Below are 55,640 nucleotides of genomic sequence, written 5' to 3'. Positions count from 1 at the left end.
ATCAAGCCCAAGCGCGGCGCGAGCGGCGACCTGCTCTTCGTGACGCTGCGCCACGACATCGCGGCGGATGGCGTCGCCGCGATCCGCGAGGAGCAGGACATCGTCTTTCGCGAACCCGCGACAACAGCGCCCGCGCCCACGCCGGCCGCAGCAATCGAACCCGAGCCCGCCGACACGGTGCGCAGCCTATCGCCCGATCCGGTACTCCTGTTCCGCTATTCGGCGCTCACCTTCAACGCCCACCGCATCCACTACGACCGCGACTATGCGCAGCGTGTCGAGGGCTATGCGGGGCTCGTAGTCCACGGCCCGCTGATCGCAACCTTGCTGATGGATCACTTCCTGCGCACCGCGCCCGGTGCGAACCCCCGCCGTTTCAGCTTCCGCGCCGAGGCACCGCTGATCGACGGCGCGCCCTTCGACCTCTGCCTCGCCCGCGATGGCGATGCGACGCGATTGTGGGCACGCGACGCGGCGGGACGCACGACGATGCGTGCCGACGTCGCATAGCGGGACCCGGCCCAAGCAAATCCACCCACCGAGATCATCTGGGTATTTCTCCGCCCCCGACATTGCCAATTCGCAAAGCGGGTCATGCCGCGGCGGACCATGATCGCCTTGTTCGCACCGATGCGGACGGAGTCGGGGAGGATCCGCATCAGCCATGCCGATCGGCATCGCGCGCCGTCCCCTTTTTGTAAGGAGAGTAGCCATGATCAAGAAAGTCATGCTGGCGGTGTCGACGCTGGCGCTTGCCGTCTCGGCCGCACCTGCGATCGCGCAGGGTCAAGACCAGGACAACGACAACACCACGACCGGTGCCTCTGGCAACAACAGCGACACCGTCGTCGTCAACGACCTGATCGACCTGTTCGTCCAGGACAATGCCGCCGACACCTTCTCGGATGACGATCAGGACAATGACGGCAATGGTTCGTTCAACGGCAACAGCTTCGTTGTTGCGACCCAGTCATTGAGCGCGACCAACACCAACCAGAATCTCGACGAAGTCGTCGACATGGATGGTGAAGACGACAGCGACACGAATGTCGGCTATCAGAGCGGCAACAACTCGGTGACCGGCAGCGCCTTCGCGGCCTATGCCGGCATTCTGAACGCCGCCTGGAACACGGGCATCAACGCCAACACCCAAGCAGCGACCAACATCGCGGCGAGCGGCACTGTCAGCTTCGGCGACAGCGGCGGCAACGGTGGTGCCGGCGGCGGCGCTGGCGGCGACTAAGAGTCCCCCCCCGGATGGCCGGCCCGGCACCACTGGCGGGCCGGCCATTTCCCAAATTTTCGCTTTCAAGGAGCGCCCGCGTCATGAAACCCCCGATCGTCCCGGCCCTGCTGGTCCTGGCAGGCCTGTCCGTGCCCGTATCGGCGCAGCTGCCCCCGCCCGAAGCTGCGGCCCCGCGCGTGGTCGAGGCCGTCCCGGCCGAAGCCTATGCAGCCCCGGCGATCGCGGTGCGGTCCGAACGCAAATCGCCGATGCTGAAAGACAAAGAGCTCGACACGCTGCGCGGCGGCCAGTCGCTCGTCATCACCAATCAGACGATGGACTCGATCGTCAGCGGCAACGTCCTCAAGGGCGACTATACCGCGGGTGCCGTCACGCTGAGCGATTTCGCGCTTTCCAATTTCAACGGTGTCGGCAATCTGCTGATCAACACCGGTGCGCAGGTCAGTGCCCAGAGCGGCATGAACCTGACCATCAACCTCGGCGATTGAATTCGCCATGCGGCCCATGCGCGCCTTGATCGCGGGCATGCTCTGCGCCCTTGCTGCGGCGCCCGCCGCCGCCGAGGTCCGGCTGACCGGACCCGAAACGGGCGGCAATTACCAGCTTCAGGTGATGACCTGGTGGGATATTCCTTTCCGCTCGGTCGTTCGCCAGCGCTATGATTTCAGCTGCGGTTCCGCCGCGATCGCGACCTTGCTCACCTATCATTATGGCGCGCCGACATCGGAGGCGATGCCTTTCCGCGCGATGTGGAAAACGGGCGACCGCGAGGCGATCCGCAAGGTCGGCTTCTCGATGCTCGACATGAAAAACTATCTCGCCTCGCGTGGCTTTCGCGCCGAGGGCTTCCGGATCACCGCCGAGCAATTGAAGCAGGTGAAGCGCCCGACGATCGTCCTGATGGACCTCAAGGGCTTCAAGCATTTCGTGGTCGTCAAAGGTGTCCGCGGCGACCGCGTGCTCACCGGCGATTCGGTCCTCGGCCTCAACGAATATTCGCTCAGCGATTTCGAGAAGCATTGGAACGGCATCGCGCTGGCGATCGTCGAGGGCGGCAAGAAGCGCCCGTCCTTCAACCTTGCCGGCGACTGGGGCCCCTGGTCGCAGGCGCCGCTCGAAGATGAGGGCGCGCTTCGCGTTTCGATCAGCGATCTGACGACCAACCTTCCCCCGCAATATCAGCTGACGCCGCAGATCCTGCTCGACGTGCGCGTCGGCACCGTGAAATGAGGCCGACCATGTCCCCCCGCATCCTCCTGCTCGCCTTCGCGCCCGTGCTCCTCGCGGCGAGCGAGCCCGCGGCCGACGATCCGCTTGTGGACGCCGAGACGGTATCGGACGAGGTGCTTGCGACGCAGCGCGGCGGTTTTGCCTTTCAGGGCATGGTGATCGCCTTCGGCGCGGATATTCGCAGCTTCGTGAACGACGAACTTGCGCTCCGCACGATCGTCAGCTGGACCCCCCAGGGATCCTCGATCGAACGCTTTGTGTCGCCGGCGCTGACCGCGGTCGACGCGGCGCAGATCCAGGGCGGCATCTTGACCAGCGGCGGCATCACCATGCGCGTCGGCGATGAACCGGTATTCCTCGCGAACAATGGCCAGACCGCGCTGATCCAGCGCACCGACGCGATCCAGAATGTTCTGATCAACACCGCCAGCAACGTCTCGCTGAACCAGCAGGTCGACGCCGTACTCGACATCAGCGGCTATGAAGGGTTCCGCGACGCGCTGGCGTCGACGCGGATGAGCGATGCGATCGGCGCTGTGATGGGCGCGCAGACGGTCGGCGCGCTCGGCAACTGAACGACCCCCCGCCCCTGTTTCGACAGGGACGGTTCACCTCGCCCCGCCTCTTTTGGCGGGGCTTCTTTATGTGGTTCTTATCGGGTTGGGCTCGGCCGCCCGGATCATAGTTTCCCGCCGAACGGCATGCGCAGCGTGATCGACACGTCGGGCGCATCCTCGGTCACGCCGATTTCGAAGCCCATGTTCAGAACGTCGCGTTCGGTCAGGCGGTACGACATGCCGAAATTGAGCGAACCGACGTGGATATAGTTGGATTTCTGGTTCGTATCGCCGATTTCGGTCTTGGTCGGGAAGATATAATTGTGCCGGTAACCGAGCGAGAAGGAGAAGCGCGGGTTGAGCGCGAAACCGAAGCCGATATTGGCCGAAACCGCATCGCCCGGATCGACGCGCCCGATCAGCACCTCGCCGACCAGTTTGTTCACGTCGCGCGGGATATGATAGAGATAAGCCGCGCCCCCGTAGATCACCGCGGGATCCGACGGCATCAGGAAATTGAGCCCCGGCTGCACCGCCCAGAAACCCGACCCGGTGGCGAGCCCCGTCGCGACACCAAATTCGTCGTAGCCGACCTCGAACGGCCCCTTGCCCGTGTCCGACTTTACACGCAGCGTCCCGACGAAGATCGGCTTTTGCCCGACCGGGCGATTGAATTGATAGCGCAGCGAGAATTCGGCGTCACCGACCCCGTCCTCACGCAGCGCGATCGACCGGACGATGCCTTCGTCGCGCTGCTGGACGACCTCGATCCGGTCGTTGCGATAGAGATAGGGAATGCGCACCTCGGCCTCGAGCCGGTCGCTGATGCCGTAGCGCAGCGAGGCCGTGCCGACGAGCGTGTCGCGGTCGGCGTCGGTCGCCTCGATCAGCCCGATCTGGATCCCCGGGATCAGCTCGATCCCGCGAAAGACGAGACGATTGGTCGACGAACGCGTATATTCGAACGAGGGTTCGAAAATGAGGTTGCCGGCGCGCGTCAGCACGCCCTGTCCTTCGGGAACTGCGGCGACGCGTTCGGCGGTCGACTCGCTCGGCGGCGGCGCCTCGCCGACCGGCGCATCGGGCAGCGCGACCGCGTCGCTGCCGGGGCCCGGAAGCGCGGGGCCGGCAATGCCCTGCCCCATGCCGGTCCCGCGGAACATGTCGAGCGGCGCTTCGGCGAGCGCGAAGGAAGAGAGCCGGTCGATCTGCGCCTGCTGGGTGATAAGCTGTCCCTGCATCTTCACGATATGCTGCCGCTGCTCGGCGAGCATCACATTCTGCTGGTCGATCAGCGCGCGCTGCTCGGCGATGATCCGGCGCTGCGCGTCGATCTCGCTCTCGACGCTCGCGGCGGGCGGGTTTTCGGGGGCGCCGTCCGGGGCCGCAGCCGCCGCGTTCCACGTCGGCGCGGTATCGAGAAAGGGAAGCGCATCGCACAGGCATTCGAGCGGCGGCGCTTCATACGCCTTCGCTTGCGAGGGCGCAAAAACGGCCGACAGGCCAACAGCTGCCACACCCATATGGCGCAGCACGGGCGGCGCTGACAGATTGGTCATGCGCCTGCCCCCTGCCCGGTGAAGGTTCGCCGCGGCTGCATCGCGCGCATATTGTCGATCGCGACGCCCATTTCTTCGCCGGCTATGGCGCGCAGCCCGTCGAGGTCGACCAGCCGGCACAATTGTGGCCCCTCCAGCTCGATCAGGCCCTGGCGAACAAAGCCCGAGATCGTCCGGCTGACCGTATGGATCGTCAGGCCCAGATGGTCGGCAATATCGCCGCGCGTCATCGGCAAGGGAATGCTGCCGAGCGCCGACAGCCGCTTCGCCGCGATCAACAGGAACGCCGCGACGCGTTCATTGGCGTTGCGGCGGCCGAGCAGGAATATACATTGGTTCGCGCTGTCCAGCGCGCGTTCGAGCGCCCGGTTCTGCCCGAGCGAATCGGGATCGCCATTGAGCGCCGGGCGGCGGGTCAGGATCGTGTTGGTGACCGCTTCGGCCGCCGCGTCGCGCGCGCCATATCCGACGCCGAACACATCGCCCTGATAGAAAAACCCCGTCAGCTGACGGTGCCCATCGACATGGAAATGACAGGTCCTGACGGTGCCCGAGATGACTTCGAACCAGCAATCGCCGGGATCCCCCTGCGAGAAAATAATCTCGCCTTTCCGGAATTTTAGGATGGTGTCCTGCGGAATCGCCCCGCGTTGAAATTCTGCCGACAGACCTTGCACGCCACGTCTCCAATCTGGAATTGGTATTTGCGGCGACCCCGTTTGCGAGTCTCATCTGCCTTTGCGGGTGCTGAATCCATCCGCATAAAAACCAAGGAATTCGTGTGTATGAACAGCCTAGGAAAATCACTTACGTAAATTTCCTTAGCATTTCAGGATATATTAAGGCTGAATTTCAGTATCATAGCTATATTGGCATGCGCCGTGCCGTTATATGCTTAATTAGCTTCGGTTAATTGATAAACAGCGCACAAACATATATCATCGAAGGCAGAGCAGGTGGGTTGCGGCAATTGCCGCGCAAAAGATGCTCGTCGGTCGCACTGTGTCTACGCCTTGGGTGTCAGGGGATTGCGCCGTGCATCAAAACGCTTTGAACGTCGAACCGCATTTGACCTTTCGCGAGCATCAAATACTCGAACTGGTCGCCGTCGGCTGCTCGGCCAAGCAGATCGCGATCGAGATCAACATCGCTCCACGAACCGTCGAACGGCACATCGAAAATGTGCGGCTGAAACTCAATGCGCGCAACCGCGCGCATCTGATAACCCAGGCCATGCACCTGGGCCTGCTGGTCATCGAAACACCGTCGCCCGACGAACCGACGCTCTTCGAACTCAAATGATGGTGCATCCGGCGTGAACGCTTCTGGGCACCGATAGCGAAAGCAGATGCTGACCGCCGGTTAGACCGGTGAATGCTGATGAAGGCCGGGAACGAGCGCCTCGCCCGGTCCCGGCCCTCATTCCTATCAGCTGTCAAATAAACGGATAGGTCACGCCATAATAGCCATAGACGCCGCGGCCGTAGTCGTCGGTATATTCGGGCACATTGTCGGTGCCATAGCGCGGCGCATCGACGAGCTGTTCCTTGGCGACGTCGACCACATAGCCGCCCTGGTCGATATCATAGGTCAGCATGTCCCATGGCAGCGGATAATGGTCGCTGCCGAGCCCGAACAGGCCGCCGAACTCCAGCACCGCATATTCGCTTTTGCCCGATCTTTTATCGATCATGACATTTGCCACCGTTCCCAGCTTCTCGCCTTCCGGGTTATAGACTTTCGTCCCTTCGACCTTGTCCGAAGCGATGAGACGATGCCTTTCGTTTGTTTCGAGGGTGTCGGCCATGACAATCTCTCCTTGATCCATTGAGGCTGCGCACACGGCCGATCGGGATCGGCCGCGCCCTCCCACTTCCCGATCAACGGAGCGCGATACCGCATGTTCCACCGTTCATCGCAATTCGCGCCGGCTCGCTCGTTTCGATGCCGCCGTGCCCGAACGACGATTCGAGCGCGCCCATATCGTGGGGAGTGTCTGCATGCGCCGCGAATGACCGCACCGGTCGGGCAAGCCGCGCCCGCGCGCTGACGCGACAGAAATTGTCAGGGCGAAGCGACGGGGTGTTCGCCCGCCGCTTGAAAAGGCGGCATCCGGCCCGCCGCTCGATGGCGCGCGATATGGTGCTTGAACGCGGCCGCGACATGCAGGACGAGGAGTGCGAGCGTGACGAACACCAAGAGTTCGTGAACGCCGCCAAGCCGTTCGCCGGCTTCTTCGGAAATTCCGGGGATCAGCGGGAGCGGTATGCCGCCAAGCATCGGCGTCACCGATTTGCCCTCCGCGCTCGCACCGCCCGACACGGCCATCAGGCCGGTAAGCGGCAGGGCGATCAGAAGGACGTAAAATGCCCGATGCGTCCAGACGCTCGCCAGACGTTCCCAGCGCGGCAGTTCGACCGGAAAGGGCGGCGGCGGATGCGCAAGGCGCCAGGCAAGGCGGACAAACGCAAGCAAGAGGATTGTTGCCCCGAGCGTCTTGTGCATGGTGAAGAGGTCGCCGCGCGCCGGGCCGCGGTCCATGCCGGAAAAGGTGAAGCCGACGACCACCTGCGCCACAATGATCAGCGCCATCAGCCAATGCAGGAGAACCGCGCCATTATTATAGCGCAACAGCCGTTCCTGCGGCGTGGCTTCGGGGACGCTCGCCATTTCGGTTCAACGCATCGTAAATACAAACGATCCATCGAGCGGGGAGTCCATCTTCCGGACAGACTGGCGCCCGCGGCGCTATTCGATCAAAATTCCGAGATCGTTTCATCCTCGATCGCCGCACGGATCATCCGGTCCCAGACATCGGCGTCGCCGACCGCGAGCATCCGCCCGCTCGGCTCGCGCAGTGTACGGAGCGCGGCGAGCGCGGCATCGGTATAGTCGGGCCATAATGCATCGACCGCCGGACCCGCCGACGTTAGTTCGCCTTCAGCATTTTTGCTCAGTGCATGACCGGCGAGCGCGCGCGCGACACGCTCGACGGGAGCGGTCGCTGCATGGTCGAGGTTGCCGTGCGACATGGTGGATCTCCTTTTCGTGACATGAGCTCAACGTCCGCATTGCCGCCGGGTTGCAGGTCGGCGCCGTTCGTAATCGAAACTGCTTTGTTCCGCCGCCTGCAACCGCCGACGGACACAATTCTCGATAAAAATTGCCGGCCCCACCTGCCGTCACGGAAACCTCGCGGCGCGCCGTTCGTTGCTCATTGCGTGAACGATGGGACGCGAAAGGAGTCGACGTGATTACCTATGCGCTTCGTTACGAGGACGACGGGATCGGCATCGAAAAACGGGTCGAATTCGAGGCCGATACGCCGGCGCAGGCGTTGTTGATCGCGCAAGGCGAGGCAGAGGGACGCTGGGCGGAACTCAGCGCGGACGGTCGGCCGATCTGCCTGCTCGGGCGCGAAAACCTGGGCGCCGGCAACTATTGGGTCATCCGGCATCAGCAGCATAGCGAGATTGTCACCCGCGCCAGCGCGCCACAGACCCCGGAGCGCGCGGTGTAGCAGACCGGAGCGCCGCCATATGGACTTTGCGATAGATCACCTCATCTTCGGCCCCGACGACGTCGATCTCGGACGCTCGCCGCTCGCCGGCGCGTTCGATGCCGAAACCTATGCGCTCGGCGCCTTCAACCCCGGCCTTACCCGGCTCGAAAACGGCAATCTGCTGATGATGGTGCGCGTCGCCGAAGCATTGCGCGATCCGATCGCCGATGGCCATGTGCGCGCCATCCGCTGGACCGAGGGCGGCTATCGGCTCGACGCCTGGCCGCTCGATCTTTGCGATACCGCCGACCCGCGCAAATTCATGGTGCGCGGCGGCGCGTGGCGGGTGATGGCGCTGACCTCGCTCTCCTGGCTCCTCCCCGTCGAACTTTCGCCCGACGGGCTCGAGCGCGTCGCGATCCACTATGACAAGGCGGTGACGCCGCAAGGCAGCTACCAATGCTATGGCGTCGAGGATGCCCGCATTTCGCGGGTGGATGACCGCTGGCTGATGACAACCTGCTCGGTAAGCCCCGAACGGCATTCGACAACGCTCTATAGCTCAACGAACGGGATCGACTGGCGCTTCGAGGACATCGTCCTCGATCACCAGAACAAGGACATGCTCATTTTCGAAGGCCGCATCGACGGGCGCTACTGGGCACAGACGCGCCCGCTGGGCGACCTCTATTTCGCCTATCCGCCGGGCTCGGAGTGGCGCGCGGGGCCGTCGATCAACCTGGCGACCTCGCCCGACGCCCTTTACTGGAAACCGCATCTCGCGCCGGGCATCCGTCCGCATGCCGATACGCTCGCAACCGCGCGGATCGGCGGCGGCACCCCGCCGATCCTCACCGATGATGGCTGGCTGACGCTCTGGCACGGGGTCGAACCCAAGGAAATTGTCGGTATCTACCGCACCTATTGGTCGCTGCTCGACCGACGCGATCCGTCCAAAATCCTGCGAACCGGCGACCAGCCGTTGATCGAAGCCAATGCCGAGCTCACGCGCCCGCTGGAAGACCGGCTCTACGTCCGCGACGTCGTGTTCACGACGGGGATCGCCGACGGAGGCGACCATTATGTCGTCGCCTCGGGTGAAGCCGACCTCGCCTGCCGCATTACCCATATTCCGAAGGCGATTTTCGCCGCCTGAGGTGCGACGGTCGGGCTGGCATCGAAAAAGTCCGGACACCATCACCGACCTGCAACTATCGCCGCGTCGCGCCGTTGCCTTCTTCGAGAGGAAAAACATATGGCAAAGGTGGCGGAATCGCATCCGGGCGCACCCCGGCTCCCGGGCTTCGCCGGGATACTCGGCGGCATCGCGCTCGTGTGGTTCGCAGCACGCGCGATACGCCAGCGGGCCCGGCCGGCGAAGGCCGACCGCCATTCGGCCGCTTTTCGCGACCGCGAGACCGATGCCGAAAATTTCGATCAGACACGATCGGCCGGCCCCGACGCGATGCGCGACGGGATCCGCCGGCCATGGGAGGCGATCGATCAGGCAATCGATGAGTCCTTTCCGGCGAGCGACCCGCCGGCAACTTACGGATCCGGGAATGCCCGCCCCTCAGGCGAGGTGGCGAAGTAGGTCGTCGATCGAGGCGGTCGCGAAGCCGATCGCGCTGTCCGATATGCCGAACGGAATGAAAAGCTCGTCGCCGACGCGCATCGCGCCGCAGGTATAGACGACATTGGGCACATAGCCTTCGCGATCGCTCTCGGCGGCGGCGAGGATCGGGCAGGACGTGCGCCCGAGGATGCGCGATGGGTCGTCGCGATCGAGGAGCGCCGCCCCCAGGCTGTATTTGCGCATCGCCCCGACGCCATGGGTGAGGAGGAGCCAACCCGCATCGCACTCGATCGGGCTGCCGCAATTTCCCATCTGGATGAATTCCCAGGGAAATTCCGGGCGCATCAGGATCGACCCTTCCTCGTCCCAGCGCGTTAGCGTATCGGACGCGAGCAGGGTGATATTCTTGCCGTCCTGCCGCCCGATCATCAGATAGCGTCCGTCGATCTTGCGCGGGAACAGCGCCATGCCCTTGTGCCGCGCGGCCCGTCCGGTGAGCGGGGCGAGGCTGAAGCTTGTGAAGTCGCGGGTGCGCAGCAGTTCGGAGCGGATCGCCTGCCCCGAATAGGCGGTGTAGGTTCCGATATATTCGGTGCTGCCATCGTCGTGAACGAAGCGCACGAGGCGGAGATCCTCGAGCCCGTTACGCTGCGCCTCGGTCACGGGAAAGAGGACGCTGTTCGAGATCGCGCTGTCGGGCTGGCGGTGCACGGTCACGGCATCGTCGGGACCGATATGATGGCGGTCGTCGGCAACCGCCGCCATCGCCGGCCCCGATTGCGGCCAGAGATGGAAATCGCCGCCGGGGCCGATGATGCCCTCTCGAAAGGCGACCGAGCTGATATGCCCCTCGCCCACCGCGCGCATCGACATCAGAAAGCGCTGCTGGTGCGCGGCGAGCCCCGTCTGGTCGGGATGCGGCACGACGCTCGGGTTCATCAGCGCCGCCGCGGCATAACTATATTCGTGACAGAAATAGGCACCAATCAGGCGCCGCTTGACCGGCGAGACGCTGCTGACGGCAAGCGCCAGATCCTCGGCGATCTCGGCGAAGCGTTCGTCGAAAATGCGGCCGATCTGCCAGTGTCGCTCGGAAAAATCCTTCCAGATCAGCCCAAGCTCGAGCTCCGCCTGGTCCTCGTCGAGCGCGACGACGTCGGCGACGAGTTGCGCGGCGCGCGGCGGTTCGGAAACATTCGACGCCCATGCAAGGTGGAAGGGTCGCAAGACGACCCGCGCGGGATCGGCGCTGAGCTTTTCATTGAGTATGTGCAGCGGCGACTGGTCGGGTCTGCAGATCAGCATCGATAAGGCCCGCCTTTTCTTTGATCCCTGCCTGCCAGAATAGGTCGTCCATCGCGTGATAGGCAAGGTGAAATGCCAGCACCGACTCGGCGCCGACAGTCGTATTGACGCCCCGCGGGGTCAGTCCGTCGCAGCAGCGCCCGGTCGCGGCGTTCGCGAGCGCGAGCGACCGGTCGTTGTCACCGTGGAACCAGCGCCAGGCCATATCGGCGCGCGCACTCCAGCGCGGCAGCCCGGTCGAGACGAAAGCCTCGCCGCAAGCGACAATCGTCGCCCATGCCTCGAGCGGCTGCTGGTCGAAGGGCAAGGTTTCGCCGGCGAGACCGAAACCCTCGGACCCCGCCGGGCGGAACCATCCGCCCGCGCCCGTCTGGCGGTCGCAAAGCCAGTCGAGCGCCGCAAGCCCCGCCGCCGTTCGGCGGCCAAACGCAACCTATGAGGAAGTCTCGAATTACGAGACGTTAACGATATTGGGACATGATCTCGACATGAAACGATCGGACACCCCCACACCGATCGAGTCGCCGTGGCGCTTGCGGATTTTCCCAAGCCCGGCGACTCTTCCGCTATCGGTCTATCGCGACTTCGTCGACATGCTGTTCAGCATGCGGCTTCCCATATTCGGCCTCGGCGCGGTGTTCGTCGGCGTGTGCATCCTTGTCGGCCGCGAGCTAGGCAGCAACTTTCTTCTCGCCCTCGGAGCGCTGGGGATGCTGACGACGTTTCTGCGGCTCGCCACGCTTCGCGCTTATTCCCGGGCTCGTCCGGTCCGCGATTTCGACGAGCTGAGGCGCTGGGAGCGCCGCTATGCGATCGGCAATTATGCGTCGGCCGTGCTGCTTGCGCTCCTCAATCTGGTAGCCATCGCCGCTCATTATCCCTTGCTCCACCTCATCACCGTCAGCCTCGTCTTCGGCTTTGGCGCGGGCATCGTTTCGCGGACCTCGATCCGGCCGAAAATCTGCGTAACCAGCCTGCTGATCGCGACCGTGCCGACCGTCGCCGCGCTGGCCTGGCACCCGATGCAGCCGCATGCGATGCCCCTCCATGCCGAGCTGTTTCTGATCGAGGCCTTCATCGTCGCCATGATAACCGGGCTCAGCCTCCAGACCGTTGCCCACCTCTATCGCTCGGCGGTCGAGCACCACACGGCGCGGCACGACATGGCGAAGCTCGCCCGGACCGATGCCCTCACCGGCCTGTCGAACCGCCTGCTGCTGCGCGAACTTTTCCAGGATCGCGCCGCGACGGCGATGCGCGCGAAGAATCTCGTCGCGCTGCATTTTCTCGATCTCGACGGCTTCAAGGCGATCAACGATCGCTACGGCCACCCGGCGGGCGATGCGCTGCTCGAACAGGTCGCGCGGCGGCTCGAAGGGATGGTGCGCAGCGACGATGTCGTCGCCCGGCTCGGCGGCGACGAATTCGTTGTGCTGCAGGTCGACCTGAGCGACGAAAGCGAAGCCGAACTCCTGGCCCGCCGGATCATCCGCGAGATCAGCAAACCCTATCTCGTGGACGATATATCGATGTCGGTATCGGTCAGCGTCGGGATCGCCACCGCCCCGAAACTCGGCGTCGAACTGGAACGGCTCCTCTCGTGCGCCGATGCCGCGCTCTATCGCGCGAAGGCCGGAGGGAAAGCGCGAGCCCTGTTCTGCGTCGAGGAAGACGCCGCGATAGCCAATATTGCGGCGTGACGCGGAGAGTGAACGAGCTTGCCGCGATCATTGGTATCGATGTTTCGGCGCGGCCCATTGACAGGGCGTCGTCGAAGTCTGCGCTTACCGGCTCGCCAAGACGAAATCGCCGGCATGCCGTTTCAGCTCGCCGAGCGCGATGCCGGGGCGATAGAGCGCGCCGCCCAGCCCGAACCCGGACGCGCCCGACGCTCTCCACAGCGCCAGTTTATCGGGGGTGATGCCCCCCGTGACGATCACGGGGACACCGGAAGGCAAGACCGTTTTCAACGCTTTCAAGATAGGCGGAGACGAGGCTTCGGCGGGGAAATATTTCAGCGCCGTCGCCCCGGCCGCATGCGCCGCGAACGCCTCCGACGGGGTCAGGAAGCCCGGGACCGACGCGAGGCCCGCTTCCACTGTCGCGGCGATGACGGCGGGGTCGGTGTTGGGTGACACGACGAGCCGCCCGCCCGCCGCGGCGACATCGGCCACCTGGCTGCACGACAACACCGTCCCCGCGCCGACGACCGCACGATCGCCGACCGCGTCGGCCAGAATCGCGATGCTGCGCAGCGGGTCGGGCGAATTCAGCGGGACTTCGATGAGGGTAAACCCCGCATCGACGAGCACCTCGCCCGCCGCCGCCGCCTCTTCCGGCCGGATGCCCCGAAGAATGGCGATAAGCGGGCATTGCGCCAGCGCCGCAGCGAAATCCATCATAGCTCCTTCCAGATTCGGGTGATGCCGGCGACAAAGGCAGCATGGCTGTCGACAAGGATCGCCGAGCCGCCGAGTTCCTCGATCGCGCAGCGGTAAAGCCCGCCAAGATGGGCGTCGGCAAGCACATGTACCGGCTCCGACGGATCGGTGAGGCGCGCGCGGACGTCGCTGCCAATAAGCAACCCGCTGGTGAAGGACGCGCTTTGTTCGAGCGGCAGCGAACCAAGCAGGCGGGCCGCGCGGACAGAGAAGAGCAGCGACAGCAGATCCTGCCCCTGCGCCTGGCGGACGCCCGCCAGAAACCCTTCGTTCGGTCCAACATCGCCGTCGAGCAGATCGGCGAGCAGGCTGTGCTGCTTGAGTAGCGCGAATAATTCACCGGTCATAGTCGTGGTGAAATCGACAAGCCGGCCGTCCGCGACCCGCGCCCATTTGCAATGAGTGCCGGGCTGACAGAGCATCGCCCCATCGGGCACCAGCCCCGCCTCGAGCGCGCCGAGAAACTGCACTTCCTCGCCGCGCATCACGTCGGCGCGGCTGTCGTCGAGGCGGCACACGCCGGGGACGATCGCGGTGCGCCGCGCCTCGATCCACTGCGTGCCGCGCGCGATGGCGGCAAAATCGGCGGGCGCCGGCACATAGGGAATTTCGTGCCAGCCGCGCTTCGACCCGACCATGCCGGCGCACAGCATCGGGGCATCGCCAAAGCGCGCACGAATGCCCGCCGCCTCGGCATCGAAACTGCCCGGCGCAATCGCCAGCACGCCGCGGTCGTCACGTTCGGTTTCGATCACCGCACCGCCCGCGTCGATGCTGTACACGCGGCGGTTGGTGGTGCCCCAGTCTACGGCGAGAAAATGTCCGTCCATGCGCCGTCCGACCTACCACCAGGTCGCATAGAGCGCGATCAGTATCGCGATCACCGCGCCGCTTGCCACGTTGAAACCGGTCGTGGTGCGAAAGCTGACGCCTTCGGCGGTGATGCGGTCCTTGTCGGCGGTCGCGGGCATCAGCAGCGACAGGCCGATCGCCAGCGCGAGCGCGATCAGGAACACAATCCCCATGCGGTCCATGAACGGGATCGAAGGCGCGAGCACCTTGAACAGATAGGAGAAACCGACCGACGCTACCGCCGCAGCAATCGCGCCCGCCTCGCTCGCGCGCTTCCAGAACAGGCCGAGCAGGAAGATCACCGTGATACCCGGCGTGAAGAAGCCCGAAAATTCCTGGATGAACTGGAAAGCCTGGTCGGAACCGCCGAGCAAGGGGCGCGCCGTGACCAGCGCGAGCAAAGTCGCGACCACCGCGACGATGCGCCCGACGAGCACCAGCTTCTTCTCGCCCGCCTCGCTCCGTTCGCCGGCATGCGCGGGCGAGAATTTGGCATAGAGGTCGAGCGTGAAGATCGTCGCGATCGAATTGATCTTCGACGCGGTCGACGCCACCACCGCGGCCATCAACGCGGCAAAGACAAGGCCCAATATCCCCGCGGGCAGCAGCCGCATCATCGTCGGATAGGCTTCGTCGGGTTTCGCGAGGTTGGGCGCAAGCATCACCGCGGCGATGCCCGGCAGCACGACAATCACCGGCATCAGCAGCTTGAGGAAGGCGGCGAACACGATGCCCTTTTGCGCTTCGGCCAGGCTCTTCGCCGCGAGCGCACGCTGGATGATATATTGGTTGAACCCCCAATAGGACAGGTTCGCGATCCACATGCCGCCGATCAGCACCGAGATGCCGGGCAGATCCTTGTAGAAGGGGTTGTCGGCAGTCAGGATCATGTCGAAATGCCCGGGCAGTTCGCTGGTCAGGCGGCTGAAGCCGCCGATTAGCCCCGCGTCACCGCCGATTTCGCTGAGCGTGATGCCGGAAATCAGAAGGCCGCCGAGAACAAGCAACGTGACTTGGACGATGTCGGTGAGCGCGACCGCCTTCAACCCGCCGTAAAGCTGGTAGAGCAGCGCAAAGCCGCCGAGCGCGAACAGCGCGACATCCTGATCGACCCCCGCGACCTTGTTGACCGCGATCGAACCGAGCCACACGATCGAGGTGAGGTTTACGAAGATATAGAGCGCGAGCCAGAAGATCGCCATCAGCGTGCGGATGTTGGTGCCGTAGCGCTGTTCGAGGAACTGCGGCATCGTGAAGATCTCGTTGCGGATGAAGATCGGCAGGAAAAATTTGCCGACGATCAGCAGCGTGAGCGCCGCCATCCATTCGTAGGAGGCGATCGCCAGACCGATCGCATAGCCCGATCCCGACATGCCGACGATCTGCTCGGCCGAAATATTGGCGGCAATCAGCGACGCGCCGATCGCCCACCAGGGCAGATTCTTCGACGCGAGGAAATAGTCGGCGCTGTCCTTGGCCTTGCCGCCCTTTTCGCGGCTGACCCACTGCGCGAGCCCGAAAATCCCGATCGCATAAGCGACGATCACCGCCACATCGAGAGTCGTCAGCGTCATATTCGGCATCCCCTTTCCCGCGGTGTCCCGCAAACGCCGCGCCGAAAAACGCGCGATCGTCTATTTATACGATTTATAGGCTTTATATTTATATGATCTATGCCACTTGTCTAGAGCCTAGCTGCGAGCGATACGAAGCGCGAGGGAGCCGCGCGCGGCAGGATGCTGTAAAATGCCCGATTTGGCATAGCGGACAAGAGAGGGAAGAGCGTGCAACCAGGTGATCCGGCGGAACTGCGAACCCGATTGGGGCGCAACCTGACCTATGGCCTCCTTGATTCGCTGGGCCGCGCGATCGTCATCGGCGCTTATGAAGACCAGCCCTTTCCGACCGAGGCCGAGCTGGCGAAGCAGCATGGCGTCAGCCGGCAGGTGACGCGCGAGGCGGTGAAGATGCTGACCGCCAAGGGGCTGCTCAGCGCGCGTCCGCGCCAGGGGACGATCGTCCAGCCGTCCACCACTTGGAACCTGTTCGACACCGACGTGTTGCGCTGGCTGCTTGAGCGCAAATTCTCGGTCGATCTGCTGCGCCAATTCAATCAACTGCGCGTCGCGATCGAGCCCGAGGCGGCCGCGCTCGCCGCCGTCAATGCGAGCGACGCCGATCTCGAACCGATCTTCGCCGGCCTGAAGCGCATGGAAGCCGCCGAGCGCGGGTTCGACGACCCGCTCGATGCCGACATCGCCTTTCACGTCGCCATCCTGCGCGCGTCGGGCAACCCGTTCTTCGTCCAGTTTCGCGACGTGGTGACGACCGCGCTGCGCAGCTCGATCCGCTTCACGAACCGCATCAAGGGCCGGTCGGCGAGCGTTCCCGATCATGCCGCGGTCAGCGAGGCGATCGCGCGCCGCAATCCCGACCGCGCGCGCAAGGCGATGAAGAAGATCATCGGCGACGTCCTCGACCTCATCGAAACGAGCGAAGCCTAGTCGGTCATGGCGATCGGCAGGATCGCCCCGTCGGGCGCGTAGCGAACGCGCTCGACCGCTATGCGGCGTTCGCCTTGTAGCGGCGCGCTTTTGTCGCGTGTCGGCCAGCGGTGATAGACGATCAGCCAGTCGCCGCTGACGGAGTCGCGAACAAAGCTGTGATGTCCCGGGCCCTGATGGGCCGCATCGGACCGCAGCAGTACACCGCGATATTGCCAGGGGCCGGCGGACGACGGGCCGGTCGCATAATGAACCGAATAACCGGCGCTGTTCCATGCGCCGTGACTGTAGGAAAGATAATAGACCCCGCCGCGTTCGTGCACGAAGGCGCCCTCGGTAAAATGGGGCGGCTGTTCGGTGGCGACCTCGTCGGCGATCGACAGCAGATCATCCGCCAGCCGATAGATGCGAAGGCGCGATCCGGCGCTGCCACCGGCGTAGAGGTAAAAACGGCCGCTCGCGGGATCGCGAAATGCCATCGGGTCGATTGCCTCGAAACCCTCACCGCCAGTGAGCAGCGGGCGGCCGGAGTCGGTGAACGGACCCTGCGGCCGATCGGCGACCGCGACGCCGATCCGGCTGAGCGTGGGATTTTGCGGACCGACCGAATAAAAAAGATAGTAGCGACCGTTCGCCGCGATCAGCGCCGGTGCCCACAGATAGTGGCGAGGAGCACCGTCATCGTCGATCCAGCCGATCGCGTCACGACGCAGGATGACGCCGCGAAACCGCCAGTGCCGCAAATCGCGCGTCGTCCAGGCCGATAGCCGGTCTCCGCCGCCAGTCGGATAGACCCATAGTTCGTCGCCGATCGCCATCGCATGCGGGTCGGCCCCGACAATCGATTCCGTCCCGGAAACCGCGGCGGGCGTGATCGGGCCGGGCAGCATCATCGCTGCCGCGGCCGCCCACGCCCACCGAGGGCGGGAGGATATCATCAGAAGCGCGCGCGCAGGCTCGCCCCATAGAAGCTGTCGTCGACGCGAATGTCGTGCGGGAAGGCGGGCGTGTGGAAATAGCTGTAATATTTGCTCTTGAGGACGTTCACGCCGTCGACGCTGAGCGCCAGATTCTCGTTGATGTCATAGCTGACCGAGAAATCGAGCCGGCCGTTCGCCTTGACGCGATTGAACTTCGCGCCGTCACCCGGCACCAGCAGGCCGCCGCCGAACAGACCCTCGTTGAACTTGCCGCGCCATGTGTAGACGACGCGCGCGGTGAAGCCGTATTTCTCGTACAGCCCGCCGATATTATAGCTGTATTTCGACACGCCGAGCAGCGGTTCGCCGACGAGCGGATCGGTCGGGGTCTTGATCTTGCTGTCGGCGAAGGTGAAGTTTCCAAACATGCCGAGACCGTCGAGCCCTTCGGGCAGGAAATCGAAGAACATCTGGCCGCTGACCTCGACGCCCTTCAGCTGCGCGCCGCCCAGGTTGCGCGGACGCGAGATATTATAGGTGATGCCGTCGATAACCTCGGGCTCGACGCCGATCGCCACGCGATCCTTGATCTCGCGATAATAGACCGCGGCCGACACATAGCTCGACGGGCCGAAATAATATTCCGCCGTCGCATCCCATGCTTCCGATTTCTGCGACCGCAAATCCGGATTGCCGCCATTGCCATTGGGGCGGATATTCGCGTTGTTCGGCACTTGATAGAAAAGGCCGGGATTAAGGTCGCCGAACGCCGGGCGCGACAGCGTCTTGGCGTAGCTGGCACGCAGCTGGAGCTCGGGCGTCAGCTTCAGCCGGACGCTGGCGTTCGGCAGGAAGTCGGTTTCGGTGCTCGACCGCCGGACGGGCGTCAGCACGCCACTCACCCGGCCCGTCCCTTGCAGGTCACGGTCGTTCGTTACCCAGCGCACGCCGACAAGGCCGTCGACCAGCATGTCGCCGCCAAGATCGGCGGCATATTTGACCTGCACATAGCCCGACATCGTCTTTTCGTTCGCACGGTAGCTACGCGACGGGTCAGGCGTCGGGTCGCCCGTCGGCGCGCCATAGAGCTGGCGCAGAAGGTCGGTGTTTTCGCGCAGGAAATCGGGATCGGGGGTGTACCAGTTCGCCCCGTTGTTGATGAACGGGATCGACGCCGGCGACAGGATCAGGAAATCCGACGGCAGCCCGACCGAATTGACCTGCGTGACGCGGTTGCCTCCGGGCGCGGCGGGGCCGCCGGCGAAGCCTTCGAACGACGCCTTGCGGTCCGCATAGCGGAAGCCGAGCTGGATCTGGTCGATGAAGCTTTCGACGTCGTAGCTGAAGTCGGTCCGCCACGCCTTCAGCGAGCTTTTCGATGTGTTGATGTCCTGGAACAGGCTGTTCGCAAAGCGGAAATCATTGGGATCGCTCAGCGGATCGCCCGTCATCACGGTCGTCCCATGACCGTTGTCGTTGATGATGACATTCACCGCGGGGATCGTCTTGCCGATATCGACGATGATGTTGCGCGCCTTGAACGTGGTGTCGAAATAGGAAAGATCACTTTCGAAATGAATGCGGTCATTATCGTACCGCATGCCGCCTGCGATCAGCCATTGGTCGGTCTTGTCGCGCTTGGCCTGCGTGCTGGTGAGGCCGGGAACGTTGTTGAAGGTCGCGCTTTCGCCGAGGCACAGATTCTGGGTGGTCCCGCCGTTTCTGGTCGGGAAGCCGCCGCCGTCGACCTGCGCCGTGAAACATTCGTCGCCCGCCACGGCATTGGTGATGCTTTGCGCCGCGAAAATGTCGGAAAAGATGAAATTGGTGGCAAAGCGCGAGCGATAGCCGCTGTAGAGACCGTCGACATACAGCTCGAGTTCGGGGGTCGGTTTCCACTGGAGCGCGAGATTGGCCTGCGGACGGCTGTAGCTGCCGGTGTCGGTCAACCCGCCGACGCACGTCGGCAGCACGATCCCCGCGGCGCCCGGAGGCCCGTTGGAGCCCGAGCGCGGATCGCAGTTGAACGAGATCGGCCGGTTGAAATTCTGATCCGAGTAGGAAATGTTGAGGAGCGCGCCGAATTCGCCGTCGCCGACGTTCCAGCGGCCGCTGATCAACCCGCCGACCGTATAGCTGAACTTGTCGACTTCCTTGCCATAGGTGCCGCGCCCGTTGAGCGCGACGCTGACGCCCTCCTTGAAATTGAACGGCTTTTGCAGCTTGAGGTTGATGACCCCGGCAACCCCGCCCTCGAGCAGGTTGGCCGAGTTGGATTTATAGACTTCGGCCCCCGCCAGCGCCTCGGCGGGCAGGTCCTGAAAGGCGAAGCCGCGGCCGACACCGGTGAAGATTTCACGCCCGTCAAGCGTCGTCAAAATATCGCCGATGCCGCGCACCAACGGGCTGACGACCTCGTTGTTGAAGCCGTTGACGGTCTGGATGCCCGGCACGCGCTGCAGCGCCGCGGCGACCGTCGAATCGGGGAATTTGCCGATGTCGTCGGCGACGATGACCTCGACCACCTGGTCCGAATTGCGCTTGATGTTGCGTGCGGCCTGCAGGCTGGCGCGCTGGCCGGTCACGACGATTTCGCGATCGGTCGCCGGGGTGCCTTCGCTGGCCACGCTGCCGGTTTCCACCTGCTCGTCCGCCGTCTGCGCCGCGGCGGACGCCGATGCGAGCAGGGCCGCCATCGACGCACTCGTAAACATGAACAATCTGGTCTTCATCGGTCGTCTCCCCATAGAGCTGCCAGGTGGTGTTCACCCGATCTTGTTGATTTTAAATATCTTATTTGTAATACAAATTATTCAGGCACAAAAATTTGAAGGATTGGAAAGGGCGTTATTTCGTCGGCACGACGCCCTTTGGCGCGGCGGTCAGGCGCTTGATCAGGTCGACTTCGGCCTGGCGATACGGCGTGCCGTCGCTGCGTAGAACCTCATGGAACCAGATCGGCGGCTCATCGCCGGTGTAGGGCTTTTTCCAGCTGTCCCAGGGGAGCCGCGTCTGCGACTTGCCGTCGACGAAGCCCCAGTTGATCATCGCGACGCCATATTTCTTTCCCAGCGGCAGCGAGCCGTCGAAGGTCGATCCATTGCCGCGCGCCATATATTCGGTGCACAGCAGCGGCCGGCCATAGACCTGGAGCTGCTTGACGCGGCGTTCAAACGTCTCGGGCCAATTATAATCGTGGAAGGAAATGACGTCCGACTGCGCGACCTGGATCTTCTCGACCGCATCGAGCTTTTTCACGTCCGACCATTCGTCGCCGATCCACAGCCCGCTGGTCAGCGGCTGTTTCGGCTTTGCACTGCGCGTCCAGTCGAAGACCTGACCGAGCAGTCCGGCGACCATCGCCTTCTTGTTCGGCGTCGGTTTGTAATTACCGCCGCCCTCGTTGTTCGGCTCGTTCCAGACGTCCCAGGCGAGGACGCGATCGTCATTCGCGAAACGGCCGACGATATCCTTCACATAGGCTTCGAGCTTGCCGTGCTGCGACTTGTCGGCAAGCCGCGCGGCGCCCGGCGCTTGCATCCAGCCGCTGTTATGAACGCCGGGGATCGGCGGATGCTGCGGGCCCGCAACGGGGTTCGGGTCCCAGCAGCTGTCGAACAGCACGAACATCGGCTTGATCTTGTGCTTCGCCGCGATCGCAAGGAACTGGTCCATCCGCTGCTTCAGCCCCTCGGGATCATTTTCCCAGAGCAGATTGTGCAGATAGACGCGCATCGTGTTCATACCCATCGCCGACGCCCAGCCGAGTTCCTTGTCGATCGTTGCGGGATCGAAGGTCTCCGCCTGCCACATCTCGAACTGGTTGATCGCGGTGGCGGGATTGTAATTGGCCCCGACGAGCCAGGGCTGCGCCTCGTACCAGCTGTGCGCCTGCGCCTTGGTCCAGCGTTCGGCGGCATGCGCGGGCGATATCAGGAACAGCGCGGCGCAGACCAGCGCCATCAGCGTACGAAGCATCTCACTCTCCGAAAAAGAGACGGTAAACCATCTTGTTTATATAGGTTTGGCCCGGGGCCAGCCGCGCCGAACCAAGCGCAGGCTGGTTCGGCGTGTCCGGAAAAATCTGCGGCTCGAGTACGATCGCATCGCCCTGACGATAGAGCCTGCCCGCCTTGCCGACGACGGTGCCGTCGAGGAAATTGCCCGAATAAAATTGCACCCCGGGCTGGTTCGACCAGAGTTCGAAGCCGCGGCCCGAGACGGGCTCTTCGACCCGCGCGAGCTGGCGCAGCGTCTTCGACACCGTCTTGGCGACGACGAAATTATGGTCGTAGCCCTTTCCGATCACGATCTGCGGATCGCTCGCGTCGCGGACGCGTTCGCCGACGGCATGGGCCGTGTTGAAATCGAACACCGTGCCCGCGACCGGCTGAAACACACCGGTCGGGATCAATGTCTCATCGACCGGGGTATAAGCCGCTGCGGGAATGGTCAGCACATGCCCCATCGCCCCCTGCCCCGATCCCTCGCCCGCGAGATTCCAATAGCCGTGGTTGGTGATGTTGACGATCGTCGGCTTGTCGGTCGTCGCGCGATATTCGATGCCGAGCTCGTTCTTCTCGTTGAGCGAATAGGTCGCCAGCACGGTGAGCTTGCCCGGATAGCCCTGATCGCCGTCGGGGCTGACATAGCGCAGCGTGACCGACGCCGTGTCGCCCTTCTTGACCTCGACAACCTCCCACAACACCTTGTCGAAACCGGCGGTGCCGCCATGGAGCGAATTGCCGATATTGTTGACCGGGGTCTGATATTGCTTGCCGTCGAAGCTGAACTTGCCCTTCGCGATGCGGTTGGCAAAGCGTCCGACCGTCGCACCGAAATATTCGGACTTGGCGAGATAACCGTCGAGCGAGGGATAACCGAGCTGGACGTCGGCGACCTTGCCCTGCTTGTCGGGCATCATCAGCGACTGGATCGCGGCGCCCCAGTTGATGATCGTCGCCGAAACGCCTTTGGCGTTGGTCAGCGTCACCGCCTCGACCTGCCGCCCGTCAGGGAGGGCGCCAAAAGGCTTGCGCTGGATTTCCGCCGCGCCCGCGGGGGCAAGGGCCAGCGCCCAGCCGGCCGCCCCGAGTGCGAGCGATGCCGCAAGCTTCGCCTTCATGATGATCTCTCCCTTTTCATGGTCTATCACGCACCTTTTTGCGAGTAAAGCCGTTTAATATGATAATTAACTTGCGAATTGGCGTGGAGCGAAGCCCCGGATGCCGGCATCGACCTCGAACAAGGCGCCCGCATGCGGCGAAGCACTGTCGTCCTCGGCGGCCGAGGTGACGAACAGGCGGTCCAAATCGGCGCCCGCGAAAGCGCAGCTGGTGAGTTGTACCGCGGGCAGCGCGATACTGCGGTCGAGGCTGGCGTCGGGCGCATAGCGTTCGATACGCCCGGCACCCCAGAGCGCGATCCAAAGCCCGCCTTCGGCATCGAAGGTCATGCCGTCGGGGGTGCCGTCGCTCCCGGCGAAATCGAGGAAAATGCTGCGGTCGTGCAGGCTGCCGTCGTCGCCGATGCGATAGCGATAGACGTGGCCGAGCTTGCTGTCGGTATGGAACAGATGCTTGCCCCCGGGCATCATCGCGGGGCCGTTCGCGATCGTGTAGCCGCTATCGACCCGCGTGACGCGGCGGTCGGGGTCGAGCCGATAGAGGCTGCCGCTCGCGCCCTCGCAATCGAACGGCATCGTCCCCGCCCAGATGCGCCCCGCGTCGTCGGCCTTGGCGTCGTTCATCCGGTTCGCAGGCAGGCCGGGCTCGGGATCGTGGAACGGAGTTGCCGAGAAAGGATCGAGCCGCAGCTCGGCGAAACCGCTTTGCAAACCGGCGATGAAACCATCACCCGACGCGCGTTCGATCACCCAGCCGATCGGCTCGGCGAGCGTCCAGCGGGTCACTTCCCCGCCCGCGAGGTCGAGGCGATTGAGCGCGCAGCCGAGGATGTCGACCCAGTACAGCGCATTGTCGCGCGGCGACCACAAAGGCCCCTCGCCCAGCCGGTCGCGCGTGCCGCGCTCGACGATCTCGAATGCGCTCAATGGCTGTCCCTCGGCAGTCCGGCATTTTGGGCGAGCCGCTGAAATCTGGTCGCGTCCTCCAGCGCGGCGCCGCTGTCGAACTGGCCGACCAGCTGCCGCTGAATTTCCTGCCAGGGCGTCTGCGAAGCCGGATAGGTATAGCCGCCCGCCGCCTCGAGCCTGCTCCGCCGCGCGGCAAGCTCGGCGTCGTCGACGAGCATGTCGGCGGTCCGGCGGACGAGGTCGACGCGAACGATGTCGCCCGTCGCCAGCAGCGCCAACCCGCCGCCGGCCGCCGCCTCGGGCGATGCGTTGAGGATCGAGGGACTGCCCGACGTGCCCGACTGCCGCCCGTCGCCGATGCAGGGCAAGGTGTGGATCCCCCGCTTGATCAGCGCGACGGGTGGCTGCATGTTCACGACTTCGGCGCCGCCCGGATAGCCGATCGGCCCGGCGCCGCGGATGACCAATATGCAGTCCTCGTCGATGTCGAGCGCCGGATCGTCGATGCGCGCGTGATAATCTTCGGGACCGTCAAAGACGATCGCGCGGCCTTCGAAGACGTTTGGCCGATCGGGGTCCGACAGGTAGCGCGCGCGAAAGGCGTCGGAGATCACGCTCGCCTTCATCACCGCCGAATCGAACAAATTGCCGCTGAGCACCATCAACCCCGCATCCTCGCGAAGCGGTGAGGTAAAGGGCCGGATCACCGCCGCGTCCTGCGTCACGGCTTCACCGCAATTTTCGGCGAGCGTGCGGCCGTTGGCCGTCAGCACATTCCCGTCGAGCAGTCCCTCGCGCAGCAGCTCGCCGATCACCGCGGGAACGCCGCCGGCGCGATAGAAATCCTCACCCAGATATTCGCCCGCGGGCTGCAGGTTCACGAGCAGAGGAACATCCTCGCCTTCGCGCTGCCAGTCGTCCATCGTCAGTTCGACGCCGATATGACGCGCGATCGCATTGAGATGGATCGGCGCATTCGTCGACCCGCCGAGCGCGGCATTGACCTTGATCGCATTCAGGAACGCGGCGCGGGTCAGGATGTCGGAGGGCTTGCGATCGGCGTGGACCATCTCGACGATCGTGCGGCCGGTCTGCCACGCGCATTCCTGGCGATCGCGATAGGGCGCGGGGATCGCCGCCGACCCCGGCAACGCCATGCCCAGCGCTTCGGCCAGGCTGTTCATCGTCGTCGCGGTGCCCATCGTGTTGCAATAGCCGGTCGACGGCGCCGACGAGGCGACGAGTTCGACAAAGCCCTTATAGTCGATTTCGCCCGCCGCGAGCATCTCGCGCGCTTTCCACACGATCGTCCCCGACCCGGTGCGCTGCCCCTTGTACCAGCCGTTGATCATTGGCCCCACCGACAGCGCCGCCGCGGGGATGTTCACCGTCGCCGCGGCCATTAGGCACGCGGGGGTCGTCTTGTCGCAGCCGATGGTGAGCACGACGCCGTCGAGCGGATAGCCATAGAGCGTCTCGACGAGGCCGAGATAGGCGAGGTTGCGGTCGAGCCCCGCCGTCGGCCGCTTGCCGGTTTCCTGAATGGGGTGCACCGGAAATTCGATCGGGATTCCGCCCGCATCGCGAATCCCCTGCTTCACCCGATCGGCGAGAATGATGTGGTGGCGATTGCATGGCACAAGATCGCTGCCCGTCTGCGCGATCCCGATGATCGGACGGTTCGACTGCAGTTCCTCGAGCGACAGGCCATAGTTCAGATAGCGCTCGACATAGAGCGCGGTCATGTCGGGATTGTCGGGATTATCGAACCACGATCGCGACCTCAGGGCCGGCCGCTTCGATCCGCCGTCATGCTTGTCGTCCGTCACTTCATTTCCTGACTTGGGTTCAATGTCATTTGAAGGCCGCGACCAGCTTGTCATATTGCGCCTTGCTGATCTCGATCATCGATCCGTGTCGCGCGCCCGCGGGCACCGCATAGCGGTTCCATTCGGTTACGCCGCTGTTGCCCGACATCTGGAACCACGGCCCCTCGAGCCGCGGCGCCTTCGACAGACCATAGCTGGTCCCGGCATATTGCTCGTAATAGAGCAGCCAGTCGGCGCCGTTCGGCGCGCGGATGATCGTCGGCGCCTCGCGGAAATTGGGGCTGAGCGCCGGGCCGGGGGTCGGATAGGGACCGGTCATGTCCTTCGCGCAGGTGATGCGGACGGTCTTGCCCGTCGTCCAGGAATAGGAGGGGTAACGCTCGTCCTTCAGGAGCGCGCAATAGCCGCCCTCGGGGTTCGGCTGGATGACCGTGTCGATCGTCGCCATCTCCCATTCGAACAGGCGCCGCGGCGGCCCGGCAAAGCTTTTGAGGTCGGGCGACAGGACATAAAGCGTGCGCTGGCTTTCCCAATAGCGCTCCGGGTCGCTCGCCGATCCCGGGACCGTCGGCGTGTGCCAGCTCAGCAGGAAGCGTTTCGACGGCTTGTCGAAATAAAGCTTGGGCGCGCCGATGCGCTGCAGCGGATTGGCGAGGCCGACCGCGGACTGCAGATCGGGCTGATAGGTGCCATAGGGCGCCCAGTTCACCAGATCGTCCGACACCCAGAAGCGGATCAGCGGATCCTCGTCGCTCTTGTTGCCGACCAGATAATAGCGCCCGTCGGGACCCTGTGCGATCGAAGCGTGGCCGTGATAATCCTTCGACACCGGCTTTCCGCCATTGAGCTCAGTCCAGTAGAGGCCGTCGCGGCTGACCGAGTAATAGAGGATGCCGTAATGGCCCGTTTTCATATGCGCGAACAGATAGGCTTTGTCGGGATGGACATAGGTGTCGGGCGCCGAGGACGGCTGCGTGTTATCCTGCGCCAGCCCGGGCGCGATGAACGCGGCGAATGCAAGGCAAGCCATCGACAATCTGCGAAGCGACATGATCTCTCCCCTCTGCGGACCTTGCGCGGCCCCTTGCATATGCTTTGATCTCGTATAAGCAGATATATATGATAAATAAAGAGGATGCGATGGGCGAGAAGAAAGATTTTTCGGGAGCGAGCGAAGGCACGGAAATCCGCCTTGCGCTGGTCGGCATCGGCAAGATCGCGCGTGACCAGCACCTGCCGGCGATCGCGGCCGATCCGCGCTACCGGCTGGCCGCGACCGCGAGCCGCAACGATTCGGTCGACGGCGTGCCGGGCTATCGCAACATCGACGAGTTGCTTGCTTCCGGCCTGCCGCTCGACGCCGTATCGCTATGTACGCCGCCCGAAGGACGCGCTGATATCGCGCGCCGCGCGATCGATGCCGGTCTGCATGTCATGCTTGAAAAGCCCCCCGGCGTGACCGCCGAAGAGGTGCACGCGCTCGCGCGCCACGCGCTGGCAAAGGGCGTCACCTTGTTCGCCTCCTGGCACTCGCGCGAAGCCGCCGCGGTCGACACCGCGCGCGAATGGCTGTCGGGCCGTGCCGTCACCGGCGGGCGGATCGCGTGGAAGGAGGATATCCGCCAGTGGCATCCCGGGCAGGAGTGGATCCTCGAGCGCGCGGGCATGGGTGTCTTCGATCCGGCGATCAACGCCTTCTCGATCCTGACCCGTATCCTCCCGGCACGCTTCGACGTCGAAGCCGCCACCCTCGACATTCCAAGCAACCGGTCGGCCGCGATCGCCGCCGCCTGCACTCTGCGCAGCGCCGAAGGCTATCAGATCGAAGCCGATCTCGATTTCCTGTTCGCCGGCGCGCCAAGCTGGGACATCGAAGTTGCGACCGATGCCGGGCGATTGATCCTGCGCGACGGCGGCGCGACGATCGAGCTGCCCGGCGCCACGCCGCATAGCGGCGAAAATTGCGAATATCCCCGCCTCTATGGCCGCTTCCACGCGCTGATCGAAGCCGCGGAAATCGACGCCGACACCGCTCCGCTCGAACTCGTCGAACAAACATATGGCCTTGGCACGCGCCGCAGCGCGCCGCCGTTTGAATTTTGAGAGGAAACCGGCAGGAGAGCTCGTGATGCGGAACGATAGCGAAGCCCTCGACCGGCGAACCCTCCTCCGGCTGGCCAGCGGAACGGCGCTGGCGATGGGAGCGTCCCGCACGCTCGCTGCGAGCCCCGCGCCGACCGGTGTCGCGCAAATCTGGCCGGGCCGCGAACTTGTCCGGCTCTGGCCCGGCGCGGCACCGGGCACGCCCGCGCGCCTGCCGCCGTTCAGGATCGAGGACCGCGGCACCCCGACCTTCCTTAACCGCGTCGTGACCGGGATCGCCGATCCCGCAATGATCGTCTGCCGTCCCGCCAGACCGAATGGCACCGCGATATTGCTGATGCCCGGCGGCGGTTATGGCGTCGAATATGTCGACAATGACGGCCTGCGCGAAGCCGACTATTGGACGGCCCGGGGCATTACCGCTTTCATCCTCGTCTATCGCCTGCCCGGCGAAGGCTGGGTCCGGCATTCGGATGTGCCGTTGCAGGATGCACAGCGCGCGCTGCGGCTGATCCGCGCCCGCGCCAACGATTATCGCGTTGCTTCCGACCGGATCATGCTCCTCGGCTCGTCCGCGGGCGGGCACCTCGCGGGATCGCTCGCAACGCGTTTCGGCGAAGACGTCTATTCCCCTGTCGATGTCGCCGACCGACAATCGGCGCGGCCCGACCTCGCGGCGTTGCTCTATCCCGTCATCTCGATGCAGGCGGACATCACGCATGCCGGCTCGCGCGCGGCGCTGATCGGCGCGGCCGCGGGTCCGTCGCTTGTCGATCGATATTCGGTCGACCGCCGCATTGCCGCGGATACCCCACCGATGTTCCTCGCCGCGGCGGGCGATGATGACATCGTGCCGGTCGAAAACAGCATCCTCGCCTATCGAGCGATGCTCGCGCAAGGGCGCAGCGCGTCGATGCACCTGTTCGAAACCGGCGGGCATGGCTTCGGGCCGAACTTGCCCGCCGCGAGCCCCGCGTCGCGCTGGCCCGATCTGCTTCTGGCCTTTGCCGCCGCCCGCGGGCTTCTGGAATGAAGCCAGTGCCGGACGCGCCTAGCGCTCGCGGCCACCCGACGGCACCGGAAGCCTTTTTCCGATAGCGACGGGCGCGCCGAAATCCGGCCAGCCCGCGCCAGTCCATCCAAAACGCTGGATATGCGGCGCCCGTTTCGCCGTGCAGCCCATGCCCGCGGCCGGATTGGCATGGTAAATGATCCAGCTTTCGCGGCCGTCGGGCGACCGGAAAAAGCCGTTGTGCCCGGTCGCATAAACGCCGTTGCCACTTTTGAAGACGGGCTGCGGCGACTTGCTCCACGCGGCGGCGTCGAGCGGATCGGCGCCCGCCGGCGCACGGAGCAGCCCCAGCGAATAATCGTCCGACCAGCAGGCACTGGCCGAATAGGTCAGGAAAAGATCACCCTTCGGGCCGGGCAGAAATTCGGGCCCCTCGACAATCTGCCGCCCGCCCTGCCGTTCCCAGACATGGTCGGGCCGCGCGATCACCGCCTCGCGTCCTTTCAGGGTCCAGGGACTCTCCATCTCGGCAATCGCGATCGCGCTGTCGGGCCCGATATAGGGCGAATAGGCGAAATAGCGTTTGCCGCCGTGATCGAAGACGGTGCCGTCGATCCCGGCGTGCGCCGTATTGACGCGGCCGCGATCGACCCATTTTCCGCGCAACGGATCGGGACCCGCATTTTCCAGGACAAAGACCGCGCGATGATCGTCGTCGGTGAACCCGCTGGCGGTCGCCGAATAATAGAGAAACCACTTGCCATCGATGCGATGCAGTTCGGGCGCCCATATCGAATGCGCATTCGCGCCCTCCTTCGGCGGCGTCCAGACGGTCACCGGCTCGACCTCGCCCAGCCTCGCGACATTGTCGGTCCGCCACAGCGCGATCCGGTCGCCGAGCGTATGGGTGTAATAATAATATCCGCCGACCTGCAGGATCCACGGATCGGGACCCGAGGGAAGCAGCGGGTTGGCGAAGGTGGCGACACCCGCCTCCTCAGCCGCCGCAGGCAATGCGAGACCGCCGATTGCCGCGACAGCAACACCCCACGCGACCCGCCGGACGAAACGGCGCGCAAGACGGTTGGCCGAACCCGAAAAAAGCATGCACCTCTCCTCATTGTTCTGATCATTATTTATAATATAAGTATGATCAAATTGGCAACCGACGACTTGGGCGCGTATGCGTGGATGCGTTCTGGCCGGTAGCGGCCTGTCAGCTTTCACTTCGGAAATTGTGAGCGCGGCCGCCCAATCACGTAAGGATTTCGCGCTCAATCCGGACTGTGGCCGTAGGGCCACAGCGCCGCATGATTCGTATCCGGCGGGAGCTTCGCGTTCATCCTAACCCTTTTCCCGAGCGTTGCTGACGCGGCTGCCGGATTTCGGCGACCGCACACATATGCCTGAAAACAACAGGAGGAGAGGATAATGACCCAATTCCAGCAATTTGCTCGGTCGGGAACAGCCGTCATCGCCGTCGCGGCAGCTCTGGCAAGCGCCGCCCCCGGCAACGCACAGCAATCGGAACCGCTTCCGCAGGACAGCACGGCCGAAACATCGGGGGAAACCATTGTCGTCACCGGTTCGCGCATCCGCCGCGACCCGCTGGATCAGGAAGCCCCGATCGCGTTCATCGGTCAGGAGGATATCGCGAAGACCGGTCTCAATTCGGTCAACGACGTGCTTCAGCGGCTGCCCAGTTCGGGCGGCGGTCTCAACAGCAAGTTCAACAACAGCGGCAACCTCGGCAACCCGCCCGACGGCGGCGGCGTCGGCGCAGGCGCGGCCGAAATCGACCTGCGCTACCTCGGCTCACGCCGCGTCCTCGTGCTCGTCGATGGCATCCGCTATGTGAACGGGGCTTCGGCAAGCGGCGTCCCCGGATCGACCGACCTCAACTCGATCCCCGAAAGCGCGATCGAGCGCATCGAGGTGCTGCAGGACGGCGCCTCGGCGATCTACGGTTCGGACGCGATCGCGGGCGTCGTCAACATCATCACCAAGAAAAGCCAGGAGGGGCTGCGTGCCAGCGCGCAGGTCGGCGGTTATGGCCAGGGCGACGGCTTTACCAAGAGCGCGCAGGTGAGCTGGGGCAACGGCCGCGGCCCGACGCAGATCGTCGTCGGCGCCAACTATGTGCAGCAGGACGGCGTCCTCGCGGGCAGCCGCGCAATCTCGCGTTTCCCGGCGCCCTATTCGAACACCTGCCTCGATGGCGGCTGTTCGGGCTTCGTGCCGCTCGGACGCTTTATCGTGTTCGGGACGCCCGATGCGCAAGGCCAGATAGTAAGAAATGATTTGACCCTGCGCGGCCCGGTAATCGGCCGCAACCCCGTGTATAACGCGGGCAATCCAACCGATCCGGCAAGCGATTTCAAGGCCTTTGGCAACGCCGACCGCTTCAATTTCGGCCCGTTCAACTATCTCCAGATCCCGGTCGAGCGCTATGGCGCCTTCGTCAACGCCCGCCAGGAAATCTCCGACAGCATCAATTTCTCGGTTCGCGGGATATGGAATCAGCGTAAATCGAAGAACCAGGCCGCGCCGCTGCCCTTTGGTTTCGGCCCCGCCGCGGGGCTGACGCCGGTGCTCGACGCGATCACCGTCGATGCGACCAACCCCTTCAATCCGTTCGGGGTAACGCTCGACGCGAGCAACACCGATCTGGTCTATCGCCGCTTCGTCGAGGGCGGCCCGCGCCGCTTCAACCAGACCGTGACCACCCTCTATGGCGTTGCGACGCTCGACGGCAGCTTCGACATCGGCGGCGGGCGCAAATGGTATTGGGACGTCAACGCCGCCTATGGCCGCAACAAGGCCAAGCAGACGATGTTCGGCAACATCAATTCGGATCGCCTGCGCCGCGCGCTCGGCCCGGTCGCCGCCTGCACCGGCGAATGCGTGCCGTTCAACATCTTCGGCGGGGTCGGTTCGATCACCCAGCCGATGATGGACTATGTCATGTTCACCCAGCGCGACCGCAGCCGCCAGTCGACCTTCAGCGCCTCGGCCAACATCACAGGCAGCCTTTTCGACCTGCCGGGCGGGCCGCTCGGTATCGCCATCGGGGCCGAATATCGAAAGCTCAAGGGCAGCTTCGATCCTGACCCGATTGTCGCCGCGGGCTTCAGTTCGGACATCCCGGCGCTGCCGACGCGCGGCAGCTATGACGTCAAGGAAGCCTATGTCGAACTCAGCGCTCCGGTGCTGTCCGACACGCCCTTCTTCGACCTGCTCGAATTCACCGGCGCGGTGCGCTGGTCGGACTATTCGACCTCGGGCTCGACGACGACGCTGAAGGGCGGGGTCAACTGGAAACCGATCCAGGACCTGCGCCTCCGCGCCTCCTATGCCGAAGGCTTCCGAGCGCCGTCGATCGGCGAATTGTTCGGCACCCAGTCGCGCTTCGACCAGCAGATCAACGATCCCTGCTCGACCTCGACGACCACGGGCCAGAACTGGAACAATAACACAACCGTTCGGACCAATTGCATTGCCCAGGGGGTTCCGGCCGCCGGCTATGCGCAGGCCAATCCACAGATTTCGGTGCTCGTCGGCGGCAATCAGGATCTGGCAGCCGAAAGTTCGAAGAGCTGGATTTTCGGCGGCGTTTACAGTCCCGGCTTCATCCCCGGCCTGTCGATCGAGGCCAATTATTACGACATCAAGATCAAGGGCGCGATCCAGGCGGTAAATGCCGAGATCACGCTGGCGCAGTGTGCCGGACAGAATGATGCCGACGCCTGCGCGCTTGTCACCCGCGCGGGCGGCGGACAGTTGACCTTCGTCGAAGGGCTGCTCCAGAATATCGCCGGCATCCGTACCAAGGGGATCGACGCCAACCTGACCTACCGGACACAGAAAACGTCCGCCGGGCGGTTCGGCTTCACCTGGAACAACACCTTCCTCACCCAATATGACGTGATCGTGCCGACCGCCGACGGCTCGCTGGTCGTCAGCCGCGAGGGGACCGAACAGGGCAGTCCCAGCCAGGCCTTCCCCAAATGGAAGTCGGTCGGGATCCTCGACTGGGACGGCGCATCGATCGGCGCGACGCTGACCGGCCGTTATGTTTCGGCGATCCGCGAACCGCTGGCCAACGACAACAAGTTGAAGGCGCGCTTCTACACCGACTTCCAGCTGCGCTGGTTCCCGGCGGAGGATCCCGAGGCCTTCGGCTTCGCGCTCGGCGTGAACAATCTGTTCAACGTCAAGGCGCCGGGGTGCATCAGCTGCGACATCAACAATTTCGATCCGACCGCCTATGACTTGCCCGGACGCTATTATTACGTCCGCGCCAGCTTCAAGATGTAGGCATTCGCGCTTGGAGGGTGATCGATCTCGCGCGAGACCGATCACCCCTTCGCATTGGGATCCAACATCCTCTATCTGACGGGCGGAACGAAAGAGGCGGAAGCGCCGATGCGCGGCGCGATCGACCTGACCGCCTCGCTCGATGGCGAAATGCGGGCCTTGCCGGCCGCGTGGGGCACATTCGGAGAGGTGCTGGCAGGCCGGTGCAGGCCAGCAACGCGTTCCGAGGCGTCGGTAGCGCTGCTGACGGGGATCGAATTCGGGCAGGCCGAAAATGGTGCACCCGACTGGATTCGAACCAGTGGCCCCCAGATTAGGAATCTGATGCTCTATCCTGCTGAGCTACGGGTGCGCCGCCGCTCGTGTAGCGGTGCAGCGCGCAAAGCGTCAATCGGGATGGATCAATTGGCCGCCTCGGGCGGGACGATCGGTACGAGCAAGGGCATCGCGGCGATCCCGTCGTCGTGCAGCGATCGCGCCTCTTCGGGCGAGGCCTGGCCGTGGATCAGGTCTTCGGCCGCGCGTCCTTCGTGCATCGCGCGCGCCGCATCGGCGAACTCGCGCCCCACCCAGCGCGACTGCGGCAGCATTTCGGCCTGCTTTGCGGCAATGTCGGCGAGCAATTTGCGCACCAGGTCGGGCGACGCCTCATCCGAGCCGGACGGCTTGGCGGGCGGCGGAGCGACCGCCTGACGGTTGGACTTGGCCCCCACTCGCGGCGCCATCACCGCCTTTTTCACATCGTCATCGCCGCATACGGGGCAATTGATCAACCCGCGCGCCTGTTGCTCGCCAAAGCTCTCGCTGCTCGCGAACCAGGCCTCGAAACGGTGATCGCCCGCGGCGCAGCAAAGGTCGAAAACGATCAAGGTCAGCCCAGCCCCAACAGCGGATCGAGCCCGCCGCGCGCATCGAGCGCCGCCATATCGTCGCTGCCGCCGATATGTTTTCCGTCGATGAATATCTGCGGGACGGTGCGCGCCCCACCCGCGCGTTCGACCATCGCGTCGAACCCGGCGCGGTCCATCGTCAGGTCGATTTCCTGATATTCGACGCCCTTGCGCTCAAGCAGCGCCTTGGCGCGCGAGCAATAGGGGCAGAAGAACTTCGTAAAAACTTCGATCTTGGCCATGCGGCTATCCTGTCATCCTTCACTCGCCATATCGGAATCCAACGAAGCAAAGTCAAATATGTTGCTTGTCATGAGGGCCTCGGGAACGACGCGCGCCCATGTTAGAGCGGACACTTGTGCGGCGCCGCTGCGCCCGAGCACCCGCGCCGCCGCGCGCAGCGTCGCGCCGCTGGCATGGACATCGTCGACCAGCACCAGATGCCGCCCCGCCGCGCGCGCCTTGCCATCGCCCGCCAGCGCAAAGGCGCCGGCGACGATCCGGTCGCGCTCGCGCCGCCCCTTGCCGCGCAGCGATGCCGTCGCCTTCCTGCGCAAAAGCAGGTGGTGGTCGCGCGGTACGCCGGTCAACCGTGCCAACTCGTCGGCGATCAGCGCCGCCTGATTGAACCCGCGCGACCACAGGCGCCAGCGGTGCAACGGCACCGGAACCAGCAGCATCCCCTCGATGTCTCCTAGCATGGCGAGGTGCCGCGCCATCAGCCGCGCCATCAGCCGCGCATGCCCGGTCCGCCGCCCATATTTGAGGCGCAGCGCCACCGTCCGCGCGACGGGGCCATAGGCGACCGCTGCGGGTGCGCCCTCGAACGGTGGCGCGCTTGCCAGACACGCGCCGCACATAACCGGCCCGCCGAGCAAGGCGGCAGGCAGCGGAATCGAGCAGCGCGAACAACAAGGCCCATCGAGAAAATGGAGCGACGACCAGCAGGTCAGGCAGAATTGGCGGTCTTCGCCGACGATGATCCCGCATCCGGGACAGCGCGGCGGCAGCGCATAATCGACAACCGCGCGCGCCGCGGCGCGCAAAGTGCCGCGCCAGGCCCCGGCCGGCGCGCCGTCTTTTTCGACATCCCCCGTCGTCGTCGCCATCACCGGCTTGTGAAGCATCGCCGGGGGCGGCACAAGCGGCGCATGTCGCAGCCTCCCCGCCCGCTTTTCTCCCCCGCCCGCCACCGCTCCCAGCGCGACCGCATGGCGCGCCTGCCCGCATCGGCCAATTTCCTCCCGCCGCTCATCGCCGAAACCCTGCTCGACCGGCTCGCGATGGTGACGCGCGAATTTCCGCGCACGTTGCTCATCGGCGCGCATGATGCCGCGCTCGCCGATCATCTGCGCGCAACGGGCACCGATCTCACCATCGCCGAGGCGGGGCCGCGCCTTGCCGCCGGAACCGGCGCGATCGCGGTCGAGGCCGACGCCATCGACCTGCCCTTCGCCAGTTTCGACCTCATCATCTGGCCCGGAGGGCTCGATAGCGTCAACGACGTGCCCGGCGCGCTCCTTCGCCTCCGCGCCCTGCTCGCCCCCGACGGCCTGTTGCTCGGCGCCTTCGTCGGCGACGGCAGCCTGCCCCGCCTGCGCCGCGCGGTAATGACCGAAGGCGTCCGGTCGATCGCGCGGCTGCACCCGCAGATCGACCTCGCCGCGATGGGCAATCTGCTCCAGCGCGTCGGCTTCACCCTGCCCGTCGTCGATGTCGACGCGCTGACGGTGCGTTACGGCGACTGGTTCGCGCTGGTACGCGACCTGCGCGCCGCCAGCCTGTCGAGCCGGCTCGCGCCCGCCCCGCCGCCCCTGACGCGCGAAGAAACCGCACGGATTGCCGCCGCTTTCGCGGGCCAGGCCGATCCCGACGGCAGGATCGCCGAAAGCTTCCGCATCGTCCATTTCAGCGGCTGGGCGCCACATCCCGACCAGCCGCAACCCGCACGGCGCGGCAGCGGCACCGCCTCGCTCGCCGAAGCGCTCAAACCAAAGGACTAGATCAAAGCCTCCAAAAGCCCGATCAGCGGCTTGTCGGCGGGCGGCATGTCGAGCCCGTGCAGTTCGACGGGGCGTACCCAGCGCAGCGCGCTGGCGTGCTGTGCCACCGGCGTCCCGCGCCATTTGCGGCAGACGAACAGTAACAGCAGCAGATGCCGGTTGCCGAGCATGTCGCTGGCGAAACAGGCGGGCGCAAGGCAGGCGTGATCGACATCGATCGCAAGTTCCTCGCCCAGTTCGCGGATCAACGCCTGCTCGGGCGTTTCGCCGGGTTCCAGCTTGCCGCCGGGGAATTCCCACAGCCCCGCCATCGACAGACCTTCGGGACGCTGCTGGACAAGCAGCCTTCCGTCGCGGTCGACGAGCGCGGCCGCCACGACAACGAGCGAGGTTTCCTGCGGTTTTCCGGGGTCTGGCACGGACAAATTGTTAACCTTCCTGTGTGAATATGGGCACCCTCGGGAACTATAATTTCAGTCAGGGGTGGAACAATGCGAAACTTTTACAGGCTGATGCGGTCGACCAGGGCCGCCACAGCCGTCGAATACGGGCTGATCCTGGCCCTTGTCTTTTTGGCGGCCGTCGTTGCGGTAGGCAATGTCGCCAACTCCACCAACAGCATGTGGGGAAGCGTCTCGAACGCTGCCCAAAAAAATATGTAGCACCGCGACGGTCGTCCCTTTTCGGGGCTGCCGCGCACCGGTTTCGGGCGGGTGCCATTAAGATTTTCAAAACCTATTCACCCTAAACCCCCAGATGTTGACCCAGACCAGACCGTCAACAGGGTAAGTGAAATCAGGAGACCAGTCATGAAGTTCATCAAGAAGTTCGTTCGCGATACCAAAGCCGCCACCGCCATCGAATATGGCCTGATCGCGGCCCTCATCGCCGTCGCCGGCATCGCCGCGATGGGCGCAGTCGGCAACAGCGTCGGCAACACCTTCAACAAGGTTTCGACCGAGCTCAACAATAAGACGACCACCCCGTAATCGGGTTGGTTTGCGCCGCTATTGCGGTGGAAATCCGGAAAGGGCGGTGGAGCAATCCACCGCCCTTTTTCTTGCGCGCGCTGAAAGCAATTATCTGCTGGCGTACACGACGATCTTCACGCGCTGTCCCGGGGTCAGGCGGCTCGATGCTGTCAGGCGGTTGAGCACCTGGAACCGTTCGGTCTGATAATTGCTATAGGCCATTCGCCGCGCCAGGCTGGCAACCGTATCGCCGCGCCCGACGGTCACGACGTCGATCCGCCGCGGCCTGATCGCCGCCGCTTCCGCCGTGCTCAGCCGCCGGATGCTGCTGAACATCGAATTGAACGCGCTGCCGCCACCCGCCTGCGTCAGCGCGACGAAATGAAACGCGCTGCTGCGCGAAAATTCATAAGCGAAGACGGTGACATCGACTTGCCCCGACTGGGTATTCACCCGCGCGGTCGAATAGGATGCCGGGATGCCGTTCACCGTCGTGCGCTGGATCGCGCCGGGGCTGATCGACGCGTTACCCGCCACCGCCCTGAATGCCGCGGTGATATAGGCATTCATGTCGCCGCTGTACGGCCCCGTCGTAAATTGCGCCTGCCCGCCATTGCCGCTGACCAACACCGCATCGGCACCGTTCTGCATGCCATAGCCGTTCGGCACCGTGAAACGCAGCTTGAGGTCGGGGTGCAGGAAATCGCGCCCCTCGACCACGCCCTGCGCCGGATCGTCGCCATAAAGCACATTATCGAGCGAGGCGAGAAAGGCATCGGCATTGCGGTTGCCGCCACCACCGCCCGCCCGGCTCGCCAGCGTCTGCGCGTTGCGGACGCGCGACGCGGGGTCGGGGTGGGTGCTCGCCCATTCGGGCAGCGAGCGCGCGTCGCCGCCCGACAGACGGGCGTCGAGCGTCGTCTGGTTCGCAAGGCTCGTCAGCATCGTCGACAGCGCCATCGTGTCGTAACCGGCACTGCGCAGATATTGAACGCCGAGCTGATCGGCCTGCAGCTCCTGGCTGCGCGAAAAGCCCAGCGTCGCAAGCTGTGCCACGCGCATCGAATTATTCTGAAGGAGCCCGCCCAGCCCGCCGAGCAGCCCGCCATTGTCGCCGATCGCCCCGCCCAGCACCGCGCCGAGCACGCCGAGGATCTGGTTGCGCGTCGCCGCCGACTGGCGCTTCTTGCTGTGCTGCGCCGCGACATGCCCGACCTCGTGCCCGAGCACGCCGGCGAGTTCGGCTTCGTCGTTCATCAGCGCCATCAGCTGGCGCGTGACATAGACATAGCCCCCCGGGATCGCGAAGGCGTTGTTCACCGGCGAATTGAGGAGGGTGACGGTAAAATCGCTTGGGCTACGCGACAGGCCCGACTGAACGGCGATATTCTGTCCGACGCGGTTTACATAGGCGGCCTGCGGACCGCTATAAGCCCCGCCGAATTCGGCCATCAGCTGCGGATGCGCGTCGGTGCCCTGCTTGCGTTCGGCGGGCGAAATGCTCGTCGCGGTCTTGATCGCCTTCAGCTGTGCGTCGGCCGCGCCGGTCAAGGCCAGGCTGCCGAGCGCTGCCGATGCCGCCAGCTTGGTCGCTAGCCCGTTTTTCGTCTTCCGCACCATCGAAGCGCCTCCCTATCCGTTTCTTCTTTCAGGAATATCCCCGATTCACGACAAGGCAAGCCGCATCCGCGGTGCCCTTGGCGAAAGAAACGCGAAGCCCGGCGATCGGGTTCCGGTTCAGGCGCGGCCCATGGCGAGGAATTTTTCCTCGCGCGCGGCGAGCAAGGTCTCGCGCGGCAGCCCTGTCAGCGCGTCCAGTTCCTGCGCGATCGCATCGCCGAGCGCGGCAATCGCGACTTCGGGGGCGCGATGCGCGCCGCCGACGGGTTCGGTGACGATGCGGTCGATGATCTTCAGCCCCAGCAGATCCTGCGCCGACATCTTCATCGCCGCGGCGGCATCGGCCGCCTTGTCCGACGTGCGCCACAGGATCGACGCGCAGCCTTCGGGTGAAATCACCGAATAGACGGCATGTTCGAACATCAGCACGCGGTTCGCGGCGGCAAGTGCAATCGCGCCGCCCGAACCGCCCTCGCCGACCACCGCGGCGACCATCGGCACGCCCAAGGCGAGGCATTGTTCGGTCGAGCGCGCGATCGCTTCGGCCTGACCGCGCTCTTCGGCCTGGATTCCGGGAAAGGCGCCCGACGTGTCGACCAAAGTCACCACCGGCAGCCCGAAACGGTCGGCGAGCTGCATCAGGCGGATCGCCTTGCGATAGCCCTCGGGCTTCGCCATCCCGAAATTATGCTTCATGCGCGACGGGATATCGTCGCCCTTTTCGTGGCCGATGACCATCACGCGGCGGCCGCGGAACCGCGCCATTCCGCCCAAAATCGCCTGATCGTCGCCGAAATTGCGGTCGCCGGCCAGTGGCATCCAGTCGTCGAACAGACCCGCGACATAATGTTTGAAATGCGGGCGGTCGGGGTGCCGCGCGACCTGCGTCTTTTGCCAGGGCGTCAGTTTCGAATAGATTTCGCGGAGCAATTTCGAGGATTTGCCCTCAAGCTGCGCGATATCATTGTCGATGTTGAGCGTGGGGTCGTCCCCCATCTCGCGTAGCTCGGCAATCTGCCGATCGAGCGCGGCGACCTGTTTTTCGAAATCCAGAAAGGCTGTCATAGGGGAGCGCTAGGACGAAGGCGGCTCAACGTCAACGTCCGGGTCGAGGCTGGCCATCCGCGCCAGCGGATGCCGTTTGTTGACCAGTTCGACGAGGCGGCGGCTGTCGACATGCGTGTAGATTTCGGTCGTCGCGATATCGGCGTGGCCGAGCATCAATTGCAGCGCGCGCAGATCGGCCCCGCCCTCGAGCAGATGCGTGGCGAATGCGTGACGCAGCACATGCGGGCTGATCGCGGTTGGGTCGATCCCCGCCCGCCCGGCAAGCTCGCGCAGCATCTGGAACAGCCGCACACGCGAGATATGCGCCTTGCCCGACGGGAACAGCCAGAGCGGTCCATCGGCGAGGAGCGGCAGCCAGCGATCGAGCACCGTGCGCGCCCGTTCGGACAGCGGGACCAGACGTTCCTTGTCGCCTTTCCCGCGGATGATTAGAAATTCGCGCCCGCCGGCGATCGCGCGGCGGGCCAGCGACACCAGTTCGCTGGCGCGAAGGCCCGACCCATAGAGAAGTTCGAGCAGCAACAGCATCCGCACCGCGGCGGCGGGCGGCGCTTCTCCCGCCGCTTCCTCCTCGGCCTGCTCGAACAATCGCTCGACATGGTCGTGGGTCAGGATGCGCGGGAGCGGCCGACGCGTCGCGGGCCGCGCAATATCGAGCGCCGGATTATCCGTCCGCTCGCTTTCATCAAGCAGGAAGGCGAAAAACTGGCGCAGCGCCGACAGCTTGCGCGCCGCGCTGCTTGCCGCAAGCGACTGATAATCCGCCATCAATTTGCGCAAGTCGCCCGCATCGGCGTCGACTAGCCGGCCTTTCACCCACGCCGCCGCCTGTTCCAGATCGCGGCGATAGGCAGCCAGCGTATTGCGCGACGCACCGCGCTCGGCCGCCATCATTTCGAGGAAGCGGTCGATCAGCGCCGCGTCAGACATCGCCGATGTCCGGCAGCCTGATAACCTCAGACACGCACCAGCGCTTCGGCCGCGATCATCCGCGCTTCGGCCGCGAGGCCCACGTCGCGCAGCGCCCGGACGATATAATAAAGGTGATAGGGCGGGACTTCGGACCACTCGCCCTGCATCCCCGCCGCCGCGAGAAGCGCCACCATGCCGGGCTCGCGGCGTTCGGCCGCCGCCATGATCGCGCGCGACCATCGCGTCTGTTTGCCCAGATCGACCTCGAGATCGCTCGCCGCCGAAGCTGCTGCGCTCGCGTCGAGCCGCCCGAGGCCCGCGAGCCCCGCGAGCAGGAATTTCGATCGCAAGGCGTCGGCGCTGTCGTCGTCGCCCGCGAACTGGCCGACGGCGCCCGCGCTCATGCCGGTCAGCGGCCGCGGCGATCCCACCGCGAGCACCGCCCATGCGCGGCTGCCCACCGAAACGGTCGGAACCCACGCGATCGCATTTTCGTCATATCCGCCCGCGAGCATCGATCCCAGCAGCTGCCAGGGATCGCCGCCCACATCGGTATTGACCGGCAAGGCCGCGGCGGCGCGCGCGGTTGCGACCATCGCGGCATAGCTTTGCGTCGGCGTGCCGCCCGTGCCCCACAGTTGCTGCATCGCTGCATAGCGGTCGGCGCCGGCGGCGAGGCGAAAGGCACCGCGCAGCCGATCGGTCTGCGTCACGAGCGCCTCGGCGGGCTCTTCTTCGCTCGCCGCGGCGCTCAAGAGCGACACATAGGCTTCGCTCGACAGCACGCCGCGCGCGGCGGCTTCGGGCGCGGCGGCGATGCGGCTCGCCATGTCGGTCATCGGCGCGAGCACCGTCCAGCTCTTGATATTGGACGGCGCCGCGGTGCGCAACGCCTGGGGCACCGGGATCGCGGTCGCGGTCGCCATACCGAAGCGCCAGCTGGTCAGCCGGTCGATATTGTCCCACTCGATCGTCGTCGAGCGGCGCCCGGCGCCTGTCGCGCCGAGCACGCGTTCGGTGAGCAGGATGTCGAAGTTCGAGATTTTACCGCTCGACCGCACGCGGCCGATCGCCCAGCCCGCCGGCCCGGCTTCGCCCGACAGCCCCGAACAGATCGCCGACGCCAGGCGCCACGCCTGCTCGTCGCCATGCGCGAGGCCTGCGGGGACATAGGGGCACATGCCAGCCGGATCGGCGTTGGCGAGATAGGTTTGCTGCGCCGCGGCGACGAGGCGCGGGCTCGCGCGGTCATAGTCGACCGACTGGACGATCCGGCGCGCTATGATCGATTCGCCCATGCGCAGCAGCAGCGCCGTGCGAGCGGCGGCGAGGTCGGCGCCGTTGATCGTGTCGGGGGTGTCGATCGCCGACGCGAGCGAGCGGCGAAGCAAGATCTGCCCCCAGCGCGATGCGAACTGGCCATTCGTCTTGCCCATGATGGCGGCGGCATATTGGCCGCGCACACCGAACGCATCGGGCGCAAGCCCGCCCGTTTCGGGCGTCAGCGGCCCGATCCGCGTCAGCAGGCGGCGCGCGCCCGGCGGCAGGTCGTATTTCAGACCGCCCGATTCGACCTCTTCGTCCTCCTCGCCCTCTTCGCCGGTTTCGGCCGGCGCGCTCGCGCTAGCGGTCCCGGACGTCGGCACGACAGGCGGCGGGGCGCTGCCATTAGCGGGCGCCGAACCCGGGGTTGGCGTCGCAGTCGGCGACGGCGTGGGGGTCGGTCGCGGCGCGGGCGTCTCGGCGGGGTTGCCAAAGCCTTCGGGCAGCAGCGATTCCTGCGCGAGTGCGGGCAGGACCAGCGCCGCGGCGAGCGCGGTGCCCGACAGGCCCAGCGTCAGCGAAAGCGTTTTCATCTTCATCGTGGAGCGCTTTCGGCAATCTTGTCTGTCACGTCCACCTCAATCATTCGCGGCTCGATCGGCCGGCCCAGGAACAGCAGGAACAGGAAGAACGCCACCAGCACCAGCGCCAGCACGATCAATCGTGCAATCCAGCGGCTCTTTCCCGATCTGCCCCGCGCGCGCAATATCCAATGCCTGCCGTTCGTCTCATTTGAACCGCAGCAAAACCATTGTTCCGCGCGGCCCCTTCGGTATAGCCGCGCGCACCATGTCGCGAAACCCGAAAAGCCCGGCTGCTGCCATCCCCGCGTCGATCCGCGACCGGTCGATCGTGCTCGTCGGGCTGATGGGGTCGGGCAAATCGACGATCGGCCGCCGCCTCGCGCAACGCCTCGGCATGCGCTTCGCCGACGCCGACGACGAAATCGAACGTGCGGCAGGCATGACGATCTCCGACATTTTCGCGCGTTTCGGCGAGGCGCATTTTCGCGACGGCGAACGCCGCGTGATTTCGCGCCTGCTGGGCGAAAAGCCGATGGTGCTCGCAACGGGGGGCGGCGCCTTCGTCAATGAAGAGACGCGCGCGCTGATCCTGCAGGGCAGCCTTTGCATCTGGCTCGACGCGGATATCGCAACGCTCGTCGAACGCGTCGGCCGCCGCAGCCATCGCCCGCTGCTCAAGAATCGCGACCCCGGCGAGGTGCTCCGCGAACTGGCGGCGGTCCGCAACCCCATCTATGCCGAGGCGCATATTCGCGTCAGTTCGGCAAGCACGCCGCACGACCATACGGTGCGCGCGATCCTCGAGGCTCTGTCAAAGTGGGAAGATCCGAAATGGAAAGCCTGACCGTCGAATTGGGCAGCCGCAGCTATCCGATATTGATCGGCGACGGGCTGATCCAGGGCATCGGCGATCATGTCGCGCCGCTGCTGAAGCGCCCACGCACGATGATCGTCACCGACACGCATGTTGCCGAACAATATCTGATCCCGCTCGGCACCTCGCTGGCGATGGCCGACATCTCCTTTTCCTCCTTCGTGCTCGATCCGGGTGAAGGCACGAAGAGCTGGGCTGGCCTCGCGCGGCTGACCGAATGGCTGATCGGCGAAGGCGTCGAGCGGGGCGACCATGTCATTGCGCTTGGCGGCGGCGTGATCGGCGACCTCGTCGGTTTCGCGTGCAGCATCGTCAAACGCGGCTGCAACTTCATCCAGGTCCCGACCACGCTGCTCGCGCAAGTCGACAGCAGCGTCGGCGGCAAGACCGCGATCAACGTCCCCGCGGGCAAGAACCTCATCGGCGCTTTCCATCAGCCCGCCTTGGTCGTGATCGACCCGACGACGCTCGAAACGCTGCCGCGCCGCGAACTCGGCGCCGGTTATGCCGAGGTCGTCAAATATGGCCTGATCGACGACGCCGATTTCTTCGCCTGGTGCGAAGAGCATGGCGCGGCGCTGCTCGCGGGCGACAGCGCGGCCCGCCACAAAGCGATTGCGCATAGTGTCACGGCCAAGGCGCGCATCGTCGCCGCCGATGAGCGCGAGACGCAGGACATTCGCGCACTGCTCAACCTCGGCCACAGCTTCGGCCACGCGCTCGAAGCCGAAACGGGCTATTCGGACCGGCTGCTCCACGGCGAAGCGGTCGCGGCGGGCATGGTCCTCGCACACCAGTTTTCGGCCGCGAACGGCCTCTGCCCCGCGGCCGACGCCGAGCGGGTGCGCGCGCATCTGGCGAGCGTCGACCTGCCGCACAGCCTCGCCAGCGCGGGCGTCAACACCGATGGCGCGACGCTCGCGGGGCATATGGCGCACGACAAGAAGGTGCGCGGCGGCAAGCTGCCGCTGATCCTGACCCGCGGTATCGGACAGAGTTTCGTCACCGAAGACTATGGGCTCGACGCCGTCGCGGCGTTCCTCGACGGCCGGGCGTCAGCTGATCGCTGACGCCTGCTCATTTTCTTCGTCTTTCGGATCGTCTTTCTGGGCCTTCGCCGCCAGGCGCCGCAAACGGAATTTCTCCAGCACGCTTTCGGCTTCGCGTCCGCCGCCCGGCTTGAAACGATGGTCCATGCCCGCCGAAATGTCGCCCTCGTCGATCTGCGCCTGCAGCCGCGTCTCGTCGAGATGGCGCAAGGTCGCTTCGACATCTTCCATCTCGCGCGGATCGACGTCGAGATAGCGCAGCGCGGTGAGGCCCATCGCGACCGAGCTTTCAAAGACCTCGCGAATAACCCCGTCGACCCCGGCCCCGTCGATCGCGAGCAACTGACGGCGGTCGAATACCCGCATCAGCACCTTCGCATTCGGAAAGGCGTCGACGATCGGCTTCAACGCCGCGGCATCGACCGAGGCATCGTCGATGCAGAAGATGATCAGCCGGGCCTCGTCGGCGCCCGCACGGCGGAGCAGGTCGACGCGCAGCCCGTCGCCGAAATAGACCTTGGTATCGAAGCGGCTCGACAGCTCGATCTGGCTCGGTTTCTTGTCGATCAGCGTCACCGAACAGGCGACGCCGTGCAGCATCTGCGACACGATCTGCCCGAACCGTCCATAGCCGACGACGATCGCCGACCCGCGCGGCGCGCCCTCCGGATCATCGAGGTCGGCGGGCTCAGCGGCAGGCGAAAATTCGAGGTTGCGCGCGAACAGCATCAGGAACGGCGTCGTCACCATCGACAGCGTCACCACCGCGCTGAACAGGCTCGCCGCTGCGGGATCGATCAGCAGCGCGTCGGCCGCCTGCGCGAACAGCAGGAAGCCGAACTCGCCGCCCTGGCTGAGGAGCAGGCCGAGCCCCAGCGCCACCGGCCACGGTTTGCCGAACAATTTCACGATCAGCGTGAGGACGATGACCTTCACCGCCACGAGGCCGAGCGCGAGCGAGAGGACAAGCAACGGCCGCTCGATCACCGCCCCGACGTCCAGCACCATGCCGACCGCAAGGAAGAAGAGGCCAAGCAGGATCAGGCGGAACGGTTCGACATCCGATTCGATCTCGTGCCGATAGGGCGAGTCGGCGAGCATCACCCCGGCTATGAACGCACCGAGCGCAGTCGACAGGTGCAGGCTGTGCATCAGCGCGGCGCTCGCAAGGATGGTGAGCAGCCCGACGACGACGAACAGCTCGCGCTCGCCATAGCGTCCGATGATGCGGAGCAGCGGATTGACGACGAAGCGGCCCGCGAGCACGAGCACGACGATCGCCCACAAGGTGAAGAAGGCCATCTGCCACCCCGGGGGCGCCGATGGATCGGCGGGCGCGCGCGACAGCACCGCGACGATCGTGATCATCGGCACGAGCGCCAGATCCTGGAACAGCAGGATCGAGAAGGCTTTCTCGCCAAAGGGCGAATTGATCCGCCCCGAACTTTTGAGTCCCGGAAGCACCTGCGCGGTCGACGACAGCGCGAGCGGCAGGCCGAGCGCGAGCGAGGCCGCGGGGCTGAACCCCAAGGTCAGATGGATGAGCCCGGTGAGTACGAGCCCGGTCACGACAACCTGCATCAGGCCGAGGCCGAAGATCGCGCGGCGCATGTCCCAAAGCCGGCGCGGCGACAGTTCGAGCCCCACGAGGAAGAGCAGGAAGGCGATGCCAAGCTCGGCAAAGGCGAGCTTCGATTCGCCGCCGCCGACGAGCCCGAGCCCGTGCGGCCCGACGATCGCCCCCGCGATCAGATAGCCGAGCACGGCGCCGAGGCCGAGCCGGCGAAAGATCAGCACGAACAAGGTCGCGACGCCGAGGAGGATCGCGCCTTCGACCAGTGCAGTATCGGTCGCGGTTTCGGCCACCTTTCCGGCCGCCTCCGAGGTGGCCGCGGTGAGCGCGAGCAACGTCATGCCGCCGCCGCCCGCTCCTCAAGCGCCGCAATCGCAGCGTCGAACGGCAGCAAGATCGCGCCGTGGCGCGCCGGATAGCCCTGTGCCGGTGCGAGCAGGTCGAACCCCGGCCAGTCGGGCTGGGCGTCCGCGCCCGCGAACCAGCTGGCGATCCCGTCGCGCGCGGCGCGCAGTTCGACGAGGCCGAGCCCCGGTGCGTGGCGCGCGAGCAATGCCGCCGATGCCTGACCCAGCGCGCACGCTTCGACATGCATGCCGACGCGTGTCACCCGACCCGCTTCGTCGGTATCGAGATCGAGGATGATCGCGCTGCCGCACAGCGGAGCGCGCTTGCTCACGCGGTGGCGCGCATCGGCGATCGGCAGATATTCCGCGGTCGCAACCGCGAGCGCCAATATGTCGCGATTATAGAGCGGCGCGCTCATGGCTTGTCGGCCCCGGCTGCTTCGGCTTCGCGCGCCTCGGCGCGGCGCTCGGCGATCACCTTGCTCATTGCAGTGCTCGTTGCATTGAGCGCCGGATAGGAGCGGCTGTCGGTCATCCACGCGGGGCGCTGCATGACGCCATAACCGATATCATAGAGCAAAGTGAGGAGCATGAAGCCGATCGAGGCGATCAGCAGGCCCTTCACCGCACCGAAACCCGCGCCCAATCCGCGGTCGAACCCGCCGACCAGCGACGCGCGGCTGCGCTGCCCCATCGCGCGCGATCCCCATTTGGCGAGCGCGAACACGCCGCCGAAGAGCAGCACGAAGGCGAGCGCCGCGGCGCCGCCCTCGGTCCCGACCCAGCCCGCGAGCAGGTCGGTCACCAGCAGGTGAAAAAAGCGCACCGCCGCGATCGCGAGGATCCACGCGAGCAGCGTCGTCACCTCCTGCACAAGGCCGCGCGAAAAACCGAGCACCGCGCCGCCGCCAACCAGCACCAGCACGACGATATCCAGAGCCGTCAGACTTCCCATAGGCCGGTCGCTAGTCGCGCCCGAGCATCAGGTCAACGAGTTCGCCGAGGCGTTCGAAACCGGTGACCGAAATCCCGCCGACCGCCTTCATGCCCTTGGGACCCCAGCCGCGCGAAAAACCGAGCTTCGCCGCTTCGCGCAGCCGCAGCCCGTCGTGCGAAACCTGCCGTACCTCGCCCGACAGCGACAATTCGCCAAATACGATTGCGTCGGCGGGCACCGGCCGCTCGCTGAACGCCGAGATCAGCGCCGCCGCAACCGCCAGATCGGCGGCGGGATCGGTGAGCCGATAGCCGCCCGCGATGTTGAGATAGACTTCGGCGGCGCCCATCTGGAGCCCGCAGCGCGCCTCCAGCACCGCGAGCACCATCGCGAGCCGCCCGCTGTCCCAGCCGACGACCGCGCGGCGCGGCGTCGCCCCGCTCGCCAGCCGCACGGTCAGCGCCTGCACCTCGACGAGCACCGGGCGCGTGCCCTCGAGCGCCGGAAACACCACCGATCCCGGCACATCGCGGCTGCGGTCGGTCAGGAACAGGCTCGACGGGTTGCTGACTTCGCCCAGCCCTTCCTCGCCCATCGCGAACACCCCGATCTCGTCGGTGCCGCCAAAGCGGTTTTTCACCGCGCGCAGGATGCGATATTGATGGCTGCGCTCGCCCTCGAACGCCAGCACCGTGTCGACCATATGCTCGAGCACGCGCGGCCCCGCGATCGTCCCGTCCTTGGTGACATGGCCGACGAGCACGATCGCGGCATCGCTGTCCTTGGCGTAGCGGATCAGTTCCTGCGCGCTCGCGCGCACCTGGCTCACCGTCCCCGGCGCGCTGTCGATCAGGTCGCTATGCATCGTCTGGATCGAATCGATCACGACGAAATCGGCGGTCTGCTTGTCGAGCGTCGCAAGGATGTCGCGCACCGATGTCGCGCTGGCGAGCGCCACCGGCGCATCGCCAAGCCCGAGCCGCTGCGCGCGCAGCCGCACCTGCGCCGCGGCTTCCTCGCCGCTGATATAGACGACCGACTTGCCCGCCTTCGCGAGCCGCCCCGCCGCCTGCAGCAGCAGCGTCGACTTGCCGATCCCCGGATCGCCGCCGATCAGCGTCGCCGACCCCGCGACGAAACCGCCGCCGAGCGCGCGGTCGAATTCGGCAATCCCGCACAGCATGCGCTCGGGTATCTTGCTCTCGGCATCGAGCGTTTCGAGCGCGAGCGTCCGCCCGCCGCGGCTGAGGTCGTGCTTGGCCGAAAACACCGTTTCGGCAGCCTCCTCGATCAGCGTGTTCCACTCGCTGCAATCGGCGCATTGCCCCTGCCAGCGATAGGTGGCGGAGCCGCAATTCTGGCAGACATATTGACGTTTCGCTTTGGCCATGCGGCTCGCATAATCGGAACAAAGATGGAACGCCAGCCCTTTCCCAAACTCGTAGCGACGGTTCATTTTGCGCGCGTGTTGCTCTAGGGCCTTGGGCAACACCCGAATCACCTTCCCACCAGAAAGCCCCGCGCCATGAAATTCTTCGCCGACACCGCCGAAATCGCCGACATTCAGGAGCTCGCCGCAACCGGCCTGCTCGACGGCGTCACCACCAACCCCTCGCTGATCGCCAAGTCGGGCCGCGACTTCAAGGAAGTCACGAAGGAAATCTGCGCGCTGACCACCGGCCCCGTGTCGGCCGAAGTCGTCGCGCTCGACCATCAGGCGATGATGAAGGAGGCCGAGATCCTCCGCAAGATCGCCCCCAACGTCTGCATCAAGGTGCCGCTGACGATCGACGGCCTCAAGACCTGCAAGGCGCTGACCGGCGACGGCACGATGGTCAATGTCACGCTCTGCTTTTCGGCCGCGCAGGCGCTGCTCGCGGCAAAGGCCGGCGCGACCTTCGTCTCGCCCTTCGTCGGCCGCCACGACGACAACGGGTTCGACGGGATGCAGCTCATCTCCGACATCCGCCTCATCTACGACAATTACGGTTATGAAACCGAGATTCTCGTCGCGAGCGTGCGCCACGGCATCCATGTGCTCGAAGCCGCCAAGATCGGCGCCGACGTGATGACCGCGCCGCCGTCTGTTATCAAAGGGCTGTTCAAGCATATCCTGACCGAAAAGGGCATCGAAGGCTTCCTCGCCGACTGGGCGAAGACCGGACAGTCGATTTAAGGCATCGTCGCCCCAGCGAAAGCTGGGGCCGGTCGCGGCTTGGCGCTTGGCCGATAGCGGCCCCCGCCTTCGCGGGCGCGACGGTTAGCAGTTGACGTAAACGTCAACTCACCGCGATACTCCGCCGAAAGGGAGAGATTCGCGATGACCGACACCACCATCCTCACCGAACGCCGCGGCCACATACTGATCGTCACGATCAACCGGCCCGAAGCGCGCAACGCGGTCAATGCCGCAGTGCATGTCGGCATCGGCACCGCGCTCGAAGAGGCGGAGAACGACCCCGAAATCCGCGTCGTTGTGATCACCGGCGCGGGCGACAAGAGCTTTTGCGCGGGCGCCGACCTTGTGGCGCTGTCGCGCGGCGAAAGCCTCTATCCCGACGATCCGGCGCAGCAGGCGTGGGGCTTTGCCGGCATGGTGTCGCACCCGATCTCGAAGCCGATCATCGCCGCGGTCAACGGCTTTGCGTTCGGCGGCGGGTGCGAAATCGCGCTGATGAGCGACATCATCATTGCCGCCGATCATGCGCAATTCGGCCTACCCGAGGTCAAGGTCGGGCTGTTCGCCGCCGCGGGCGGCGCCTTCCGCCTCGCGCAGCAGCTGCCGAAGAAGCTCGCGATGGAATATATGCTCACGGGCGACCCGATTCCGGCCGCGCGCGCCGCCGAGTTCGGGCTGGTCAACCATGTCGTCCCGCTCGCCGAGCTGCTGCCCGCCGCGCTCGCGCTCGCCGAAAAGATTGCCGCCAACGCGCCGCTTTCGGTGCAGGCGTCGAAGCGCGTCGCGCTCGGCATCGACGAGGGCCGCATCGCCGCCGACGCGCCCTATTGGGAGCATAACACCCGCGAACGCGGCGTGCTGATGCGCAGCGAAGACGCGCGCGAGGGGCCGCTGGCCTTTGCGCAGAAGCGCAAGCCCGAGTGGAAGGCGCGCTGATCGTGACGATGACCGATCCCGAGCGCATTCCCGTCATCATCGGCGTGGGGCAGGTCAATGACCGGCCCGCGGACCCCGACGAGGGGCTCGACTCGCTCGGGCTGATGGTCGCGGCGCTAAGGCAAGCCGATGTCGATGCCGGCGGCGGCTTGCTGACCGACCTGGACAGCCTTGCGATCGTCGACCAGATCAGCTTCCACAGCCTCGGCAAGCTTCCCGAACCGCTCGCCGCCGCGATCGGCGCAACGCCCGCGATCAACTATCAGTCGGCGGCTCCGCACGGCGACACGCCCGTTCGCCTGCTCAACGAGGCCGCGAACCGCATCGGCGCAGGCGAAGTGAAACTCGCGGCGATCGTCGGCGCCGAAGCGCTCCGCACCGCCGCCGGCCGCGCGGCCAAGGCCGCGAGCGGCGAAGACAAAAGCTATAATGCGATCCGCCAGGTCGCGACACGGCGCGAGCCGAATTATGCCCAGCTTCACGGGCTGGCGGCGCCGGTCGACGTCTATCCGCTCTACGAGAACGCAACCCGCGCCGCTTGGGGCCAGAGCCTCGCCGAAGCGCAGTTCGAAAGCGCCGAAATCTGGGCGCGCTTCTCCGAAGTCGCCGCCGCGAACGACGGCGCGTGGATTCGCAAACCCGCCAACCCCGAAGACATCCTCAAGGTCGACGAGCACAACCGCCCGATCGCCTTCCCCTATTCGAAGCTGATGGTCGCCAATTCATCGGTCAACCAGGGCGCGGGCTTCATCGTAGCGAGCCTCGCCGAAGCATGGCGCCGCGGCATCCCCGAAGACCGCCTGATCCATATCGGCATGGGCGCCGCGGCGAAGGAGCCCGCAAGCATCCTTCACCGCGACCGCTATGACGGCAGCGTCAGTATGGAGACCTCGATCAACCGCACGCTCGAACTGAACGCGATGACCGCCGCGGACTTCGATTTCGTCGAGCTTTACAGCTGCTTCCCGTGCGTCCCCAAGATGGCGCGGCGTATCCTCGGCTGGCCGTGGGACCGGCCCGCGACGGTGTTCGGCGGCCTCACCTTCGGCGGCGGGCCGATCGCCAATTATATGAGCCATGCGATCGTTTCGATGGTCGAGAAACTGCGCGAGGAAGGCCGCTATGGCTTCCTCTTCGCCAATGGCGGCTTCGCAACCGACAATCATTGCATCGTGCTGGGGAACCGGCCGATTGCGGCGGCGAGCTTTCCGCAGGATTTCGACTATCAGGTCGAGGCCGAGGCGAAGCGCGGGCCGGTGCCCGAGCTGGTGGAAGATTATGCCGGGCCGGCGACGATCGAGAGCTATACGGTGTTTTACGGCCGCGATGGCGCGCCGAAAGCGGGTGTTGTGGTGGCGCGGACGCCCGACGGAAAGCGCACGCTGGCGCATGTCGATGTGAGCGATACGACGATGCTGGCGTTCCTCACCGACGGCACGCAGGAGCCGGTCGGGACGGCGGGGCAGGTCGTCGCGCTCGAAGAAGGCTTCGGCTGGCGGGCCTAAGCCTCTCCCTTCCCATTTATGGGAGGGGTCGGGGGAGGGCCTGTTCCGGGACCGAAACACAGGAGCGCGACATGCCCTCCCCTAGCCCCTCCCGCAAGCGGGAGGGGAACTAGATTTCGAATGAAACCCCCTGCGCCAGTGGCAGCGTGTCCGAATAATTCAGCGTATTCGTCGCCCGCCGCATATAGGCCTTCCAGCTGTCGGAGCCGCTTTCGCGCCCGCCGCCGGTTTCCTTCTCGCCGCCGAACGCGCCGCCGATCTCGGCGCCCGAGGTGCCGAGATTGACGTTGGTGATACCGCAGTCGCTCGCGACCAGGAACCGCTCGGCCTCGCGCATGTCGGTCGTGAAGATCGCCGACGACAGCCCCGCCGCGACATCGTTGTGCAGCTCGATCACCCCGTCCAGATCATAATAGCGCATGACATAAAGGATCGGCGCGAAGGTCTCTTCGAGCACGGGTCCGACCTGCCCCGGCATCTCGACGAGCGCGGGCTTCACGTAAAAGCTCTCGCCCTCGCCGATCCGCTCGCCGCCATGGACGCCCCCGCCCGCGGCGCGCGCCGCGTCCAGCGCGTCCTGCATCATCTCATAGGCCGCGCGGTCGATCAGCGGCCCGACGAGCACCTCGCTTGTCAACGGATTGCCCACGCCGACACTGTTGTAGGCGGCCTTCAGCTTGGTGACGAAGCCATCGTAAATGCCGTCGTGCAGGAACAATCGCCGCGTCGTCGTGCAGCGCTGTCCCGCGGTCCCCATCGCCCCGAACGCGACGCCGCGCAGCGCGAGATCGAGGTCGGCCGACGGCGTGACGATCACGCCATTGTTGCCGCCAAGTTCGAGGATCGCGCGCGCAAAGCGCTGCGCCAGCCGCGGTGCGACCGCGCGGCCCATCCGCGTCGAACCCGTCGCCGATACCAGCGCCACGCGCGTGTCGTCGACCAGCGCCTCGCCCGCCTCACGCCCGCCGATCAAGAGCTGCGCCAGCCCCTCGGGCGCATCGCCGAAGCGCGCCAGCGCGCGCTCGAAAATCGCCTGCGTCGCCAGCGCGGTCAGCGGCGTCTTTTCGGACGGCTTCCACACGACGCTGTTGCCGCACACCAGCGCGATCGCGGCGTTCCATGCCCACACCGCGACCGGGAAATTGAACGCCGAGATCACCCCGACGACACCCAGCGGATGCCAGACCTCCATCATCCGGTGCCCCGGCCGTTCGGTTGCAATGGTCAACCCGTAAAGCTGGCGCGACAGCCCGACCGCGAAGTCGCAGATGTCGATCATTTCCTGTACCTCGCCCGCGCCCTCGGACGGAATCTTGCCCGCCTCGATCGTCACCAGTCTGGCCAGATCGTCTTTTGCCGCGCGCAATTCCTCGCCCCACAATCGAACGAGTTCGCCGCGGCGCGGGGCAGGAACATTGCGCCATGCGCGAAAGGCTGCCCTCGCTTTGTCGAGTGTCTCATCAATTGCCGCTGCATCGGCGACCCGCACCATTCCCAGCTCTTCGCCCGTCAGCGGCGTGACCGACGGCATCGAGCCTTCGGTCCACAATGCTCGGTCGACCCCCAGCCTGCCGAGGAGCCCATCAATATCCTGGCCCAATTGAACCATCATCTGTCCCTTCATTGGGCCGACACGCCCTTGCAGTTTGTGGCTCGCGGGTTATCGCAGCGGGCGAACAATGCAAACCCGAATGGGAGAGTCGTCCTTGTCCGAATTGTCGCCGTCCGAGCCCTTTGTTCCCGTTCCGGCCGATGCCGCGGCGAACACGCACTGCAGCGCCGCCGATTACGACCGGCTCTACGCGCAGAGCATCGACGACCCCGATGCATTCTGGGCCGAACAGGCGAAGCGGATCGACTGGATCACGCCGCCGACCACGATCGGCAACTGGTCGTACGATCCCGTTGAAATCAAATGGTATGAGGATGGCGTTCTCAACCTCTGCCACAACGCCGTCGACCGCCATGTTGCGGCGGGGCATGGCGAGCGCACCGCGATCATCTTCGAACCCGACGCCCCCGACGGCGAGACGCGGACGATCAGCTATGCCGCGCTGCTCGCCGACGTCATCCGCTTCGCGAACACGCTGAAGAAGATGGGCGTCCAAAAGGGCGACCGCGTTACCATTTATATGCCGATGATCCCCGAAGGCGCGGTGGCGATGCTCGCCTGTGCGCGTATCGGCGCGGTCCACAGCGTCGTCTTCGGCGGCTTTTCGCCCGAGGCGATCCATGGCCGGATCGAGGATTGCGCGAGCGACTGGGTGATCTGCGCCGACGAAGGGCTGCGCGGCGGCAAGACGGTTCCCCTGAAAGCCAATGTCGACAAGGCATTGGAACGCGTCGACGTGAAGGCGGTGCTCGTCATCGCGCACACGGGCGGCGATATCGCGATGAAGGAAGGCCGCGATCATTGGTACGACGCGCTGTCGGCCGACGTCGACGACACGTGCCCGTGCGAGCCGATGAACGCCGAAGACCCGCTCTTCATCCTCTACACCTCGGGCTCGACGGGCAAGCCGAAGGGCGTGCTCCACACTGTCGGCGGGTACAGCGTCTGGACCGCGAGCACCTTCTATTATGGCTTCGATTATCGCCCCGGCGAAATCTTCTGGTGCAGCGCCGACATCGGCTGGGTCACCGGACACAGCTATGTCGTCTACGGCCCGCTCCAGAATGGTGCGACGACGCTGATGTTCGAGGGCGTGCCGAACTATCCCGGCCACGACCGCTTCTGGCAGGTGGTCGACAAGCACAAGGTCAACATCCTCTACACCGCGCCGACCGCGATCCGCGCGCTGATGCGCGAGGGCGACGAGTATGTGACGCGCCACGATCTGTCGTCGCTCCGCCTGCTCGGCAGCGTCGGCGAGCCGATCAATCCCGAGGCGTGGCGCTGGTATCACCAAATCGTCGGCAAAGGCCGCGTTCCCGTCGTCGACACCTGGTGGCAGACCGAGACCGGCGGCATCATGATCACCACCCTGCCCGGCGCGCATCCGATGCAGCCGGGCAGCGCCGGCCGCCCCTTCTTCGGCATCCGGCCGCAACTGGTGGACGCCGAGGGCGGCGTGCTCGTCGATGAGCAGACCGGCGGCGCGTCCGAGGGCAATCTGTGCATCACGCACAGCTGGCCCGGGCAGGCGCGGACGATCTATGGCGACCATCAGCGCTTCGCCGAGACCTATTTTTCGACCTACAAGGGCAAATATTTCACCGGCGACGGCTGCCGCCGCGATGCCGACGGTTACTGGCGGATCACCGGCCGCGTCGACGATGTCATCAATGTCTCGGGCCACCGCATGGGCACCGCCGAGGTCGAAAGCGCGCTCGTCCTCCACGACCTTGTCGCCGAGGCCGCGGTCGTCGGCTTCCCGCACGACATCAAGGGTCAGGGCATCTATGCCTATGTGACGCTCAACGCCGGGGTCGAGCCGACAGAAGAGGTCGCTGCGGCGCTCAAGCAGCAGGTGCGCAAGGAAATCGGTCCGATCGCGACCCCCGACCATATCCATTTGACGCCCGGGCTTCCCAAGACGCGCTCGGGCAAGATCATGCGCCGCATCCTGCGCAAGATCGCCGAGAATGATTTCGGGTCGCTGGGGGACACGTCGACGCTCGCCGATCCGAGCCTCGTCGACGGGCTGATCGAAGGACGGAAGAACAAATAGCCTCAATCGGGATCCCGGACTTGATCCGGGATCCATTGCGACGGCGCGTCCTTGGACCCCGGATCAAGTCCGGGGTGACGAGAAAGTCGGACTATTTCGCCAGCGCCTCGCACAGGCGATCGGTCGCGAGCGCGATGCGCGATTCCGCCGTTTTGCGATTGGCCGCACTATTCTCGACGCCGCGCGTTTCGGTGTTGAACGCCAGCAGGCTGCCGATGCGCTGGTCGGGACAGAGGCTCAGATAGGCGCGAAAGCCGTTCTGGTCGCCATT

The 55,640-nt window shown here is 65.2% G+C and carries 55 protein-coding genes and 1 tRNA gene (2 of these 56 only partly in view); 22 read left to right on the top strand and 34 right to left on the bottom strand.

Annotated elements, in window-relative coordinates; genetic code table 11:
* The 5 genes from J2X38_RS15250 to J2X38_RS15230 form a co-directional block, all read left to right on the top strand.
* A protein-coding gene (locus J2X38_RS15250) for a MaoC family dehydratase N-terminal domain-containing protein (protein WP_310255252.1) crosses the window boundary here: on the top strand, window positions 1-510 show its 3' portion. It extends 327 nt beyond the left edge of the window; only the last 510 of its 837 coding nucleotides appear in the window; its start codon lies off the left edge, out of view; it ends in the stop codon at window positions 508-510.
* Window positions 511-712: 202 nt separating this feature from the next.
* Window positions 713-1,243, top strand: a complete 531-nt coding sequence (locus tag J2X38_RS15245; protein WP_037516455.1) for a hypothetical protein — start codon at window positions 713-715, stop codon at window positions 1,241-1,243.
* Window positions 1,244-1,326: 83 nt separating this feature from the next.
* Complete coding sequence (locus J2X38_RS15240; protein WP_310255251.1) at window positions 1,327-1,734, top strand: hypothetical protein; 408 nt, start codon at window positions 1,327-1,329, stop codon at window positions 1,732-1,734.
* Between the two features lie 7 nt (window positions 1,735-1,741).
* Window positions 1,742-2,476, top strand: coding sequence for a C39 family peptidase (locus tag J2X38_RS15235; protein ID WP_310255250.1), 735 nt, complete (start codon window positions 1,742-1,744; stop codon window positions 2,474-2,476).
* A gap of 8 nt (window positions 2,477-2,484) precedes the next feature.
* Window positions 2,485-3,051 carry a hypothetical protein gene (locus tag J2X38_RS15230; RefSeq protein ID WP_058537307.1) on the top strand — a complete coding sequence of 189 codons (567 nt, stop codon included), beginning with the start codon at window positions 2,485-2,487 and terminating at the stop codon, window positions 3,049-3,051.
* Window positions 3,052-3,155: 104 nt separating this feature from the next.
* Here J2X38_RS15230 and J2X38_RS15225 read toward each other — a convergent pair whose 3' ends face one another.
* Window positions 3,156-4,592: a hypothetical protein gene (locus J2X38_RS15225; protein ID WP_310255249.1), complete on the bottom strand. Its 1,437-nt coding sequence runs from the start codon at window positions 4,590-4,592 to the stop codon at window positions 3,156-3,158.
* A complete protein-coding gene (locus tag J2X38_RS15220; protein WP_058537309.1) occupies window positions 4,589-5,269 on the bottom strand; it encodes a helix-turn-helix domain-containing protein in 681 nt (226 codons plus the stop codon). Before J2X38_RS15220 ends, J2X38_RS15225 begins: the two co-directional genes overlap by 4 nt.
* 358 nt (window positions 5,270-5,627) lie before the next feature.
* Between J2X38_RS15220 and J2X38_RS15215 the strand changes: the two genes are divergently transcribed.
* Complete coding sequence (locus tag J2X38_RS15215) at window positions 5,628-5,894, top strand: response regulator transcription factor (protein ID WP_052187702.1); 267 nt, start codon at window positions 5,628-5,630, stop codon at window positions 5,892-5,894.
* Between the two features lie 133 nt (window positions 5,895-6,027).
* Here the strand turns inward: J2X38_RS15215 and J2X38_RS15210 are convergent, their stop codons facing one another.
* The 3 genes from J2X38_RS15210 to J2X38_RS15200 all read right to left on the bottom strand — a co-directional run bounded on the left by J2X38_RS15210 (window position 6,028) and on the right by J2X38_RS15200 (window position 7,624).
* On the bottom strand, window positions 6,028-6,399 hold the full coding sequence (locus J2X38_RS15210; protein WP_310255248.1) for a PRC-barrel domain-containing protein: 372 nt from the start codon (window positions 6,397-6,399) through the stop codon (window positions 6,028-6,030).
* Window positions 6,400-6,656: 257 nt separating this feature from the next.
* Entirely contained in the window at window positions 6,657-7,262 is a 606-nt protein-coding gene (locus J2X38_RS15205; protein ID WP_310255247.1) for a cytochrome b/b6 domain-containing protein, read from the bottom strand.
* An 86-nt stretch (window positions 7,263-7,348) separates the two neighbouring features.
* Entirely contained in the window at window positions 7,349-7,624 is a 276-nt protein-coding gene (locus J2X38_RS15200) for a hypothetical protein (RefSeq protein ID WP_310255246.1), read from the bottom strand.
* A gap of 218 nt (window positions 7,625-7,842) precedes the next feature.
* Here J2X38_RS15200 and J2X38_RS15195 point away from each other — a divergent pair, with 218 nt between their 5' ends.
* The 3 genes from J2X38_RS15195 (at window position 7,843) to J2X38_RS15185 (ending at window position 9,688) form a co-directional block, all read left to right on the top strand.
* Window positions 7,843-8,112: a hypothetical protein gene (locus tag J2X38_RS15195; protein ID WP_058537314.1), complete on the top strand. Its 270-nt coding sequence runs from the start codon at window positions 7,843-7,845 to the stop codon at window positions 8,110-8,112.
* Between the two features lie 19 nt (window positions 8,113-8,131).
* A complete protein-coding gene (locus J2X38_RS15190) occupies window positions 8,132-9,250 on the top strand; it encodes a glycosidase (protein ID WP_310255245.1) in 1,119 nt (372 codons plus the stop codon).
* 99 nt (window positions 9,251-9,349) lie between these two features.
* Window positions 9,350-9,688, top strand: a complete 339-nt coding sequence (locus J2X38_RS15185; protein ID WP_310255244.1) for a hypothetical protein — start codon at window positions 9,350-9,352, stop codon at window positions 9,686-9,688.
* On the opposite strand, the gene J2X38_RS15180 is transcribed toward J2X38_RS15185, so the two are convergent.
* Both J2X38_RS15180 and J2X38_RS15175 read right to left on the bottom strand, forming a co-directional pair.
* Complete coding sequence (locus J2X38_RS15180; protein WP_310255243.1) at window positions 9,668-10,975, bottom strand: glycoside hydrolase family 130 protein; 1,308 nt, start codon at window positions 10,973-10,975, stop codon at window positions 9,668-9,670. The two genes, J2X38_RS15185 and J2X38_RS15180, sit on opposite strands and share 21 nt — an antisense overlap.
* Window positions 10,929-11,282, bottom strand: coding sequence for a hypothetical protein (locus tag J2X38_RS15175; RefSeq protein WP_310255242.1), 354 nt, complete (start codon window positions 11,280-11,282; stop codon window positions 10,929-10,931). The genes J2X38_RS15180 and J2X38_RS15175 overlap by 47 nt, the downstream gene beginning before the upstream one ends.
* 181 nt (window positions 11,283-11,463) lie before the next feature.
* On the opposite strand from J2X38_RS15175, the gene J2X38_RS15170 reads away from it, so the two are divergent.
* Window positions 11,464-12,675, top strand: a complete 1,212-nt coding sequence (locus tag J2X38_RS15170) for a GGDEF domain-containing protein (protein WP_310255241.1) — start codon at window positions 11,464-11,466, stop codon at window positions 12,673-12,675.
* An 84-nt stretch (window positions 12,676-12,759) separates the two neighbouring features.
* Here the strand turns inward: J2X38_RS15170 and J2X38_RS15165 are convergent, their stop codons facing one another.
* The 3 genes from J2X38_RS15165 to J2X38_RS15155 are packed head-to-tail and all read right to left on the bottom strand — an operon-like array spanning window position 12,760 to window position 15,842.
* Window positions 12,760-13,377, bottom strand: a complete 618-nt coding sequence (locus J2X38_RS15165; protein ID WP_058537318.1) for a 2-dehydro-3-deoxy-6-phosphogalactonate aldolase — start codon at window positions 13,375-13,377, stop codon at window positions 12,760-12,762.
* Window positions 13,374-14,246 carry a 2-dehydro-3-deoxygalactonokinase gene (locus J2X38_RS15160; protein WP_058537319.1) on the bottom strand — a complete coding sequence of 291 codons (873 nt, stop codon included), beginning with the start codon at window positions 14,244-14,246 and terminating at the stop codon, window positions 13,374-13,376. The genes J2X38_RS15165 and J2X38_RS15160 overlap by 4 nt, the downstream gene beginning before the upstream one ends.
* Window positions 14,247-14,258: 12 nt before the next feature.
* Entirely contained in the window at window positions 14,259-15,842 is a 1,584-nt protein-coding gene (locus tag J2X38_RS15155; RefSeq protein ID WP_310255240.1) for a sodium/sugar symporter, read from the bottom strand.
* Between the two features lie 210 nt (window positions 15,843-16,052).
* Between J2X38_RS15155 and J2X38_RS15150 the strand changes: the two genes are divergently transcribed.
* Entirely contained in the window at window positions 16,053-16,772 is a 720-nt protein-coding gene (locus J2X38_RS15150) for a FadR/GntR family transcriptional regulator (protein ID WP_310255239.1), read from the top strand.
* Here the strand turns inward: J2X38_RS15150 and J2X38_RS15145 are convergent.
* The 7 genes from J2X38_RS15145 to J2X38_RS15115 all read right to left on the bottom strand — a co-directional run bounded on the left by J2X38_RS15145 (window position 16,769) and on the right by J2X38_RS15115 (window position 26,606).
* Window positions 16,769-17,665 carry a family 43 glycosylhydrolase gene (locus J2X38_RS15145; RefSeq protein WP_310255238.1) on the bottom strand — a complete coding sequence of 299 codons (897 nt, stop codon included), beginning with the start codon at window positions 17,663-17,665 and terminating at the stop codon, window positions 16,769-16,771. The genes J2X38_RS15150 and J2X38_RS15145 overlap by 4 nt on opposite strands.
* Before the next feature lie 44 nt (window positions 17,666-17,709).
* Window positions 17,710-20,424: a TonB-dependent receptor gene (locus tag J2X38_RS15140; protein WP_310255237.1), complete on the bottom strand. Its 2,715-nt coding sequence runs from the start codon at window positions 20,422-20,424 to the stop codon at window positions 17,710-17,712.
* Between the two features lie 115 nt (window positions 20,425-20,539).
* Window positions 20,540-21,670: a cellulase family glycosylhydrolase gene (locus J2X38_RS15135; RefSeq protein ID WP_310255236.1), complete on the bottom strand. Its 1,131-nt coding sequence runs from the start codon at window positions 21,668-21,670 to the stop codon at window positions 20,540-20,542.
* A 1-nt stretch (window position 21,671) separates the two neighbouring features.
* Window positions 21,672-22,817: an aldose epimerase family protein gene (locus tag J2X38_RS15130; RefSeq protein WP_310255235.1), complete on the bottom strand. Its 1,146-nt coding sequence runs from the start codon at window positions 22,815-22,817 to the stop codon at window positions 21,672-21,674.
* Window positions 22,818-22,883: 66 nt separating this feature from the next.
* The gene (locus tag J2X38_RS15125; protein WP_310255234.1) at window positions 22,884-23,744 is read right to left on the bottom strand and encodes an SMP-30/gluconolactonase/LRE family protein; all 861 of its coding nucleotides are present in this window, start codon (window positions 23,742-23,744) and stop codon (window positions 22,884-22,886) included.
* Window positions 23,741-25,471: an IlvD/Edd family dehydratase gene (locus tag J2X38_RS15120; RefSeq protein WP_405053463.1), complete on the bottom strand. Its 1,731-nt coding sequence runs from the start codon at window positions 25,469-25,471 to the stop codon at window positions 23,741-23,743. Before J2X38_RS15120 ends, J2X38_RS15125 begins: the two co-directional genes overlap by 4 nt.
* A gap of 109 nt (window positions 25,472-25,580) precedes the next feature.
* Entirely contained in the window at window positions 25,581-26,606 is a 1,026-nt protein-coding gene (locus J2X38_RS15115; RefSeq protein WP_310255232.1) for a glycosyl hydrolase family 43, read from the bottom strand.
* 68 nt (window positions 26,607-26,674) lie between these two features.
* Here J2X38_RS15115 and J2X38_RS15110 point away from each other — a divergent pair, with 68 nt between their 5' ends.
* Together J2X38_RS15110 and J2X38_RS15105 are read left to right on the top strand one after the other, a co-directional pair.
* Complete coding sequence (locus tag J2X38_RS15110; RefSeq protein WP_310255231.1) at window positions 26,675-27,658, top strand: Gfo/Idh/MocA family oxidoreductase; 984 nt, start codon at window positions 26,675-26,677, stop codon at window positions 27,656-27,658.
* A gap of 25 nt (window positions 27,659-27,683) precedes the next feature.
* The gene (locus tag J2X38_RS15105; protein WP_310255230.1) at window positions 27,684-28,691 is read left to right on the top strand and encodes an alpha/beta hydrolase; all 1,008 of its coding nucleotides are present in this window, start codon (window positions 27,684-27,686) and stop codon (window positions 28,689-28,691) included.
* A gap of 18 nt (window positions 28,692-28,709) precedes the next feature.
* On the opposite strand, the gene J2X38_RS15100 is transcribed toward J2X38_RS15105, so the two are convergent.
* Window positions 28,710-29,777 carry a glycoside hydrolase family 43 protein gene (locus tag J2X38_RS15100; RefSeq protein WP_310255229.1) on the bottom strand — a complete coding sequence of 356 codons (1,068 nt, stop codon included), beginning with the start codon at window positions 29,775-29,777 and terminating at the stop codon, window positions 28,710-28,712.
* Between the two features lie 324 nt (window positions 29,778-30,101).
* Here J2X38_RS15100 and J2X38_RS15095 point away from each other — a divergent pair, with 324 nt between their 5' ends.
* Entirely contained in the window at window positions 30,102-32,987 is a 2,886-nt protein-coding gene (locus J2X38_RS15095) for a TonB-dependent receptor domain-containing protein (protein WP_310255228.1), read from the top strand.
* A gap of 275 nt (window positions 32,988-33,262) precedes the next feature.
* Here J2X38_RS15095 and J2X38_RS15090 read toward each other — a convergent pair.
* From J2X38_RS15090 to J2X38_RS15075, 4 genes are all read right to left on the bottom strand, one after another.
* Window positions 33,263-33,339, bottom strand: a tRNA-Arg gene (locus J2X38_RS15090).
* 49 nt (window positions 33,340-33,388) lie between these two features.
* Window positions 33,389-33,856 carry a DUF1178 family protein gene (locus J2X38_RS15085; protein ID WP_058537330.1) on the bottom strand — a complete coding sequence of 156 codons (468 nt, stop codon included), beginning with the start codon at window positions 33,854-33,856 and terminating at the stop codon, window positions 33,389-33,391.
* Between the two features lie 2 nt (window positions 33,857-33,858).
* A complete protein-coding gene (gene grxC / locus J2X38_RS15080; protein ID WP_037518367.1) occupies window positions 33,859-34,119 on the bottom strand; it encodes a glutaredoxin 3 in 261 nt (86 codons plus the stop codon).
* Window positions 34,120-34,131: 12 nt separating this feature from the next.
* Window positions 34,132-35,004 (bottom strand): ComF family protein, encoded by an 873-nt coding sequence (locus J2X38_RS15075; protein WP_310255227.1) that lies wholly within the window; start codon window positions 35,002-35,004, stop codon window positions 34,132-34,134.
* A gap of 24 nt (window positions 35,005-35,028) precedes the next feature.
* Here J2X38_RS15075 and J2X38_RS15070 point away from each other — a divergent pair, with 24 nt between their 5' ends.
* Complete coding sequence (locus tag J2X38_RS15070; RefSeq protein WP_310255225.1) at window positions 35,029-35,880, top strand: methyltransferase domain-containing protein; 852 nt, start codon at window positions 35,029-35,031, stop codon at window positions 35,878-35,880.
* On the opposite strand, the gene J2X38_RS15065 is transcribed toward J2X38_RS15070, so the two are convergent.
* Window positions 35,877-36,305, bottom strand: coding sequence for a (deoxy)nucleoside triphosphate pyrophosphohydrolase (locus J2X38_RS15065; protein WP_137892428.1), 429 nt, complete (start codon window positions 36,303-36,305; stop codon window positions 35,877-35,879). The two genes, J2X38_RS15070 and J2X38_RS15065, sit on opposite strands and share 4 nt — an antisense overlap.
* A gap of 384 nt (window positions 36,306-36,689) precedes the next feature.
* Between J2X38_RS15065 and J2X38_RS15055 the strand changes: the two genes are divergently transcribed.
* The gene (locus J2X38_RS15055) at window positions 36,690-36,869 is read left to right on the top strand and encodes a Flp family type IVb pilin (protein ID WP_058537333.1); all 180 of its coding nucleotides are present in this window, start codon (window positions 36,690-36,692) and stop codon (window positions 36,867-36,869) included.
* Between the two features lie 90 nt (window positions 36,870-36,959).
* Here J2X38_RS15055 and J2X38_RS15050 read toward each other — a convergent pair whose 3' ends face one another.
* The 5 genes from J2X38_RS15050 to J2X38_RS15030 form a co-directional block, all read right to left on the bottom strand.
* Window positions 36,960-38,471 carry a M48 family metalloprotease gene (locus J2X38_RS15050; protein WP_310255224.1) on the bottom strand — a complete coding sequence of 504 codons (1,512 nt, stop codon included), beginning with the start codon at window positions 38,469-38,471 and terminating at the stop codon, window positions 36,960-36,962.
* A gap of 117 nt (window positions 38,472-38,588) precedes the next feature.
* Window positions 38,589-39,536 carry an acetyl-CoA carboxylase carboxyltransferase subunit alpha gene (locus tag J2X38_RS15045; protein WP_310255223.1) on the bottom strand — a complete coding sequence of 316 codons (948 nt, stop codon included), beginning with the start codon at window positions 39,534-39,536 and terminating at the stop codon, window positions 38,589-38,591.
* 9 nt (window positions 39,537-39,545) lie between these two features.
* Window positions 39,546-40,469 carry a tyrosine recombinase gene (locus J2X38_RS15040; RefSeq protein WP_310255222.1) on the bottom strand — a complete coding sequence of 308 codons (924 nt, stop codon included), beginning with the start codon at window positions 40,467-40,469 and terminating at the stop codon, window positions 39,546-39,548.
* Between the two features lie 26 nt (window positions 40,470-40,495).
* On the bottom strand, window positions 40,496-42,313 hold the full coding sequence (locus J2X38_RS15035; RefSeq protein ID WP_310255221.1) for a hypothetical protein: 1,818 nt from the start codon (window positions 42,311-42,313) through the stop codon (window positions 40,496-40,498).
* Window positions 42,310-42,435: a hypothetical protein gene (locus J2X38_RS15030; RefSeq protein WP_269433259.1), complete on the bottom strand. Its 126-nt coding sequence runs from the start codon at window positions 42,433-42,435 to the stop codon at window positions 42,310-42,312. The genes J2X38_RS15035 and J2X38_RS15030 overlap by 4 nt, the downstream gene beginning before the upstream one ends.
* Window positions 42,436-42,563: 128 nt before the next feature.
* Between J2X38_RS15030 and J2X38_RS15025 the strand changes: the two genes are divergently transcribed.
* A complete protein-coding gene (locus J2X38_RS15025) occupies window positions 42,564-43,142 on the top strand; it encodes a shikimate kinase (protein ID WP_310255220.1) in 579 nt (192 codons plus the stop codon).
* Window positions 43,130-44,242: a 3-dehydroquinate synthase gene (gene aroB / locus J2X38_RS15020; RefSeq protein WP_310255219.1), complete on the top strand. Its 1,113-nt coding sequence runs from the start codon at window positions 43,130-43,132 to the stop codon at window positions 44,240-44,242. The genes J2X38_RS15025 and aroB overlap by 13 nt, the downstream gene beginning before the upstream one ends.
* Here aroB and J2X38_RS15015 read toward each other — a convergent pair.
* The 4 genes from J2X38_RS15015 to radA are packed head-to-tail and all read right to left on the bottom strand — an operon-like array spanning window position 44,228 to window position 48,468.
* Entirely contained in the window at window positions 44,228-46,135 is a 1,908-nt protein-coding gene (locus J2X38_RS15015; protein ID WP_310255218.1) for a cation:proton antiporter, read from the bottom strand. The two genes, aroB and J2X38_RS15015, sit on opposite strands and share 15 nt — an antisense overlap.
* Window positions 46,132-46,560: an iron-sulfur cluster assembly scaffold protein gene (locus tag J2X38_RS15010; RefSeq protein WP_310255217.1), complete on the bottom strand. Its 429-nt coding sequence runs from the start codon at window positions 46,558-46,560 to the stop codon at window positions 46,132-46,134. The genes J2X38_RS15015 and J2X38_RS15010 overlap by 4 nt, the downstream gene beginning before the upstream one ends.
* Window positions 46,557-47,096 carry a CvpA family protein gene (locus J2X38_RS15005; RefSeq protein ID WP_082639676.1) on the bottom strand — a complete coding sequence of 180 codons (540 nt, stop codon included), beginning with the start codon at window positions 47,094-47,096 and terminating at the stop codon, window positions 46,557-46,559. The genes J2X38_RS15010 and J2X38_RS15005 overlap by 4 nt, the downstream gene beginning before the upstream one ends.
* A 10-nt stretch (window positions 47,097-47,106) precedes the next feature.
* Complete coding sequence (gene radA / locus J2X38_RS15000; protein ID WP_310255216.1) at window positions 47,107-48,468, bottom strand: DNA repair protein RadA; 1,362 nt, start codon at window positions 48,466-48,468, stop codon at window positions 47,107-47,109.
* Window positions 48,469-48,603: 135 nt separating this feature from the next.
* On the opposite strand from radA, the gene fsa reads away from it, so the two are divergent.
* The 3 genes from fsa to J2X38_RS14985 all read left to right on the top strand — a co-directional run bounded on the left by fsa (window position 48,604) and on the right by J2X38_RS14985 (window position 51,698).
* Window positions 48,604-49,254 (top strand): fructose-6-phosphate aldolase, encoded by a 651-nt coding sequence (gene fsa, locus J2X38_RS14995; protein WP_310255215.1) that lies wholly within the window; start codon window positions 48,604-48,606, stop codon window positions 49,252-49,254.
* A gap of 144 nt (window positions 49,255-49,398) precedes the next feature.
* Window positions 49,399-50,193 carry a crotonase/enoyl-CoA hydratase family protein gene (locus J2X38_RS14990; RefSeq protein WP_310255214.1) on the top strand — a complete coding sequence of 265 codons (795 nt, stop codon included), beginning with the start codon at window positions 49,399-49,401 and terminating at the stop codon, window positions 50,191-50,193.
* Between the two features lie 8 nt (window positions 50,194-50,201).
* Window positions 50,202-51,698 carry an acetyl-CoA acetyltransferase gene (locus tag J2X38_RS14985; RefSeq protein WP_310255477.1) on the top strand — a complete coding sequence of 499 codons (1,497 nt, stop codon included), beginning with the start codon at window positions 50,202-50,204 and terminating at the stop codon, window positions 51,696-51,698.
* Window positions 51,699-51,807: 109 nt separating this feature from the next.
* On the opposite strand, the gene J2X38_RS14980 is transcribed toward J2X38_RS14985, so the two are convergent.
* Entirely contained in the window at window positions 51,808-53,310 is a 1,503-nt protein-coding gene (locus tag J2X38_RS14980) for an aldehyde dehydrogenase family protein (protein WP_310255213.1), read from the bottom strand.
* Window positions 53,311-53,404: 94 nt separating this feature from the next.
* On the opposite strand from J2X38_RS14980, the gene acs reads away from it, so the two are divergent.
* Window positions 53,405-55,369, top strand: coding sequence for an acetate--CoA ligase (gene acs, locus J2X38_RS14975; protein WP_310255212.1), 1,965 nt, complete (start codon window positions 53,405-53,407; stop codon window positions 55,367-55,369).
* A gap of 91 nt (window positions 55,370-55,460) precedes the next feature.
* Here acs and J2X38_RS14970 read toward each other — a convergent pair whose 3' ends face one another.
* On the bottom strand, window positions 55,461-55,640 hold the end of the coding sequence (locus J2X38_RS14970) for a serine hydrolase domain-containing protein (RefSeq protein WP_310255211.1). The gene runs 1,008 nt beyond the window's last position; 180 of the gene's 1,188 nt are visible here — the last part of the coding sequence; the start codon falls outside the window, past its right edge — the gene reads right to left on this strand; the stop codon is at window positions 55,461-55,463.

Origin of the sequence: Sphingopyxis sp. BE235, from assembly GCF_031457175.1 — a bacterium.
Lineage (GTDB): Bacteria > Pseudomonadota > Alphaproteobacteria > Sphingomonadales > Sphingomonadaceae > Sphingopyxis.
Note: the sequence above shows the minus strand (reverse complement) of the source record. Positions and strands in the feature narration are given on the sequence as shown.

Coding starts and splice junctions, on each gene's coding strand:
- J2X38_RS15115 (WP_310255232.1), bottom strand. CDS start 26,606: ATGTCGCTTCGCAGATTGTCGATGGCTTGCCTTGCATTCGCCGCGTTC.
- J2X38_RS15055 (WP_058537333.1), top strand. CDS start 36,690: ATGAAGTTCATCAAGAAGTTCGTTCGCGATACCAAAGCCGCCACCGCC.
- J2X38_RS14990 (WP_310255214.1), top strand. CDS start 49,399: ATGACCGACACCACCATCCTCACCGAACGCCGCGGCCACATACTGATC.
- fsa (WP_310255215.1), top strand. CDS start 48,604: ATGAAATTCTTCGCCGACACCGCCGAAATCGCCGACATTCAGGAGCTC.
- J2X38_RS14985 (WP_310255477.1), top strand. CDS start 50,202: ATGACCGATCCCGAGCGCATTCCCGTCATCATCGGCGTGGGGCAGGTC.
- J2X38_RS15135 (WP_310255236.1), bottom strand. CDS start 21,670: ATGCTTCGTACGCTGATGGCGCTGGTCTGCGCCGCGCTGTTCCTGATA.
- J2X38_RS15005 (WP_082639676.1), bottom strand. CDS start 47,096: ATGGGAAGTCTGACGGCTCTGGATATCGTCGTGCTGGTGCTGGTTGGC.
- J2X38_RS15210 (WP_310255248.1), bottom strand. CDS start 6,399: ATGGCCGACACCCTCGAAACAAACGAAAGGCATCGTCTCATCGCTTCG.
- J2X38_RS15170 (WP_310255241.1), top strand. CDS start 11,464: ATGAAACGATCGGACACCCCCACACCGATCGAGTCGCCGTGGCGCTTG.
- J2X38_RS15025 (WP_310255220.1), top strand. CDS start 42,564: ATGTCGCGAAACCCGAAAAGCCCGGCTGCTGCCATCCCCGCGTCGATC.
- J2X38_RS14980 (WP_310255213.1), bottom strand. CDS start 53,310: ATGATGGTTCAATTGGGCCAGGATATTGATGGGCTCCTCGGCAGGCTG.
- J2X38_RS15040 (WP_310255222.1), bottom strand. CDS start 40,469: ATGTCTGACGCGGCGCTGATCGACCGCTTCCTCGAAATGATGGCGGCC.
- J2X38_RS15200 (WP_310255246.1), bottom strand. CDS start 7,624: ATGTCGCACGGCAACCTCGACCATGCAGCGACCGCTCCCGTCGAGCGT.
- J2X38_RS15130 (WP_310255235.1), bottom strand. CDS start 22,817: ATGAAGGCGAAGCTTGCGGCATCGCTCGCACTCGGGGCGGCCGGCTGG.
- J2X38_RS15100 (WP_310255229.1), bottom strand. CDS start 29,777: ATGCTTTTTTCGGGTTCGGCCAACCGTCTTGCGCGCCGTTTCGTCCGG.
- J2X38_RS15095 (WP_310255228.1), top strand. CDS start 30,102: ATGACCCAATTCCAGCAATTTGCTCGGTCGGGAACAGCCGTCATCGCC.
- J2X38_RS15110 (WP_310255231.1), top strand. CDS start 26,675: ATGATAAATAAAGAGGATGCGATGGGCGAGAAGAAAGATTTTTCGGGA.
- J2X38_RS15205 (WP_310255247.1), bottom strand. CDS start 7,262: ATGGCGAGCGTCCCCGAAGCCACGCCGCAGGAACGGCTGTTGCGCTAT.
- J2X38_RS15015 (WP_310255218.1), bottom strand. CDS start 46,135: ATGACGTTGCTCGCGCTCACCGCGGCCACCTCGGAGGCGGCCGGAAAG.
- aroB (WP_310255219.1), top strand. CDS start 43,130: ATGGAAAGCCTGACCGTCGAATTGGGCAGCCGCAGCTATCCGATATTG.
- J2X38_RS15190 (WP_310255245.1), top strand. CDS start 8,132: ATGGACTTTGCGATAGATCACCTCATCTTCGGCCCCGACGACGTCGAT.
- J2X38_RS15145 (WP_310255238.1), bottom strand. CDS start 17,665: ATGATGCTGCCCGGCCCGATCACGCCCGCCGCGGTTTCCGGGACGGAA.
- J2X38_RS15035 (WP_310255221.1), bottom strand. CDS start 42,313: ATGAAGATGAAAACGCTTTCGCTGACGCTGGGCCTGTCGGGCACCGCG.
- J2X38_RS15185 (WP_310255244.1), top strand. CDS start 9,350: ATGGCAAAGGTGGCGGAATCGCATCCGGGCGCACCCCGGCTCCCGGGC.
- J2X38_RS15010 (WP_310255217.1), bottom strand. CDS start 46,560: ATGAGCGCGCCGCTCTATAATCGCGACATATTGGCGCTCGCGGTTGCG.
- radA (WP_310255216.1), bottom strand. CDS start 48,468: ATGGCCAAAGCGAAACGTCAATATGTCTGCCAGAATTGCGGCTCCGCC.
- J2X38_RS15160 (WP_058537319.1), bottom strand. CDS start 14,246: ATGGACGGACATTTTCTCGCCGTAGACTGGGGCACCACCAACCGCCGC.
- J2X38_RS15155 (WP_310255240.1), bottom strand. CDS start 15,842: ATGACGCTGACGACTCTCGATGTGGCGGTGATCGTCGCTTATGCGATC.
- J2X38_RS15165 (WP_058537318.1), bottom strand. CDS start 13,377: ATGATGGATTTCGCTGCGGCGCTGGCGCAATGCCCGCTTATCGCCATT.
- J2X38_RS15240 (WP_310255251.1), top strand. CDS start 1,327: ATGAAACCCCCGATCGTCCCGGCCCTGCTGGTCCTGGCAGGCCTGTCC.
- J2X38_RS15075 (WP_310255227.1), bottom strand. CDS start 35,004: ATGCTTCACAAGCCGGTGATGGCGACGACGACGGGGGATGTCGAAAAA.
- J2X38_RS15235 (WP_310255250.1), top strand. CDS start 1,742: ATGCGGCCCATGCGCGCCTTGATCGCGGGCATGCTCTGCGCCCTTGCT.
- J2X38_RS15050 (WP_310255224.1), bottom strand. CDS start 38,471: ATGGTGCGGAAGACGAAAAACGGGCTAGCGACCAAGCTGGCGGCATCG.
- J2X38_RS15180 (WP_310255243.1), bottom strand. CDS start 10,975: ATGCTGATCTGCAGACCCGACCAGTCGCCGCTGCACATACTCAATGAA.
- grxC (WP_037518367.1), bottom strand. CDS start 34,119: ATGGCCAAGATCGAAGTTTTTACGAAGTTCTTCTGCCCCTATTGCTCG.
- J2X38_RS15045 (WP_310255223.1), bottom strand. CDS start 39,536: ATGACAGCCTTTCTGGATTTCGAAAAACAGGTCGCCGCGCTCGATCGG.
- J2X38_RS15245 (WP_037516455.1), top strand. CDS start 713: ATGATCAAGAAAGTCATGCTGGCGGTGTCGACGCTGGCGCTTGCCGTC.
- J2X38_RS15225 (WP_310255249.1), bottom strand. CDS start 4,592: ATGACCAATCTGTCAGCGCCGCCCGTGCTGCGCCATATGGGTGTGGCA.
- J2X38_RS15120 (WP_405053463.1), bottom strand. CDS start 25,471: ATGACCGCGCTCTATGTCGAGCGCTATCTGAACTATGGCCTGTCGCTC.
- J2X38_RS15230 (WP_058537307.1), top strand. CDS start 2,485: ATGTCCCCCCGCATCCTCCTGCTCGCCTTCGCGCCCGTGCTCCTCGCG.
- J2X38_RS15070 (WP_310255225.1), top strand. CDS start 35,029: ATGTCGCAGCCTCCCCGCCCGCTTTTCTCCCCCGCCCGCCACCGCTCC.
- J2X38_RS15105 (WP_310255230.1), top strand. CDS start 27,684: ATGCGGAACGATAGCGAAGCCCTCGACCGGCGAACCCTCCTCCGGCTG.
- J2X38_RS15140 (WP_310255237.1), bottom strand. CDS start 20,424: ATGAAGACCAGATTGTTCATGTTTACGAGTGCGTCGATGGCGGCCCTG.